Raw genomic sequence first — 55,927 nt, 5'->3', positions numbered from 1 at the left:
TGTCCCCGGCGCCTTTGATGTCGGTAACGTAGACCAGGCCGGCGTCGGCCTCGCCCGAGGTGACCTTGCCCAGGACGTCGGTCACGGATGATTCCTCGCTGACCGGAGCGAGGGTCACGCCCGCGGCCTTTTCCACGGTATCCGCTGCGGCGCCGCACGGAACCTGGCTGGCACAGACAACCACCTTGACACCGGGTTTGGCCAGATCTGCGAAGGACGCGATCGACGCCGGATTGGACGGCGGGACGGCGATCTCCAGGACGTTGGTGGCGAAGTTCTTCGCGGTCCCGTCCAGGAGCTTGGCATCGGCCAGCTTGGTCATGTTCCTGGTATCGGCGGAGGCAAAGACGTCCGCCGGTGCGCCCTGGGTGATCTGGGTGATCAGGTCCGAGGATCCGGCGAAGCTCAGTACGATCCTGGTTCCCGGGTTCTTCGCCTCGAAGTCACTGGCCAGCTGGGTGAAAGTGGTCTTGAGCGACGCGGCTGCGAAGACCGTGATGGTCCCGGACACGTGACCGGTGGCGCCCGGGGACTGCGAGGCCGCGGACTGCGAGGCCGCGGACGTCGTGGAAGCCGGGGCGCACGCGGCCAGGCCCAACAAGAGGGCGGCTGCAATAACAACGGTGCTGGCGTGTGTGCGAGTGCTCAAATGATGCTCTTTCCGTGCGGGGTTTCGATGATGACTGTTGTTGCTTTGACCACCGCGGTGGCCACGGAGCCCAGTTCCAGGCCCAGGTCACGGACGGCTTCACTGCTCATCAGCGACACCACCCGGAACGGCCCGCACTGGAGTTCCACTTGGGCCATGACCTTGTCCGCCGTGATCCCAGTGACCAAGCCAACGAACCTGTTGCGTGCCGAACTTCCTGAACGGTGCGGGTCCTCGGGAAGCTGCGCAAGCTTCTGGGCATGCCTTGCCAGTTCCAGTCCGTCGACGGCCAGCCGGCCGGCGTCGTCCTTTACCGGGGTGAGGCTGCCGTTCTCTGTCCAGCGCCGGACGGTGTCGTCACTGACGCCGAGGAACCGGGCGGCTTCGGATACGCGAATAGTGGGCATTTCATGATCCTAGTCCGCATCTGCGGGTTTTCTTGTAAATTTTCTCCGCGTATCAGAATGTGACGCCTACGCCGTTTTCGCTCCCGTTCGAGGGTTCACTAGGGCTGCCTATGGAAGGTCCCGGCCCGAAGTCCTACCCTATGGGTAAGGGGAGGGGCCGCAGTCGCTGAGGAGCGTTTGTGATGAAGTGGATCAGGCCGGACAGTCCAGACTATGACCCGGCCCGGAAGGTCTTCAACGCCATGATTGACCGGCGTCCGGCGGTGATTGCCCAGTGTTCGAATGACGCGGACGTGGCCGAAGCCCTCCGCTATGGACGGGAAAGTTCCCTCGCCATTGCCGTCCGTGCCGGCGGCCACTCAGTGGCCGGAATGTCCATGAACAACGACGGCCTGGTGATCGATGTCCGGCCCATGAAGTCGATCGACGTGGACCCGGAATCCGGCATCGTCACCGCCGGGGCGGGCGTCACCTGGGGCGAGTTCGACCGCGCCACCCAGGAGCACGCCCTGGCCGTCACCGGCGGGCGGGCCTCCACCACCGGCGTCGCCGGCTTCACCCTGGGCGGCGGATCCGGGTGGCTGGAGCGCTCCTTCGGGTTCGCGTGCGACAGTCTCGTCTCGGTGGACCTGGTGACGGCCGACGGCGAGCGCGTTACCGCCAGCGCCCGGGAAAACCCCGAACTCTTCTGGGCCCTCCATGGCGGCGGCGGCAATTTCGGAGTTGCCACCTCATTCACGTTCCAGGCGCACCGGCTTGGCCCGGTGGTCCACGCCGGGATATGGCTGTGGCCCGGCGAAGAGGCCATGGACGTCTCCCGCGCGTACCGGGACCTGGCCCTCGCAGCACCCGATGGCGTCGGGTTGGGGCTGCTGTACATGACCGCTCCGCCGGAGCCGTTTGTGCCTGAGCATCTGGTGGGAAAAATGGCCGTCGCCATTGGCTACGTCTACGCGGGTGAGCCCGAGGAAGGCTCCGAACATGCCCGGCCTTTCCGTGAACTCGGACCGGCCGTCGACCTGGTGGGTGACACACCCTATGCAGAGTTCAACGGCTCCCTGGATGATCCGCCGGACCATTACAACTACTGGAGCGCCGACTACCACGACGAACTTCCCGATGCAGCTCTGGACCTCTTTGTTGAGTCGGCCCGCAACCTCCCCGATGCCACGTCCCAGCAACTGATCGCCCGCTGGGGCGGCGCGGTCGGCGGGAACACGGGGGCAGCCACGCCGCTGATCAACCGGAACGCAGCCTTTGTGAGCCACCCTTACGGCATCTCGCCAACGCCCGAGGCGGGCGAATTGGCCAAGGCCTGGGTGAAGGACTTCCGCGGCAAGATTGCACCCTATGCCTCGGGCGGGGTGTGGCTCAATTTCATCGGCAACGAGGGCCAGGAGCGCATCCGTGCCGCGTTCGGCAACGGGAACTACGCGCGGCTCGCCAGGGTCAAGCGGGACTTCGATCCGCGAAACGTCTTCCAGGGCAACCAGAACATCCTGCCGGCCGGCTCCTGACCGGCCCCGCGGAGAGCCGCCGCACTAGACTTCCTCCATGGCGATTTACCTGGATCCGCCGCTGTGGCCAGCCCACGGCACGCATTTTTCGCACCTCATCTCGGACACCTCCGTGGCGGAGCTGCACGCCTTCGCCGCTGCAGCGGGCATCCCGGACCGGGCGTTCGACTGCGACCACTACGACGTCGCCGAGCGCCGGTTCGACGACCTCGTCGCCGCGGGCGCCATCCCGGTGGAGGCCCGGATCCTGGTCCGAAAGCTGATCGCCAGCGGGCTGCGCATCCCGGCCCGGCGGCGTAATAAGTCACTCAAGGTCCCGCTGCTGAACCGCTGGGAAACCATCATGCCCGGCCACGATGCCCTCTTCCTGGACCTGCTGGACCGCTGGAGCGAGGACCACCGCCGGTATCACGGCTGCACGCACCTGCTGGCAGTTTTGGAGGCCTTGGACCTGCTCACCGACCCCGCCGATCCGCCGCGGACAGTGCTGCTCGCAGCCTGGTTCCACGATGCCGTGTACCGCGGGGTCGCCGGTCAGGACGAGGAGGAGTCGGCCCGTCTCGCCAAGGAGCGCCTCGCGGATGCGGGGCTCCCGGCCGACGATGTTGAGGAGGTGGCCCGGCTGGTCAGGCTGACATCGGACCACCGCCCGGAGCCAGGGGACGACAACGGCGCCCTCCTCTGCGACGCGGACCTGTCAGTCCTCGGCGGTGAACCTGAGCCGTACGCCCGGTATGTGGCCGCCGTCCGGGAAGACTACGCGCACATCGGCGACGCCGACTTCGCCGCCGGGCGCGCCGCCGTCGTTCGTCATCTGCTGGAACTGGACCCTCTGTTCCACGGCGACCGCGCACGGGAATTGTGGCTCGTGGCCGCCCGCCGGAACCTGCAGGGCGAGCTGGGCTGACGCTTCCGCACAACCGCCGGAAGCCTTTACGGCCGCCGAGGCCGGTGCAAGACTGCTCGGATGAACCTGCGCATCCAATCCGTTAGCATCGACTCCCCCGACCCGAAAGTGCCCGCCGATTTTTGGGAGAAGGCACTGGGCTGGCGCCGCACCTACGAAGTGGGCGACGAAATCGTACTGGAGCCACCCGCTGGCAGCCCGGCCGACGGCCTCAGCCCGGACCTGCTCTTCCTGAAGGTGCCCGAGCGGAAGGTGCTTAAAAACAGGCTGCACCTGGACCTCCGTCCGGATGACCAGGCCGAGGAGGTGCAGCGACTGGAAGCCCTGGGCGCATCGCGCATTTCTGTCGGGCAGGGCCCGGAGGTCACCTGGGTGGTCATGGCTGACCCGGACGGCAACGAGTTCTGTGTGCTGCGCGCGCTGCGGTCAGAAGAGCTCGAAGCCCAGGGACTGGTCCCTGGATTCAGCGAAGCCCCTGGGAACGCCGCCGGCTAACGGTACCCGGTGACGAACGGGCTGTTGGTGGGCACAATCTGCTTGCCCAGCGGCATCAGGCTGACCGGAATGAGCTTTAGGTTGGCGATGGCCAGCGGGATGCCGATGATGGTGACCGCCATGGCAAAGGCCGTAACCACGTGGCCGATCGCGATCCAGATGCCGGCCACCACCAGCCAGATGACATTCCCCAGGAGCGGGAACACACCCGTTCCGCCCGGTTTGTCCACCACCATGCGGCCAAACGGCCAGAGCGTGTATGCCGCAATGCGGAACGACGCGATGCCCCACGGAATGGTGATGATCAGCAGGCAGCAGATGATGCCGGCCAGGAAATAGCCCAGGGCAAGCCAGAGTCCGCCGAATACCAGCCAGATGATGTTGAGCAGAGTCTTCATCTGTCCATTGTGCCCTGTGCCTTAGCCCTTGGCGGCCTTCACAAAGGCTCGGATTTTCTCCAGGTCCTTCACGCCACGGGAAACCTCGACGCCGGAGGAAACGTCCACGCCCCACGCGCCTGAGGCGGCGGTGGCGTGCGCCACGGTGTCCGGGTTCAGTCCGCCGGCCAGCAGCCACTTGCGGTCCTGAAGCGCCGTCACGTCCACCATGGAGGCGTAGTCCCAGGCCTCTCCAGAGCCGGGCACGGCGGCATCAATCAACAGGATTTCCTCGCCCCAGTCGGCAAACGCGTCCGCGGTGGCTGCCATGGTGACGGCCCTGATCAGCTTCATGCCGGCGTCGTGCACTGTTGTGACGTCCGCCGGGGTGAGGTCCGCGTGGAGTTGGACCCACTCGAGTCCGGCGGCCCGGGCGATGGCAAGGGCATCGGCGACAGGTTCATGCCGGAAAACGCCGACGGCAAGTACCCCTTCCGGCACGTCGGCCAGCAGCGTGGAAACCTGCGACGGCGAGACCACCCGCGGGCTCGCGGTGAGGACAAACCCGACGGCGTCCGCACCGGCTTCCACGGCTTCACGGACGGATTCGGGCGTACTGAGTCCACACACTTTGACGAACATTCCGGGCTCCTTCAGGCTGTCTTCGCGTAGTCCCCCGGAGGACACTAGCAGGGATTGGCGCCTGCGCCGATGGGGACCGCCAACAAACTAGGCTGGTCCGATGGAGATCATCCGCTTCGCAGAACTCAGGTCCGAACCGTGGCGCAACGGCGGCGGGGTGACCCGGGAGCTTGCCAGCCACCCGAAGGCCGCCTCGGCGCAGGACGGCGCCTGGGACTGGCGCGTCAGTATCGCCGACGTCAGCACGGCCGGGGATTTCTCGGCGTTCCCGGGCATGGAACGCGTGCTGACCGTGATCGACGGCGAACTGCTCCTGCTCACTGTGGACGGCGACGAGCACCCGCTGGAAAAGTACCGGCCGTTCAGGTTCTCCGGCGAAGCTGCCGCGCACGGGGCCCTGCCCACCGGGGACATCCGCGACCTGAATGTCATCGCCCGGACGGGTTCGTTCAAGGGCTTCACCTCCATCATCGAGCTCTCCAAGAAGCGCGCACACCCGGTTTTTGAGGGCCAGCTCGCTGTGCTGCTGCAGGGCCAGGCCACCGTCAGCGCGGGCAACCTCAGCGTCAGCGTGGAAGCCGCGGGCGCCTCGGAACCTGTGACCCCCGCGGAAGCCGACGGCGACGAAGCCGCCGCGGCACCCACGGAGCCCGAGGCACTGAACCGGTATGACGCCGTCGTCGGCTCCGATAACCGGACCCCGGAAATCCTGGGGCGCGGTTTCCTGGCCGTGGTTTCGATCGACCGCGTGACGGCCTGATCCAGCGCTGCAGGCCAGCCTCGCCTTCGTTATCTGAGCCTTTCCACACTGGTCAGTGGCGTACGGCGCTCCTAGACTCGGGGCTATGACCTCCACACCCTTTAATGCGCTCCTGTCCACCCAGATCGGCAACGAATTCGCTGCCTCGCAGCAGTACATTGCCGTGGCCACCTGGTTCGCCAACCAGGACCTCCCGCAACTGGCCCGCTACTTCTACCGGCAGTCGGTGGAAGAGCGGAACCACGCCATGATGATGGTGCAGTACATGCTGGACCGCGACATTGAGTTCACCATCCCGGGCGTCCCCACCGTGCGAAACGATTTCTCCTCCGTGACAGAGCCCTTGGCCCTGGCGCTGGAGCAGGAGAAGGAAGTGACGGCCTCGATCGAGGCGCTCTTCCGCGCTGCCCGCACCGAGGACGACGCCCTGGGCGAGCAGTTCATGCTCTGGTTCCTCAAGGAGCAGGTGGAAGAGGTCGCCTCCATGACCACCCTCCTGAACATCGCCGAGCGCGCGGACAACCTGTTCGACATCGAAAACTTCATCGCCCGCGAAACCGTGGGCAACGGAGGCCGGGACTCCTCCGCGCCGGAAGCTGCCGGCGGCGCTCTCTAAAGTCCTGCCCGCGGCGGTGAGGCTGGCCACCAACCCGGCCACCCGCCGTCGGGCCTTGCTAAGCTGGAATCAAGGCTCCGCACAGGGCCTCCGGACGACGGTTCAGTACCCGGCACGCGACAAGACTGGCCAAAGGACCTGTCATGTCGTGGTTGATCCTCATTCTTTCCGGGGCGTTGGAGGCCGTCTGGGCCGCCGCGCTGCACCGGACATTCCAGGCCTCCGGCCGGCGCCGGCTCGCGCCCGCGCTCCTCTTCCTGGTCTCTGTCCTCGCCAGTATGGCCGGCCTCGCCATCGCCATGCAGTCCATCCCTACCGGGACCGCCTACGCCGTCTGGGTGGGCGTAGGCGTGGTGCTGACCTCCGCCTACGCGATCCTCACCAAGGCTGAACGTCCGACGACGGCGCGTCTCATGCTGCTGACCGGGATCGCCGCGTGCGTGGTTGGCCTGAAGGTGGTGGCGTCATGACCCAGCGTTCCGTCGCCTGGCTGATGCTGCTCGCCTCCGCCGTGCTGGAAGCCGTCTGGGCCACCGCCCTGGGCCTGTCCGACGGCTTCACCCGGCCCTTGCCCACGCTTATTTTCGCCGTGACGGTCACCCTCAGCATGATCGGCCTCGGCCTCGCCATCCGCAGCATCCCGCTCGGCACCGCCTACGCCGTCTGGGTGGGAATCGGCGCTGCGCTGACGGTGGGCTGGGCGATGGCCACCGGCGTCGAACCCTTCAGCATCCTGAAGGTACTCTTCATCGCCGGGATTGTGGGCTGCGCGGCCGGGTTGAAGTCGCTGCCGGCTACACCTGCTGCCGTCCCGTCGGTGCGCGGGAAAGCCGGGGAGAACCGGCGGCCGGTTTAGGCTTTTGCCATGGACTCCCCTGAACTACGGCAGGCTCTCGCCGCCCTGCGGCACAGACTCGACGGCCGCCGGCGGATTCTTCTGGGCATCACGGGCGCGCCCGGCTCCGGCAAGTCCACGTTCGCGGCCCGACTGCAGCGGGAGTTCGGCCCGGAACTCGCCGTGGTGGTGCCGATGGACGGCTTTCATCTGGGCAACGCGATCATCGACGGCACGCCGCTACGGCAGCGCAAAGGAGCAATCGACACGTTCGACGCCGGCGGCTACCTCTCGCTGTTGCAGCGGCTGGTGCGCCGGGATGAGGCAGTGGTGTACGCACCCGAGTTCCGTCGCACATTGGACGAGCCGGTGGCTGCGTCCATCGCTGTCCCGGCTTCCGTGCCGCTGGTAATCACCGAAGGAAACTACCTGCTGGCGGAAACGCCCGAATGGAAGGAGGTCCGGGCGCAGCTGGATGAAGTCTGGTTCATGGACACCCCGCCCGCGCTGCGGCTGGCCCGGCTGGTGGACCGGCACGTGGAGTTTGGCATGGAACGGACCGCGGCGGAAGCCTGGGCGACGGGCCCGGATGAGGCCAATGCTGTGATGATCGCGGCCACGCGCCAAGGAGCCGACCGGATCATCCCCTGGGGCCAGGACACCGGCCAGGAATACTAAGGCGGGGGTCGGGGTTCTTGGCTGGGAAACGTGTCTGCAAACCACACGAGTCCACGACGAATGGAGAGCGCTCATGACTGCGCCATCGGTACACCTCGGCGACGGCCTTAACGTCAGCCCGCTCGGCTTCGGCGGCATGGCCCTCACCCCGGTCTACGGCGAGGTTGACCCGCACGATGCCCTCAGAACCCTGCATCATGCAGTGGACGCCGGCGTCAGCTTCATCGACACCGCGGACATCTACGGCGGAGGCAGCAACGAGCAACTCATCGCGCAGCTGCTCAAGGAGCGCCGGGGCGAAGTGCAGCTCGCCACCAAGTTCTCCCTGGTGGGCTCACCTGCCGATGGCTACACGGACATCCGGGGAGATGCCGCCTACATCCGGCAGGCCGTCGACGCCAGCCTGAAGCGGCTTGGCACGGACGTGATTGACCTCTACTACATGCACCGCCGTGACCTCCGCGTTCCGATTGTGGAAACCGTGGAGGCCATGGCGGGGCTGGTGCAGCAGGGCAAGGTCAAACACCTTGGCCTGTCAGAGGTGACCGCGCAGGAGCTGGCCGAAGCCCACTCCGTGCACCCCATCGCTGCGGTCCAAAGCGAATGGTCCATCTGGAGCCGCGACGTGGAACGCAACGTAGTTCCGGCCGCGGCCAGCCTGGGCGTGGGCTTTGTGCCGTATTCGCCACTGGGCCGGGGATTCCTCACCGGCACAGTGGACGCTTCGAGTTTGGGAGCCAACGACTTCCGACGCCGGATCCCGCGCTTCGCCGCAGACGCCGCCGACGCCAACCAGGGAGTGGTTGCCACCGTGCGCTCGGTCGCCGCCGGGCTGTCCGCGACGCCCGCCCAGATTGCACTCGCGTGGCTGCTGGAACAGGGTAAACGGCTGGGACTGGCCGTGGTCCCCATCCCCGGCACGCGCAAAACGCACCGGATCGACGAGAACCTGGGCGCCCTGTCCCTGAACCTGACCCGGGCGCAACTGGAGGCGCTGGACCAGGCCGCGGACGCCGTCGTCGGCTCCCGCTCGGCGGACCCCAAGTGGGTGTCCGAGGGCCGCGAATAGACTGAAGCCCATGGACACGCTCATTCACGACCTACGCGACATCACCATCCGCAGCATCTCCGTCAGCGAGATGGACAACAACGTGTATCTGCTGACCGCGAAGGCCAGCGGTGCACAGCTGCTGATCGATGCCGCGGACGATCTTCCGGCCATCCAGGCGATGCTGGCGGACTCGGCCGCGGATACTGCGGCTGAACCCAAGCTGGCACTCATCGCCACCACGCACCAGCACTGGGACCATGTCCGCGCACTGCCGGCGTTGGTAGAAGCGACCGGAGCCAGGACAGCGGCCGGAACGGACGATGCCGAGGCGCTGCCGGTGAAGGTGGACGTACTGCTGGGCCACGGCGACGCCGGCAACTTCGATGGCTTCGACGTGACCTCCGTACATTTGCGCGGCCACACCCCGGGATCCATCGCATTTGTGTACCAGGACCCGGACGGGCCTGCCCACATTTTCAGCGGCGATTCATTGTTTCCGGGCGGCGTGGGCAACACCCAGAACGATCCGGCGCGGTTCACGTCGCTGCTGGACGACGTCACCGCACGGTTGTTCGAGGCCTATCCCGACGACTCCGTGGTGCACCCGGGCCACGGCAGCCCCACCACCCTTGGCGCGGAACGCCCGCATCTCGGGGAGTGGCGCGCCCGCGGCTGGTAGGGCTGGTTTAGACGGGCTCAACCACCCGGTGGTTGAGCCCGTCGAAACCGAGATAGTGCTGGCTAGCGGCTGCGGCGTTCGTTGGAGGCCGGAGCCGACGCGCGGCGGGGACCGCTGCGAGCCGGACGGCCACTGCCGCCACCGTTACCGGCGTACGAGCCACCGGACGTGCCGCCGGTGTTGGAAGACCAAACAGCCTTGTTGCCGGCGTTGCCGCCGTTGCCCGAGTTGCCGCCGTTGCCCGTGGAGGCTCCGGCGCGCTGGCCGGATCCACCCGTGCGGGCTCCTGCACCGGCGCCCGCAGTGCGGGCTCCGGCTGCGCGCTGGCCCGTTGCCGGACGTCCGCCGCGCTGTCCGCCGGTGGTAGCCGGGCGGCCCGTGCCGCCACGGGGAGCATCGCTGCGGGTAACGCGTGAATCCGCACGGCCGTCTGAACCGCGGCCAGCCGCTGCACGGCCACCTGCTGCGGGGACGTCGTTGCGGTGCGTGGAGCCGGTGGCGCCGTGGCCGCGGGAATTGCGGCGAGCAGCAGCTGCTGCAATGGCGCGGTCCTCGTTCTGCTCGGCTACACGGTCAAATGCTGCCCGCGCTTCGGTGCGGCCTTCGTAGGCAACGGCGCGGCGCTCGGCGCGGGGAAGATCGGTGCGGGTCGGCTCAGCGGAGACGCGTCCGCGGCCGCCACGGCCGCCACGGCCACCGGCGGTGGGGCCTTCCTGGCTGCGGCGGGCGCGCTTGCGCTCGGCGTTGGCACCCGTGGAGGTGCCGCCACCCGGCTGTGCGGACTTCTTGGCAAGAAGAGCGGCACGGGTGCGCGGATCGATCTTGTCTGCCATTTCGCCCACGAGTTCGGCAACCAACGGGGAGTTGGCAGTGACGCGCTCGAAGTTGACCTCGACGCCGGCAGCCTTCATCAGCTTCTTGACGTCGGACTGCTGCTCCGGGAGCGTCAGCGTGACAACGGTGCCGTCCGAACCTGCGCGGGCCGTACGGCCTGAGCGGTGGAGGTATGCCTTGTGCTCTGTGGGCGGATCCACGTGGATTACCAGTTCGACGTCGTCCACGTGGACGCCGCGGGCTGCTACGTCGGTGGCTACCAGGACGCGGACGTCACCGGAGGAAAACTCGGCCAGGTTGCGGTCACGGGCGTTCTGCGAGAGGTTGCCGTGCAGATCGACGGCGGGGATCCCGGCGTCGGTCAGGGTCTTGGCCAGCTTGCGGGCGTGGTGCTTTGTCCGCATAAAGAGGACGCGGCGGCCGGCGCCGGAGGCGAGCTCCACGATCAGCTGCTTCTTGACGGTCTGGTCGTTGACCACCAGGACGTGGTGCTCCATGGTGGTCACGGCGGCCTGTGATTCGTCCACGGCGTGGGTCAGCGGGTTGGACAGGTAGCGCTGGACGATCTTGTCCACGCCGTTGTCCAGGGTGGCGGAGAACAGCAGACGCTGGCCTTGGCTGGGGGTCATGTCCATGAGCTTCTTGACCACCGGGAGGAAGCCGAGGTCGGCCATGTGGTCGGCCTCGTCCAGGACGGTGATCTCGACGCCTTCGAGGGTCAGGATGCGCTGGCGGATCAGGTCCTCCAGGCGACCCGGGCAGGCGATGACGATGTCGACGCCGGCGCGCAGGGCCTTTTCCTGGCGGGCCTGGGAGATGCCGCCATAGATCACAGTGGTGGTCAGGCCCATGGCCTTGGCCATCGGCTCGATGGTGGCGTTGATCTGGGTGGCCAGCTCGCGGGTCGGTGCGAGGACCAGGCCCATGGGGCGGCCGGGCTTGCGGAAGTGCTTGGCTTCCCGCTCAGCGAGTCGTGCTACAAGCGGGATGGCGAAAGCGATGGTCTTGCCGGAGCCGGTGCGGCCGCGGCCCAGGACGTCGCGTCCGGCCAGGGTGTCCGGGAGGGTCTTGACCTGGATGGGGAACGGCTCAACAATTCCCTGGGCGGTGAGGGTGTCGGCGAGTGCTTTGGGCGTGCCGAGGGCAGCAAAAGTAGTCATATATTTCATGGTCTTTCAGGCGGTATCCGTGCGGATATCGGCCCCCGATGCCGGTTGGCTCAAGGGTTTCGCCGAAGAAAAGTCAGGTGATCAACCGTGCTGCTGCCCAATTCAGGGCGGCGGCTGGGACCAAATGGAACGCGTTCATCGACGCAGGATGTGCCTCTCACATGAAAAAACCCGCTTTCCCAAATCAAGGGACTCCGATTTAAGGAGCAAGCGGGCATCACTGCACATCAAGTTCCATAAGCGTACCATCCCTGCGCCCGGGCCTCTGTCAAGTGCGTGGCGCAGGGGGTGCAGGCGTTGCCTTTGAGTGCCCGGCAGGCGCAGGCTTGAGGCATGAGTCAACAGGGTGCGGACCACCACCACACAACGGACGACGGCGGCACCCCGCCGGAGGATGCACCGCAGCGCAGTGCCGCCGAAGCGTGGGACGAAAGGTACCGCAGCAAGCCGAAATTCTGGAGCGGGAAACCCAACCCGCAACTGGTCCGCGAAGGCGCGGGGCTCAGGCCGGGCAAGGCCCTGGACCTGGGCTGCGGCGAAGGGGCCGACGCCATCTGGCTGGCCCAGCAGGGCTGGACCGTCACCGCCGTCGACGTTTCCGCCGTCGCCCTGGAACGGGCGCTCGGCCATGAAAAGGCGGCCCTGGACCGGGAGAGTGTGCACGCCGAGGGTGCGGGTGAAATTGCCAGCCGCATCCACTGGGAACAGTGTGATCTGGAGGAGTGGCAGCCCGCGGCAACGTTTGATCTGGTGTCCTCCCAGTTCCTGCATGACCCGCATCTGGCGTGGCAGGGTCCGCTGCGGACGGCGGCTGCGGCGGTCAAGCCGGGCGGCACGCTGCTGATCGTGGGCCATCATCCGCACCGCCTGCCGCCGTGGGGAAACCACACCAGACCGGAGATGTTCTACACCCCGGCGCAGCTCGTGGCGGAGCTCGGCCTGGACTCGCCGGACTGGCAACTGGAGGTCAACACCACGCGAGAGCGGGCAGCGTCAGGTCCGGACGGCGAGGAAGCCATCATCGGGGACACCGTACTCCGCGCCACCCGGCTGGCTTGAGTTTTTGTCCAGATAACGCGCCTTCCCGGGCGCGCAACTCGGATTATCTGGACAAAAACGCCGGGGGTTAGCGGGAAACCCGCGGCGCCACCGTAACCGCGGCGACGGCCACCACCGCCGTCAGTGCGAAAACCCCCGCGAACGATTCCGCCGTCGTCGTAAATGCCGCGAACACGATTCCCGTGGCCGCGAGCGCCAGCGCCCCGCCAAGCGAGTCCGAAATGGACATTGCCGAGCTGTTGAAGCCTTGGTTTTCCTTGCTGGACATGGCGAGCGTCATCACGCTGAGCCGCGGATACAGCAGCCCCATGCCGCCGCCGGCGAAGAGCCAGCCGGCAATCGCGACGGCGGCAGGCCAGTGGAGTGCCGACGTCGCCAACGTGAGGACAATGGCCCCCAGCACCAGCGCTGAGCCGATGCGCACCGCCGCCCGGTGCTGCAGCCGGGCGCCGAGACGGCCCTGGATGGCTGCAGCGGCGGCCCACGACAACGCGCCTCCTGTGAGCGCCAGGCCGGCGAACATCGGCGGGAACTGGTACTCCTCGATCAGCAGGTACGGCAAGTACACTTCGGCGCCGAAAAACGCGGCAGACGCCAGGCCGCGGGTCAGGATCACACTGGGCAGGCCGCGGCGGGCGAGCAGTGTTCCGCGGGGTACCAGCGGACGCACGGCTACGAGGGCAATCACGACGGCGGCCGCGGCCAGGAGTGCCGGCGCGGCGGTGAAGCCCGCGATCCTGACTCCGGCGGAGAGGTTCAGCCCCAGTACAGCGAGCGCGGCGAGCGCTGCCCACGCGAGCCGACCCAGCGCCCAGGGCGGGACCGGCGCCTGCTCAGAGGGCCGGTCGATGCCGCGGAGCACCGGAACGATCATCACCACCGCGGGAACCACCAGCCCCACCACGCCCAGGAACACCCAATGCCAGCTCAGGACTTCCGCCACGATACCGGCCGCAAACGGGCCCACCAGCGACGGGACCACCCATGCGGCGGAGAAGGCAGCGAAGATCCCGGGGTGCAGGACGGCCGGATAGACGCGGGCCACCACCACGTAGAGCGCAACCGTCAGCGCACCGCCGCCAAGCCCCTGCACCAGGCGGCCGGCAACCAACACGGGCATGGACACGGCCGTGCCCGCGATGATCAGGCCCAGCACGAACAGGGCAACTGAGGCGTACAGCGGGACGGTTGGCCCGCGGCGGTCCGACCAGTTTCCGGCCGCCACCATGCCGATCACGCCAGTTGCCAGCGGACCGGCGAACGCAAGGGCATACAGGCTGGCGCCGTCGAGTTCACGGCTGACGACGGGCATGATGGTGGTCACCGCGAGCGATTCGAACGCCGCGAGGAACACGAGGGCACACGCGCCGATGGTCACCCACAGGTACGGTCGCTGCAGGATCCCGGCTGTGGGGTCTGTCGTTGGGAGCGTGGAATCGCGCATGTTATCGGCGCGGCTGGGTGGCGTCGCCGATGTAGCGGTTCCGACCCGCTCGGTAGCCGAACACCGCGGCCAGCGAACCGACCGCCAGGAACAGCACCCCGGCGGCGGTGAACGATCCCGTGGCCTGGTGCAACTGGCCCACCATCAGCGTGCCGGTGGAACCCAACCCGTAGCCCACGCCCTGCATCATCCCGGACAGGTGCGCGGCGGTGTGCCCGTCGCGGGTCCGCAGCATGATCATGGTCAGGGCCACCGCGGTCAGGCTGCCCTGCCCCAGGCCCAGCAGCCCGGTCCACACCCAGATGAGTTCCAGGGGTCCGAAGATGCTCAGCGCAAACCCGCCGCCAGTCATCAGCGCAACCACCACAGCGATGGCGCGCTGGTCACGGAACCTCGCCGCAAGCGCCGGGGCAAACAGCGAGCCCAGCATCTGGAGCACTATCGACAGAGAAACCATCAGGCCGGCCGTTCCGCCGTCCACGCCGCGTTCGCGCAGGATGGGCGCCAGCCACGCAAAGACGCTGAAGGACATCATGGCCTGCAGCACCATAAAGATGGTCACCTGCCACGCCACCGCCGAACGCCACACATTGATGCCGAGGTGGCCGGCCTGGTGCCGGACGGGGTGCTGGCGCAGCGCCACCGGGAGGAAAAGCAAAAGTACGACGGCGGCAGGAACCGCCCAGAACCACAGAGCCGAGGTCCACTCCCCCGTTGCCGCGAAGACGGGGTACGTAAAGCCGGCTCCGAGGGCGGCCGAGGCGCAGATGGCCGTGGTGTACAGCCCGCCCATGAGGCCCAGCCGGTGCGGGAAATCACGCTTCACCAGCCCGGGAAGGAGGACATTGCACAAGGCGATGGCGGCACCGCAGGCGGCAGTCCCCGCCAGCAGGGTTGGGAGGTGGCCGGCACCTGGCACCAGGCCGCCGATGTCCGCGGGCCGCAGCAGCAGTCCTGCCGTCAGCACTGCCATCGCGCCGAGCAGGACTCGTTCGGCTCCAAACCGGCGGGCCAGAACGGGGGCCAGCGGCGCGAAGACGCCCAGGAGCGTGACCGGCACAGTGGTGAGCACCACGACTGCCCAGCCCGGCAGGCCGGCGTCGGACGTGATCTCGGGAAGAACCGCGGCGAAACTGGAGAAAACCGTGCGGAGGTTCAGCCCGACAAGCACCAGGCAGAGGCCCAGGTACGCCAAGGCACGGCGGCTGCTCTGCGGGCTTTCCGGCCCACCGCCCGACTGGCCCGGAAGGCGCGTCGGGGCTGCTGGGGGGATGTCGTCGATTTCGGCGTCGACCAGCAGTCCAGGCACGTCAACGTTGTCAGCACGGGTCACGGGGACCATTCTGTCAGGCTTCGAGGTCAGGCGGCGTTATCCACCTAGTCACCTGTGGCGCTGGCCGGGGGTGAGCGGACTTCCACAACGGACCCGCTCAGCCGAACCGTCCGCATGCGGGCCGCGGGTATTCTGGAAGGGATGAGCGAATCCCCAGAATCCCCCCAGCCTCCGCATGTCCCGCGCCCGGTGACGCCCGGAACCCAGGCGTCTTTCGGCACTTACGGCGGCCGGCCCGTGAGCTTTGTGCGCCGCGGTACCCGTCTCCAGGGACGCCGCCAGACGGCGTGGGAAGAGCACTCGGACCGGTGGGCGCTGGACGTGCCCCGGCACGTTGCCAACACGTCGGTCCACCCGGACTACACGTTCGACGCCGAGGCCGAGTTCGGCCGCAAGGCGCCGCTCATCGTGGAAATCGGGTCCGGGCTGGGCGATGCCATCTGCCACGCGGCCGAGGAGAACCCTGGCATGGACTTCCTGGCCGTGGAGGTCTATACGCCGGGCCTGGCCAACACCATCATCAAGATCAACAGCCGCGGGCTGAACAACGTCCGGGTGGTGGAAGCCAACGCGCCCGAGGTTCTCGCCACCATGCTTCCGGCAGGTTCCGTAAGCGAACTCTGGGTGTTTTTCCCCGACCCCTGGCACAAGTCACGGCACCACAAGCGCCGACTCATCCAGCCGGAGTTTGCCGAACTGGCCGCACGGGCACTCACCAAGGGCGGCCTGTGGCGGGTCGCCACGGACTGGTCCAACTACGCCGTCCACGTCCGCGACGTCCTGGCGGACTCGCCGGACTTCGAAAACCTCCACACCGGCGAGCGCCACGGACCCGAAAGCCCGCTCACCCAGGTGTGGCAATCCGGCGTCGAAACCCTCGTGGGCGGCGCGCCCGTCCGCGAGGGCCGGGCGCCGGTAAGCACCGCACACACCGGCCCCAACGAGGGTGTGGACGAAACGGGCGGCTGGGCCCCCCGTTTCGAAGGCCGGATCCGCACCAGTTTCGAGGCGAAGGCCCACGAGGCCGGCCGGCTGATCTTCGACCTCTGCTACCGCCGGCGCTGAGCCCCGGACCCGGTGTCACCTCACGCTGATGGAAGCGACGATCTCCTTGAGCATCCCCAGCCGCGGCTCGATCTCCGGGTTCACGTATGGCCAGATCACCACAACACCGATGAAACGGTTGTTTTCCCAGACGCCCACCGTGGCCGCGACCCTCGCCTCGCCCGTCGGATCCGTGTAACCAACCACGACGGCGTACGAGGCCTTAGCGGGTATGTTCAGTTCGCCTTCGGCCAGGATGGTCCCGGCGCGGTCTTCAACGTAGAAGCCTGACATCAGGTGTGCCCAGCCGTTGGCCTGCGCGGCCCCGGTCACGGAGGTGTCGTCCTTGATGACCGTCACCAGGACGCCGCCCAGCAGGCCATACTGCTCGGTGTTTGGCCCGGCGGCCGAGTCCGCCAGAACCTGGGTGTGCTCGGGGAAGTCTGCCGTGAACCCCAGCGGGGACTCGATATGAACTGACATGGTTGCTCCTTAGCGGTAAGTCTTGGCTGGGCTGGTTGGCACGTGCGGATCCGGCACGGGACGTCAGAGCTTCTCGAGCTTGGTGTCGTTCGGGACCTTATAGTACGTGGACACGTTGGTGGTTGCCTTGTTCTCGGTTTTGACCTCCACCTCGCCGGCCTTGAGGTCAATGCCGAACTCGTTGGACGCTGTCACCACGTGGTTCTCCTGGACGGTGGCAGACCCTGCCTCGTAAAGCCTGGCGGCGTCCTGGCCGGCCGCAACCGTGTCTCCCAATGCCACGTTGCGCATGTAGCTGTCAATCACGGCCGCGTTCTCCGGCGAGTACTCGACATCGATCTTCACGGTGCCCTGCGTGCCGACTGTCACGCTGGACTCAGCCTTCGCGCCCTGGAGGTCGTGGCCCGCGGTGGCGCCCGCCGCAACCGTGCCCTCCATGGACACGGCGATCGACTCCATGTTGCCGTGCTTATCCAGATTCACTTCCAGGCCGCCCTTGCCCGAGGCCTCGAATACCCTGCCGTCAAGGTTCAGCTTGCCCTGGGCCGACACTTCGGCACTGGCGGTTGCCGTACCGTCCGTCAGGTTCCGCTCGTAGGCAAGGTCCAGCTTCGCCGAGCCCGAAGTGGGGCCGGAGTCGCCCTTGGCCTCGAGGGAGAGGGTTCCCTTGGCTTTGTCGGCGTGGCCAGTGGTGCCGTTGTCGTCTGCCGCATCGTTGATGGTGTCCAGGATGTAGCCAGGCGGGTTGCCGGCCACATCCTTGATTTCACCGACGCTGTCCGGCGGGAGGTCCGTGTAAATCTGGTTGCGGGCGGCCATGGCCTCTTCAAGGCTGTCGAACTTGAACTCCCGCGAGGCCTCCCCGTTGAGTGTGACCCCGGCCGTGCCGGTGGTGTCGTTCACTCCCACGCCCACGTTTCCGTAGACCTTCATGGTGGCCGAACCGTCCGCGTTCTCCACCACCACGGTGCCTACCTCCGCGCCGGCATGGAACCAGGCAACCCGGGCGTCAAGGGAGGCCTTGCCGGTCTCCGTGTACAAGGGAGTATCCGTCCTGGCGATTTCCCGAAGGTGGTCGCTGGCCTGCTCCTGGGCGGACAGGGGAATACCGCCGTCCATCCTCATGAGGTCCTCGGCGAAGGGACCATTCTCGTCTTCGCCTTCGATCAGATATTTCCGGTCTTCCCCGGACAGGCCTGCCCACCACTTGGCCTGCTCTTCCGGGCTGGCCTTGAGCATGTCATCCAGGCCCTGTTTCAGCTCCTGACGGTGGGCTTCAGCCGCTGCCGCCTTCGCTTTTTGTTCCTCCAGCCAGTTCTGCGCCCGGCTGCCCAGGTCCTTGAGCCTGTCCAGCACGCTGGAGCTACCGCCACCGCTACCGCTGCCGCCACCGGTCTCGGCAGAGGACTGTTCCTGCTCGTTTGCGTGCTGCAGGAGCAGCTTGGAGTTGTGGCGGAGGCTCGATGCCACCCGCTCCAGGCTGGGACGGTGGTTGCCGGACCAGTCCTGCCGGAACAGCTCGCCGTCGGTGCCCTTCCACGGCGCGGACTGGATCTGGCCCTGCAGGGAACTGGCCCGACTGCTGAGCAGCGACGCCGCCTTGTCAACAGCCTTCGCCAGCTCCCGAAGCTGACTGACGTCCGCGCCGTAAAAAGTCATGGTGTCTCCCCCGGAGAGTAATAAGAGTTAGATCTATCGCTGGACATATCGTCGCACGGCAGCAAGTCTCCCGCGATGGGGATCACTCCCCATCGCCGGAGCCCCGAACCAGCACGAGCACCAGCACCAGGTCCGGGATGGTGCGCGGCGCGCAGATCGGACTGTTCGCGGCCCGCTTGGCGTGGCACGATGGGGCATGTGCAGGGGCACACAAATCTGCGCCGCTGCGGCGCCGGCTCGAAGGAACCGCCATCAAAAGAGAACTCAGGCAGGCCGCCGATGCGGCGGAGGGTGCCACTAATTCACGCACATTGGAACTGTTTGCGCGGGCAGGGTTCGCGGCCAGCGGTGTCCTGCACTTCCTGGTAGGCCTCATTGCCATCCGGCTCGCCATGGGTGGCGGTGGAAGCGCCGACTTCAGTGGCGCCGTGTCAGAGCTCGCCAGCCAGCCTGCCGGACCTTTCCTGTTATGGGGCAGCTTCGCCGCCTGCGCGGCCTTGGCCATCTGGCAGGCCAGTGACGCGATCTTCGACTACGGCCACCTGCCCACCAAGGAGAAGGCCGGCAAGAAACTCAAGGCAGCCGCACAGGCTCTGGTATTCGCCGGCTTGGCCCTGACGCTCGCCTCCTTTGCCCTGGGAACCGGTTCCGGCGGTGACAACCAGAAGTCCGCGAGCGACCTGACTGTCAGCCTGATGAAGGCACCCGGCGGTATGGCCCTCCTGGTCCTGGTGGGCCTCGGAATTTCCGTCGCCGGGGTGATCTATGGCATCCGCGGCATCAAGAAGTCCTTCGAGAAGCATCTGAAGATGCCTGCGGATCCCCGGGCCCGCACCGCCGTCAGCGTGCTGGGCGTGACCGGCTACGTCGCCAAGGGCACAGTCCTGCTGTTGACCGGAATGCTCATCACCATCGCCACCCTGCAGGCACATCCGGAGGAATCAACGGGCCTTGACGGCGGGCTCAAGGCCCTGAGGGAGCAGCCCTTCGGCGTTTACCTGCTTGCCGCGGTGGGCGCCGGGCTGATCTGCTACGGCCTCTACATGGTGGTCAGGGCGCGCCTGGCCAAGATGAACCCGTAGGGCACCAGTTCACCCCGGCTAGGGTGGGTCCATGCCCCAGGTACGCGCCGAAAGCCATATCCGCCTCGATCCGGAGACAGTCTTTGCCCTCTCCCAGACCACCGGTGCATTCCGGCTCAAATGGGACCCGTTCATCTCCGCCCAAAGTTTCCTGAACAGCGCAATATCCGCCGGAAAGGGCGTCCGGACGCGGACCGTGTCCCGCCTGGGCCTGGTAATGGTGAGCGAATACGTTTCCTATTCGCCACCCAGAAACGTGGGCATGACCATGGAGTCCGGGCCGTGGTTCTTCGGGAATTTCGGTGGCGGCTGGCGTTTCACCGCGGACGACGGCGGCACCCGCGCCGTCTGGAAGTACACCTTTTCGTGCCGCCCGGCCTGGTTGCGGCCGGTGGCTGAGCGGATGGGCGCCTGGCTCCTGGGCCGTGAGATCAGTAAAAGGATCGAAGCCTTTGCCCGGGCCTGTGAGGACCCCGGGCTGGTGGCCGAGTTCCGCGCCCTCCAAGCACAGTAATCAAGCCCGATGACCAAATCCTGGCGATCAAAAAGCTCCGTGATCCCCGGCCCTGGGATTACGGCACCGTGATGATAGCAACGGCCTGCTGGGTTTCATCCCGCAGTTCCAGGCTGGCGATGCTGGCCAGCTGAACGGGCGTGGCGCCCATAACCTTCACCCTCCCGCTGGGGGTTGCGGTCCAGGCACAAGCCCGGTCCTCGCCGCCGTTGCGGTCCCGGATCCAGAGCGAGAGGGTTCCGTCCAGCGGCAGCTTGCTGCCGTTCACGGCCAACTCGGTGCCCCACGTTTTCCGGGCGAGGTCGATGCTGAACTGCAGGCCATTGCCGGACTGGACCGAGTAGCTGGCGTCCGGCACCGGCGGCCGGCTGAGCAGCGGCGCAGCGGCCAGGCCCAAGGCGAGGCACGCGGCGGCGACGGCGCCCACCAGCGCTGCCCACCGCCGTCGTAATTTACGACGGCGGGTGGCCAGTTCATCGAGGACTGTGAGGGGCACTGAACTGGCTGACTCAGGGGCCGCCCCGGGGCGGGCACCCGCGGTCAGCGCCACCGCGTCCGGGACCGGCAGCGCGTCCAGCAGGGCCGGCAGGCTTTCGAACTCGGCGAGTTCGGTCCGGCAATCCGCACAGGACTCGAGGTGGGCTTCGAAACGTTGCGAATCCGCGGGGTCAAGCCCACCGAGAACATAGGCGCCCATCAGGTGATGCAGCTGAGAGTCATTCACCGTTCCACCCCCATTTCATCCAGGATGATCCGCAGCGCCCTGACGGCATAGTAGGCCCGGGACTTCACGGTTCCGCTAGGGATGTTCAGCTGCACGGCGGCCTCGTTGACGGTGAAACGGCGGTAGTGGAGTGCCACGAGGACCTCGCGGTGTTCGGTACTGAGCCGAAGCAGCGCCTCCTCCATAAGCACGCGGTTGAGGAGTTCATCCACGCGTTCTACGGTTTGGGCGGGATCGGAGAGGTCGCGTTCCATCACTTCGGCCGGGCGCCGTTGAGCTTTGCGGTAGTTGTCTATCATGATGTTCCGGGCGGTCCGGAACAGGTAGCTGCGCAGGCTTCCGGTGATCTCCGGTGCCTGCTGCCAGACGCGCAGCACGGTCTCCTGCACCACGTCCTCCGCCAGCTGTGGGTCACGGGATGCGCTGAGGACAAAACGGCGCAGCGCTGCGCCGTGTTCGCGGTAGATCGCCGCCACCACGTCCTCATCCAGCGGCATGCCGCCCCCTCCTGTCCCCGGTTCCCGTCCCGTCCCGTCCGGTCACTGTACATTCCGGCTGATACGACGTCCCCCGCACGCAAAAGGTTCACTGGCCGTGGTCCCCCCGGAACCGGCGCCGGAAACAGGGGAGCTGGTTCTTGAACCATTCTTCACCCTTGCGCGTCGTACCGGTTAGTGCCCGGTGATCCGCCACCGGGCCCCAGACGAGGAGCGTTCACATGAAAAAGCATCTAGGCACGGGTTTTGCCGCCATGGCCCTCATGGCCGCGCTTTCCGGCTGCGCTGGCAGCCCGGGAACCAGTACAACAACGGCGGCGCCCACTCCGTCGGCCACGAGTCGCGCAGCCACATCCGCCGCCCCGACGACTGGCACCCCCAGCGCAGCGGCCGCCGTCGACCTCAAGGCAGCGTCCTCCAGCGCCGGCAATATCGTGGTTGATTCCGCTGGCATGAGCCTGTATTTCTTCACCAAGGATGTGAAGGACTCCGGGACAAGCGCCTGCACGGGAGCGTGCCTGACCGCGTGGCCGCCGCTCCTCACCACCGCGGCCACGCCCGCCGCTGAAGGCGTGACCGGCACGCTTGGGACCATCGCGACGCCGGACGGGGCCAAGCAGGTGACCCTGAACGGGCTGCCGCTGTATTACTTCGCACAGGACAAGAATCCCGGCGACATCCTGGGGCAGGGCGTCAACGGCGTCTGGAATCTGGCCACGCCGGCCGGGGAAATGATCCGGTCCGCGGCGTCAGGCTACTGAGCGTCGCGGCGCTTTCGGATGGGCAGCTTACGGATGGACGCCGGGCAGCGGGACTGGAGGCGGGGACGGCAGGCGCAGAGCCGGGGCCTGCCCCTCGCCGTTCAGCGGCCCACCCGGCACACCGGGCACGACGGTTGCAGGTAAGGATAGGTCCGGCAGGGGCACCGCCGGCGCCGAACCTGAGGGGACGGGAGCGTGCTGCGTGGACTGGCTGGAACCGGATCCCGGGGCGGCCGGAACCGGCACAGTGGCAGCCGGCCCGGTGGGTCCTACGGCAGGGACGCCGGGCTGGACCGGGCCCGGGGTCTCCGCCGGAGCGGGGGCAGGACCCCCGCCAACGGTGGACACAAAAGATGTGACTGCGTGGTTGACCTGGCCAATGGAATCCCTGATCCCTTGGTCGGAGGCAACGGCAACGGCGCCGCCGGCCGCCAACGAGGCCGCCACGGAGAGCGTGGTGAGGGTGATCCTGCGACGGGCACGACGGCGGGCGGCGAGCTCGTCGGTGGCTGCGGCGGGCTCATCCGTTGTCACGGCGGGCATCATGAGCGCGGCGACTGCAGCGGAGGGCGCCGGCTGCTCGGCTGCGAGCGCACGGAGTTCCAGCAGAGCAGGGCGGAGGCCGCCGTCGTCGTCAAGCCCTGCCTCCAGCAGCAGCCGGTCAACAGAGGCGTCGTGGCGGGAACCGTTGCGTGTGCCTGCGGTATCACTCATGATCTGCCTGGTTTCTTCTAAGAGTCTGGTCCTTGAGATTTTGCAGCGCCCTGCGTTGGAGCTGCTTGATGGCACCCTGGGACTTGCCCATGATGCCGGCCACCTGTTCGATCGATAAGTCCGCCACCACCCGCAGTGCCAGGACCTCGCGGTGGTCATCGGCGAGGCCTTCAAGCAGGGCAGCCGCGCCGCCGCTGCGGCCTAAAGCGTGGTCCTCCGCGGACTCCGTGCTGCGCCCGTCCTGCAGGGGGTCGTACGGGGTGAAGTCCGGCCGGCGCTCGACCCGCCGGTAGTAATCCACCATCCGGGCGTGCGCGATGGAAAAAACCAACGACTTGGCACCCTGCAGCCCGCCGGTCAGCTCGCCAATCTTCGGGAAAAACGCCAGGAATACGTCCTGGGTGACAGCCTCGGGATCGTCCACGCCGCGGGCTTTGAGGTAGCCCTGGACCGCTCCGGCAAAGGTTCGATAGACAGCGCCGAAGAGCACAGCCGGATCAGCACCGGCAGTGTCTGCAAATGTATCTATGTCTACTTCGGCCAAAGTGTCTAGCACCAGTGGCTCCTCCATCCCGGGCAGCGGACTCGCTCATCCCGGTATTCGGCGCGGTGTGCGCCGCTGCTATCGGTCGGCTGCTGTCGGCCAGCAATCTTGCTGCCATGTGGACTGCGGGAATCCGGTCCGTGCGGAGCCGGTTCCCGCAGTCCACACTAGCTGAGCAGGTTCTAGCGGTTCGAAACGGCGGGAACGTTTACAACGCCGCCCGGCACGGCCGGCACAGCGGGAACGACGGGAACGCCGTCGACACCCGGAACTGCTGGTACGGCGGGGACTGCGGGCAGTTCGGGGCGCTCAGCCTTAGCCGCAGCGGAACCCTCGCCGGAGGCGTCGGCGTCAACGGAACCGGCACCCTTCGCAACAACATCGGCGCAGAAGGCGTCAACATTGGTTTCGCCCTCAGCGGCGATGACCAGCGACGAGAAGCCCTCGGAGGCTGCGTTCAGTCCACCGTGGGTGAAAGCGGTGCAGAGGCCAAGGGCGGCGGCACCTGCAGCGTCCACTGCGGTGCCGGCAGCAGCAGAGGTGTTGGCCTCGGCTGCGACCTCATCGCCGGAGACGGCTGCTTCGCCGCTAACTGCTGCTTCGCCGGAAGCGTTTGCGGAGGCGGACTGGGTGGCGTCAGCGGCCAGCTTCGGGGCCGGGGCGCCGAGCAGTTCGTGGGCGGTCTGCTGTGCGTCGGCCGGGAGGGCACCGGAAACAGCTGCGACGCCGGTTCCACCGACGGCCAGGGTGCCTGCGGCGAGAACCCCGGCGGCGATTTTGCTGGTGGCGAGAACAGTGAACAACGACATATGACACTCCAAAACCTAGAGAACAATTCAGATCCGGCTCCGTGAGGAACCCATCACCCCCTACATCGCTGGCCGGACCGGGGAAGTTACGGCACCGCCAAAAATTCTTCCCGGCCGCCATCGAAATCGCGGGAACGGTGCGGGGTCGCCGGTCATTTCCCGCGACCCCGCACTCGTCCGGCGAACTGGGCGAACCAGCCCCGACGAACCAGCCCCGACGAACCCGGCCCGGGACCGTGTTGAGGGTCCTACGCGTCGATCATCTCGTCGTCGTCGGCTTCCTCGAACTCAACGGCGGCGACGATTTCCTGGGTCTCCGGGTTGATCATGAACGCCTCTTCGTCGTCCTCGACCATGATGAAGTCGCCGTGGTCCGTGGTGAAGTGCCAGGCCAGCGTCTTCTGGCCGTCGTGCATGTAGTTGGGGTCACCCATGGTGATTTTCTGCAGCGCATAGCCGGCGATGTCGCACAGTTCGCGGATGATGACTTCGAAGTCCGGGGCGTCCTCCAGCGCTTCCTCGTCGGCCGCGGCCTGGCGCTCCTCCAGGTTGGGGATGAGCGCCACCTGACGCTCGATGTAGGCGTCGAGCTCTTCTTCGTCGAGCACCAGCAGGCCCTCCTGGGACAGGAGCCAGGCGGCGTTGAGCGCGGTGATGTTTTCGGTTTCGAACAGCTCCTCGAACTCGCCATCAAGCTCTTCAATGGTGCGCACGGCTTCGTTGGACTCTTCCTCAGTGTCCAGGTCGCCGTCGAGGTAGCGCTCTTCGTCTTCGTCGGACAAGGCCTCAAACGCCGCAACAGTCCGGTTGAAGAGCTCCAGGTGGGCGGTTGCGCCCATGCCGGCGAGGCCTCCGCGGATGAGCGGGTCCACTTCGTCGCGGTCCGCGGTGAACACGTACTGGGCGAAACCGCCCTCCAGGGACTGCGTGACGTAGAAGTCCACGTAGTAGCTGCCGAGCGCCGCGGGCGCGATCTCGCCGGCGTCGAGCAGTTTCCCGTACATGGCGTTCACCACGTACACGTTGGCATCTACGACTTCCTCGCTGCCCGCATCGATGCTGGCCTTGGTCAGGACGACAGGGTTCTGGCTCATGGTCATGGGATTCCTCACTGCTGAATGCTTCGGTGCTGCTCAGGACACTTTCACGCTACGTCCGCGGGGGCGCCGGTGTGTTGAGGCGGAGGTGAACGTCCGGCGAAGTTTCAGGCTCCCGCCGGGCGAACTAAGATGAAGCAGATAACCTCCGATCGGACACGGCACCCCCGTGGCCAGCTGAAAGTAGCGCGCACCATGCCATCCCAACCGGACGAGAGTGCGGCACTGGCAATACAGACCCCCGCCATTAACGACCGCTCCCTTGCGGCCGGATTGGCGTATGCCATGGGCAGCCGGGTTTCCGGAATGTCGTTCGACGCCGCCACCGGGCTGATGCTGGGCAAGGTCCGGGGAGGTGCCGACGTCCCGTACTCCACCACGGCCAAGCTGGTCCGGAAATCGGGCGGCTGGAGCTGCACCGTGGGCGTGTGCAGCTGCCCTGTCCGCAAGGACTGCAAACACGTCGCTGCGCTGCTGTTCGCCGCCGAGGACAACCCGGCCATCCGCGTCCAGCTCCTCGCCCCCGCTGACGTTTCCCGGCTTTCCCGCCAGTCCGTCAGCCTGGACCTGGCCGACTGGGAGCAGGCCCTGAGCCCGCTCATTTCGCAGCCGGGCATCACCCAGTCCATCAGCGGCATCCCGCTGGCCCTCCAGTTCGAGATCGAGGAGCCGGCGCCGCACTTCTCCTACACAGGCCGCCGCGACCCGCTCCGCAGCGTCCGCCAGCTCAAGGCCCGGCCCGTGATCATGGGCGCCAAGGGCAAGTGGATCCGCGGCGACGTCTCCTGGAACACCCTGAGCTACCTGAACTTCCGCCGCGAATGCAACGAGGCGCACATCGAGTGGATGCAGGCGTTCCTGGCTGCACACACCGCCGCCGCCAACCGGGTTCATAACTCCTCCGCGCTGTGGCTGGGCCTGAACACGTTCGCCGGGAAGAACATGTGGAGCCTGCTCGCCGACGCCAGAAAGATCGGCCTCGCCCTGGTTCACAGCCGCGGCACCGAGCCCGTGCGGCTCGCGGAGTCTCCCGCCGCCGTCGGGCTTAATTTGAGCCGTTACGGCCACGAACCTGCGGCGGGGCAGTCCCCAAATGAAACAGTCGACGACGGCGGGCTGGAGCTTGCGCCCACCATCACCGTTGAGGGGGAAGACGTTGATCCGGCGTCGGTGGGGACCATTGGCCGCCCCGCGCACGGCATCTTCCTGACCACCGGAGGGGAGGCATTGCCAGGTGTTTCAGCGGACAACGTGATCACGCTGGCCCCACTGGAAAACGGGCTGAGCGAGGAACTGCTGACGTTCGTGACGGCCGGCAGCACCCTGCACATCCCGGCGAAGGACGAGACGCGCTTCCTCACCGGCTTCTACCCGAAGCTCAAGCAGGCCGCCCGGGTCACGGCGACGGACGAGTCGGTGGCGCTGCCCGCCCTGGCCCTCCCCACCCTCTCCCTGCTGGCCAACTATGGCGCGGACCACCGGGTCCGGCTGCACTGGGAATGGCACTACAAGTCCGGGAACCTGGTCACGGCCCAACCGCTGTGGCGACACCCCGGCGACCACGGCTACCGTGACGACACCGCCGAGGCCCGCATCCTGGAGGGCATCGGCCAGCCGTGGAACGTTGTTCCGGCCTTGGGCGAATCGGCCACCGGCGGCTGGGGCACGCCGCGGCTGTCCGCGTCCGCCGAACTGAGCGGTCTCGACACGCTGGCGTTTACCGAGGACGTCCTCCCCGAGCTCCGGAACGCGCCGGACGTATCAGTGGACACTGCCGGGGACATCGCCGACTACCGCGAAGCCGAGGAAGCCCCCGTGGTTTCCATCTCCACCAAGGCCACGGAACAGCGCGACTGGTTCGACCTCGGCATCCAGATCTCGCTCGAGGGCCAGCCGGTGTCGTTCGCCGCAGTGTTCTCCGCGCTGGCCGCGGGCCAGACCAAGATGCTCCTGCCCAGCGGCGCCTACTTCTCGCTGGACCTCCCCGAGCTGCATCAGCTCCGCGCCCTGATCGAGGAAGCCCGGTCGCTGCAGGACAACAAGGACGCCCCGCTGCAGATCAGCCGCTTCCAGGCCGGGCTCTGGGACGAGCTCGCGCAGCTGGGCATTGTGGATGAGCAGGCCGCCGCCTGGCGTGAGGCCGTGGGTGGTCTGCTCGAAGGCGGGATTAACGGGCTGCCGCTGCCTCCCACTCTTAACGCGGAGCTCCGGCCGTACCAGCTGGAAGGCTTCAACTGGCTCAGCTTCCTGTACCGGCACAGTTTGGGCGGGATCCTCGCGGACGACATGGGCCTTGGCAAGACCGTCCAGGCCCTCGCCCTGATGTGCGCCGCGAAGGAACAGGCTGCTTCTGTCCCTGAGGGTGCTGATTCTGTCTCTGGGGCTGCTGATTCTGTCGGGGCGCCAATTTTAGCGCCCGACGTTCCAGCGCCCGACGGCGGGACTCCCTTTTTGGTGGTGGCCCCCACCAGCGTCGTGGGCAACTGGGCGGCGGAAGCCGCACGCTTCGCTCCCGGCCTCACGGTCCGGATCGTGAGCGAAACGTTCGCCAAGAACAGCCAGAACCCGGCCGTCGAACTCGCCGGCGCGGACATTGTGATCACGTCCTACGCCCTGTTCAGGATCGACTACGACTCCTACGCCTCCAAGACCTGGGCGGGGCTGGTGCTCGACGAAGCCCAATTCGTGAAGAACCACCAGTCCAAGGCCTACCAGTGCGCCCGGAAGCTGCCCGCCGCCTTCAAGCTGGCCATCACCGGCACCCCGCTGGAGAACAACCTCATGGAGTTCTGGGCTCTAACGTCCATCGTGGCGCCGGGCCTGTTCTCCAGCCCCAAGCGGTTCGCCGAGTATTACCAGAAACCGGTGGAAAAGAACGGCGACAAGGGGCAGCTGGACAAGCTCCGCCGTCGGGTCCGTCCGCTGATGATGCGCCGCACCAAGGACCAGGTCATCCAGGACCTGCCGCCCAAGCAGGAGCAGATCCTGGAAGTGGTGCTGAACCCGCGCCACCAGAAGGTCTACCAGACGCACCTGCAGCGCGAACGGCAGAAGATCCTGGGCCTGATCGAGGATGTGAACAAGAACCGGTTCACCATCTTCCAGTCGCTGACCCTGCTGCGTCAGCTCAGCCTGGACGCGTCGCTGGTGGACCCGTCGCTGTCCGGCGTCCGGTCCAGCAAACTGGACGTGCTGTTCGAGCAGCTGGAAGATCTGGTTGCCGAGGGCCACCGCGCCCTGATCTTCAGCCAGTTCACCGGCTTCCTGGGCAAGGTGCGCGAACGCCTTGTGGAGGAGAAGATCGAATTCTGCTATCTCGACGGCGGCACCCGGAACCGCACCGACGTCGTGAATGAATTCAAGAACGGCAGCGCGCCGGTTTTCCTGATTTCGCTGAAGGCCGGCGGCTTTGGCCTGAACCTGACTGAGGCCGACTACGTGTTCCTGCTGGATCCCTGGTGGAACCCGGCCTCGGAGGCGCAGGCCGTGGACCGGACGCACCGGATCGGGCAGGCGCGGAACGTGATGGTCTACCGGCTGGTGGCCAAGGACACGATCGAGGAAAAGGTCATGGCTCTGAAAGCCCGGAAGTCGCAGCTGTTCGCGGATGTGATGGAGGGTGACGCCCTATCCAGCGGTTCGATCACGGCCGAGGACCTCGCGGGGCTGTTCAAGGACTGAGCGCGGTCAAAGCCTAACTGCAGGCTGTCAGGATACCGGCGATCGCATCATGCTCGGCTTGGGTGACCCACAGGCTGTAGTTGGCCTTCACGGCGGTCTGGCGGGCTACGTATTCGCACCGGAACGCCTTGTTTGGCGGGAGCCAGGTGGCCGCATCCTTGTCGCCCTTGGCGCTGTTGGCAGGCCCGTCCGCAGCCATCAGGTTCAGGGGATCGTTGGCCAGCTGCCTGCGCTGTTCGGCACTGAGCTGCTGGGCGCCCTTCTGCCAGGCGTCGCTGAGGGCGATGAGGTGGTCGATCTGGACGGCGGAGCTGGTGGTGTTGCCGCGGACGAAGTTGATGGTTGTGCCGGTGTACTTATCGGCCAGCGTACCGGTGGCAACGACGCAGTTTTGTGTACCGGGCTTGAACGTCTCACCTTCGAGGTCCCTGGCGAGGATGTCGTTTCTCGTGTCGCAGCCATTTCGGTCGACGTCGGCCCACGCGGGGCCGAATTCCTCGCGGCTGTAGCCGGTTTTGGGTGCGCGCCCCTTCACCGGGATGGTTTCCAGCTGGGCGAGAGCCGTTGCCACGTCGGCTGGGCTCACCGATGATTCGCCGGAGTCGCCCGACGGCGGCGCTTCCCTGACCGCTTCGGCCACCTTGTTTGCGGCCTGCGTCGCGGCCTGGGCTGCGGCGTCACAACCGGCCAGGGCACTGGCGAGAAACAGACTGGTCAACAGAGTCAGTGCTTTGGTGGCGGCGGAGCGGTTGATGGTTATGTCCTTCAGGAGTGCGGCGGAGATGAACACGCTACTGGCGCGGGACGTTCTCACCTGTCATGCCGGGGTGTGGAGTCTGTCACCCTTAAATGTCGTACCCCCTCGTCATGATGGAGGTATGGACAACACGGTAGGGGCAGAGATTCTGGAGACCATCGCGGCCTCTGCTTTGCAGCTGGCCGGGGTGCTTCGAGGGACGTCCGCGGATCCGGCCGCTGACCTGGCCGCGGGCTCGGCCGCCAGCCCGGCGGCAATTGGTCCGCCTGCAACTGATCCGGCTGATTCCCCTTCAGTGACTGGTCCATCCGCCAGGTGTGGGGACTTGGCTCGCCGGCAGGCTGAGCTTTGCCTGACCGTCCTGTCGGGGACCGTGGGGATGGAAGCCATGTTCGCAGCCGTGAAGGTCCATGCCGCCAGCGGTTACGACGAGGCCGCTCAAACCATCGCGGCCCCCATCACTTCCCCCCAGGAGCAGACCGCCCAGGACATGGGCATCGTGGCCGAGGTCGCCTGCGCCCTGACCGTCAGTGAACGCACGGGCAGCGCGCTGCTGGGCGAAGCGCACCGCCTGACCACCGCCCTGCCGCTGACGCTGGCCGCCCTGGAAGTCGGGAACATTTCCTGGCAGCATGCCCGGATCGTTGTCGACGAAACGGTCAATCTGGATCCCACGGGTGCGGCGGCGTTGGAGGCGCACTTCCTGGACCCTGATGCACCCAACCCGGCGCGGAACCCGGCCGGAGAAATGGTGCCGTCCCGGTTCCGTCACAAGGCCCGGACCTGGCGCGAACGCCACCACCCGGACAGCATCGAAAAACGCCACACCCGCAGCGCGGCGGACCAGCGGCTGGAGTACTCCCCGGACCGGGACGGCATGGCTTGGCTCTCCGCCTACCTCCCTGCCGATCAGGCCTCCGGGATCTGGGACCGCGCCACCACCGCCGCCCGCGCCCTGCAGGGCCCCACCGAGTCCAGGACCCTCACCCAACTCCGCGCCGACAGCGTCGCAGCTTGGCTTCTGGGCGGGCAGGCCAATCTGATCCCGTCACCCAAGGCGCAAGTGCTGGTCACAGTGCCGGTCTTCGCGCTGATGGGCCTGACTGATGAACCCGCGATGCTCGATGGGTACGGCCCAATTCCGCCATCCATGGCCCGCCAGCTGATTGCCGACAGCGCCGATTCATTCCACCGCGTCCTGACCGACCCCCGCGACGGAGCACCGCTGGAAATCGGCCGTGACAGCTACCGGATACCCAAAGCGATGCGCCAATGGCTTAGATTGCGGGATGGGAAGTGCCCGTTCCCCGGCTGCAGCAACCAGTCCCTGGACAACGAAGCCGACCACCTCCTCGCCTGGCGCCAGGGCGGAAACACCGGGATCAGCAATCTCGGTCAGCCTTGCCCCAAGCACCACCGGCTCAAACACACCACGCCCTGGAAACCCAGCACGGCGAGTTCCACCGACCCACCCGGCTGGATATCACCCACGGGCCGCCACTACGCCAGCGAACACCCCGACTGGGAACCACCCATCTGGCCAAACCAGGTAGTGAACCAACTCCCCCACAAGGAACCTGGCCCCGCCCTGCCCGAAAGCCATCTGCCGGCAGACCCAGAGCCGGGGTCAGAGCCGAAATGGCTGCGCCGCCTCCAAGAAGCAGAGCCGGCACCATTCCCATCCGTACCCGATTTCTTCTGGCTGACCCATCAGCCCGGGGCCGGTGCGGCACCTCCAGTCCCCTGCGCTAACACTGGCTAAGCCCTGCCACGCACTGGCTGAGCGAGCCCTGTCACGCAGCCGGGAAGCAGCTGGGAAGCAGCTGCGGGAAAGCACTTTCCCGCATATGCTGTAAGGAATTCCGTCTTCGCATCCACCTGGAGATTCCCGTGCGCACCAAAGCCGCCGCTTCAGATTCAATCCGGGAACCTGCAGCGTCCAGCGTCGCGCCACTCAGCGCTGATGCCTTCAGGACTCCCTACCGGGATCCCATCTGGGAGGGCCCCACGAACCCCACACCTGGGGCCCGATCACTTGACCGGCGACTGGGTGCTCTTCTACACGCAGAGACGGGCTACGGAAACCGGGCTGACCGGCGTCGAGTGGGTCCATGGCACGGCCGTTGGAGTGGCCCGCTCATCCGACGGCGGGCTCCTGAAACGGCCGACGGCGGTCCAGTAGTAGGACGGCACGCGGACGTTGTGCCTATGGACGCAGCGGCGGACGGCAAGGAACGAGCCCTGATCATTTACTTCACACATCCGCATTGGAATGGCGAGGATATTGACTCCATGGCAGCAGACCCTAAGACCCACCTCAGTCACGTCCGGGCGGCCGTCCTGGAAGTTCACAACGGCAACCTCGTCTGCACAAACATCTGACGCCGAAGCATCCGAAAGCCAGGGCTTGAGAACAGGGTATCGAGGCCGGCACGACCAAAGGCCGAACTACGGAACTATAAGCCAGCGGCTGCTGGCACCGGTCCGATGTTCGGCCCTGAGCCGGACTCGCGCCGGGCGGCGCCAATGTGGGGGCCGCCCGGGAAGATCTATTTGAGTTCAGGCCTCACTGGATATCAGGCCCGCTGCGGCGAACCGAGCTCCACTGGGTCTTCATCAGTGAGGTAGGCAAGTTCCGAGTGGGCTGCGATGTCGATACCGCGCATTTCGTCCTCAGGCTTGATCCGCAGGCCGATAAGGCGGTCGAGGATCTTGGCCAGGATCCACGTGATGCCGAACGAGTACGCCAGGACCGTGACTGTGGCCAGCGCCTGGACACCCAGCAATTCAGCGCCGCCGCCATAGAACAGGCCGTTGACGGCGTTCGGAGCAGCATCGGTGGCAAACAGGCCGACCAACAGGGTGCCGATGATGCCGCCCACGAGGTGAACGCCAACGACGTCGAGCGAATCGTCGTAGCCCAGGCGGAACTTCAGTTCGATGGCGAGCGAGCAGACGGCACCGGCGATCGCGCCGATGGCCAGTGCACCCAGCGGGCTGACCGCGCCGCAAGCAGGCGTAATGGCAACCAGGGCCGAGATCAGGCCGGATGCCGCTCCCATGCTGGTGGCTGCGCCGTGGCGGAGTCGCTCAACCAGCGCCCAGGCGAGGAGCCCGGCAGAAGCTGCCACCGCGGTGTTCAGGAACACGACGGAAGCGGACTGCCCGGCCGAGAGTGCGGAGCCTGCGTTGAAGCCGAACCAGCCCACCCAGAGCAGTCCCGCACCAACGAGCACAAGCGGCCGGCTGTGCGGCTTGGTGTGCTCCATCTTGGGCCAGCCGGAGCTCTTGCCGAGCACGAGTGCCAGTGCAAGCGCCGCGGCGCCGGCGTTCATGTGCACGGCGGTTCCACCGGCGAAGTCGATTGCCTTGATGCCGCTGGCAATCCAGCCGCCCGTGACGCTGCCGTCAGCAGAGGAGAAAGCGAACACCCAGTGTGCAATGGGGAAGTAGACGATGGTTGCCCAGATTCCGGCAAACAGCATCCAGGCGCCGAACTTCATACGTCCGGCTGCCGCTCCCGCAACCAGGGCCGTGGTGACACAGGCGAAGAACAATTGGAAAGCGGCGAACAGGACCACCGGAATGGAGGCTGCCTCGTCTGCGGCGAGCAACTGTCCCATGCCCGGGAATTCAGTGATGTCCCCGATGAGTCCGAGGCCGCCCACGGAGTTTCCGAAGGCCATGGAATAGCCGAAGAGCGCCCAGAGTACCGCCACTAGGCTCGCGCCACCAAAGCACATCATCATCATGTTGAGAATGCGACGAGACCCCACCATGCCCCCGTAAAACAGGGCCAGGGCAGGGATCATCATACAGACCAGCGCTGAGCTGGCCAGAATCCAAGCGACATTTCCCGAATCCATGGGAAACCCCTTTCGTGATGCGAAGAGAGAACGGAAATTGCCCTTAGAGCCGCTCCGGAGGACGGACGCGGAGTCAGTTCCACGTTCATTGGAGGGCAGCTATTGCCGTCTGGTTCCAACTGTATGGCTGCAGTTCCGCGATGGGTTTCTAGCTGGTTAAATCAACGTTTCACTCACGGGCACGCGAGTTTCACAGGTAACTCAAACGAACTTAGGATTCAGGGAGCCGGATATTGGAACAACGCAAGCGGCCACCGACCCTTGCTGGGTCGGTGGCCGCTATGAGCGTCAGTGTGGGGTGCTGGCTAGATAAGCCCCTGCGCGAGCATGGCGTCAGCCACCTTGACAAACCCGCCGATGTTGGCGCCCAGCACGTAGTTACCGGGATCGCCATACTCGTCCGCGGTTGATGCACAGCGGTGGTGGATGCCCACCATGATCTCGGTGAGCCGCTGTTCCGTGTGTTCGAAGGACCAGGAATCGCGGCTGGCGTTCTGCTGCATCTCAAGCGCCGATGTCGCCACGCCGCCTGCGTTCGCGGCCTTACCCGGCCCGAACAGCACACCGGAATCCTGGAACACCGAGACTGCGTCACGGGTGGAGGGCATGTTGGCGCCTTCGCCGACCGCGACCAGGCCGTTGCGGACCAACCGCGCGGCAGCATCGCCGTCGAGCTCGTTCTGGGTGGCGCACGGCAGCGCCACCGTGGCGTCGACATCCCACACCGATCCGGCTTCCACATAGGAAACGCCGGGACGGCGCACCGCGTAATCCTTGAGGCGTCCGCGTTCAACTTCCTTCACCTCACGAAGAAGTGCGACGTCGATGCCCGCCTCATCCACGATGTAGCCGGAGGAGTCGGAGCAAGCCACCACGCTGGCGCCGAGCGTCTGCGCTTTGGCAATGGCGTTGATGGCCACGTTGCCCGAACCTGACACCACCACGCGCTGCCCGTCGAAGGACGAGCCACGGGTTTTCAGCATTTCCTGGGTGAAGATGACAGTGCCATAGCCGGTGGCCTCCGGCCGCACCAGGGAACCGCCCCAGGACATGCCTTTGCCGGTGAGGACGCCGGATTCGTAGCGGTTGGTGATGCGCTTGTACTGCCCAAAGAGGTACCCGATTTCACGGCCGCCGACGCCAATATCACCGGCCGGCACATCGGTGTACTCGCCGATGTGCCGGTAGAGCTCGGTCATGAACGACTGGCAGAACCGCATCACTTCGGCATCGCTGCGGCCGCGCGGATCGAAATCCGAGCCGCCCTTGCCCCCGCCGATGGGCATGCCGGTGAGGGCGTTCTTGAAGATCTGCTCGAAGCCCAGGAACTTCACAATGCCGAGATAGACAGAGGGGTGGAACCGCAGGCCGCCCTTGTAGGGGCCGAGGGCGGAGTTGAATTCGACCCGGAAGCCGCGGTTGATCTGCACGCGCCCGGAGTCGTCGGTCCACGGAACACGGAAGATGATCTGGCGTTCGGGCTCGCAGAGCCGCTCCAGTATGGCGGCTTCAAGCAACTCGGGGTGCCGGTCGTGGACAGGGCCAAGGCTCTCAAAAACCTCCGTCACCGCCTGGTGGAATTCAGCTTCACCAGGGTTCCGCGCCAGTACCGTATTCCGGATTGCCTCAAGCCGAGCGTCCACGCCATCTCCTCAACTTCATTGAATATTCAACACAGCATGCTAGCAACGATTGCCCTTACGGAACTTTCTGTCGCGGTCGCAATCGACTTCTACGCCCGAATGGCGACATTTTCTCCGCCCGAATGGCGACATTCCTGCCGGCGGGTTGGGCGGGCGGGCACCTGCCGTGAAACCATACGGACCATGGCCCAGAAGATTGCGTACCAGGGTGAGCCCGGCGCCAACTCCAATATCGCGTGCATGCAGATGTTCCCCCAGCTGGAAAGCCTTCCCTGCGCCAGCTTCGAGGATGCCTTCGAGCTGGTCTCCAGCGGCGAGGCGGAGCTGGCAATGATTCCGATTGAGAACTCGATCGCCGGCCGGGTGGCGGACATCCACATCCTGCTCCCCCAGTCGCACCTGCAGATCGTGGGCGAGTTCTTCCTGCCCATCCACTTTGACCTGCTGGGCATTCCGGGCAGCACCATCGAGGCCGCCACCGAGGTCCACAGCCACATCCACGCCCTGGGCCAATGCCGCCGCCTGATCCGTGAAGCCAGGCTGCGTCCGGTCATCGCCGGGGACACTGCCGGGTCCGCCCGGGAGGTCCGGGAGTGGAACGACCCCACCAAGCTATCCCTCGCTCCCCCGCTCGCGGCCGAGATCTACGGCCTCGAAGTGCTGGCGTCACGGGTCGAGGATGACCCGTCCAACACCACCCGCTTTGTGGTCCTGGCGCGGGAGAAGGAACTGCCCACCCGGGAAGAACTGCCCGGACCGGCGGTGACCAGCTTTGTGTTCCGCGTCCGGAACGTCCCGTCGGCGCTGTTCAAGGCCCTGGGCGGGTTCGCTACCAACGGCGTGAACATGACGCGGCTGGAGAGCTACATGGTGGGCGACGAATTCGCCGCCACGATGTTCATGGTGGACGTCGAAGGCCACCCCGAGGACGTGCCGTTGCGCCTGGCCCTTGAGGAGCTGGACTTCTTCACCACCGAGGTCCGCATCCTGGGTGTCTATCCCGCGGCCGAGTTCCGGACCGCGCAGACCGTCAATACCTGACCCCAGGGTTTGCGAACCAGGCCGCGGACTGAAGCCCCGCCGGTCATGCCCCGTTGGGCAGCTTCCCGTTCTCACGGCGCGGGAGGAGCGGGGCGAAAAACGCGGCGAATTCCGCCGTCGCGCCCAACGGCAGGACGTTGGCCACGTACTGGTCAGGCCGCACCACCACAACCACGCCGCCGCGGTCCAGGCCGCGGAGCTCGAAGATGTCAGCTGCGGGATCGGTGGCGTAGACCTTCTCATAGTCCGTCAGCTGGAACGGCCCGACTGACGGCTTGAACACCGCCGGGACAGCACCGATATCAAGGCTTGTGTGGTCCTGCTGGTAGATGACCTTCACGTCGAACCACGCGTCCCGGTCAGCGCCCGACGGCGTCGCGGCCAGCGGCGATTCGGGCGAGTTCGCGATCCACCCGGCAAAGTCGATGACGGATGACGTCGCCGCAGCGGGTGCTGCCGGGTCGGCGAAGACGTAGATGCGCCACCGGCCGTCCGCCGTGGCGTGGTGGCCGAGATGCATCGGGTTGCCATCGCATACCCGCACCACTGGCGCGGACTTGAACCGTTTTCCGATGGGGAAGCCGGCGGCCAGGTGCTGGTGCACCGATTCTGCGGTGACCATCGACGGCGTGTACTGGGTCATGAAGCCCGCGGGGAACTCGGCCGTGCTGACGTAGAAGTCCTCAAGCTCGGAGGGGTTCGCAAACTCCTCGGGCTTCTTCGCCATCATGGTGGACCACTCTTTGTCGAAGTCGATCAGGTTCTTGGCCACCACCTGGCGCTCCGCCGAGTAGGTGGCCAGCAGGCTTGCCGGGCTGCGGCCCTCGAGCACATGTCCGAGCTTCCAGCCGAGGTTGAACCCATCCTGCAGGGAGACATTCATGCCCTGGCCGGCCTTGGCGCTGTGCGTGTGGCACGCATCGCCGGTGATGAACACGCGGGGTGTGCGCGTCCCGCGCTGGTCCGGCAGGACGTCGTCGAACCTGTCCGTGAGGCGGTGGGCGACCTCATACACGCTGTGCCAGGCGACGTTGCGGACGTCCAGGGTGTACGGGTGCAGGATGGTGTTCGCGTGGCCGATAATCTGCTCGATGGTGGTGCTGCGCACCGCCCCGTGGTCCTCCGGCACGACCTCGCCGAGGTCAACGTACATGCGGAAGAGGTGGCCGCCTTCGCGTGGGATCAGCAGGATGCTGCCGCCCGCACCGGACTGGATGGCGCATTTTGTGCGGATGTCGGGGAAGTCGGTGACGGCGAGGACGTCCATGACTCCCCACGCGTGATGGGCCTGGTCACCGGCCATGGTGCAGCCGATCGATTCGCGCACCTTGCTGCGGGCGCCGTCCGCGCCGACGACGTACCTGGCGCGGACCACCCGCACCTGGCCCTCCTCAGGGCCTGAACTGTGGACGAGCCTCACTGTGACAGGGTAGTCGCCGTCGCCAATTTCGAGGCTGCGGAATTCATAGCCGTAGTCGGGCGACATCCGCGCTGGCGCGTTGGCCATGTATTCGGCGAAGTAGTCCAGCACACGGGCCTGGTTGACGATCAGGTGCGGGAACTCGCTGATGCCCGTGGGGTCGTCCGGCGTGCGGGCGGCGCGGGCGATCCGGGAATGGTCGGCGGGGTCCGGTTTCCAGAACGCCATTTCGGTGATGCGGTACGCCTCGGCGATGACGCGCTCCGCGAAACCAAACGCCTGGAAGGTCTCTACGCTGCGGGCCTGGATACCGTCCGCCTGGCCGATGACAAGCCGCCCGGGGCGGCGCTCCACGATGCGCGTGGTGACGCCGGGGAACCGGGAAAGCTGGGCCGCAGTGAGCATGCCTGCGGGGCCCGTACCCACGATGAGCACGTCCACTTCGTCGGGAAGTTCGGCAGGGCGGTCCAGACCGACGCCGGATGCTGACTGGACCCGCGGGTCACCGGATACGTAACCGTGGTGGTGGAACTGCACGGGCTTTCCTCACTTCGTTGTGCGGTTGGCAGATCTCGAGTTCGATAATAGAACTCGATATTCTATATATGAATACTGCCCTGAAGTGGAATTCTACGCGGCCGTGATCCAAGCCACAACCTGCCCCTGCGACCGCGAGCCGGGGACCACCGGTGCCACTAACACATCGCCGGCGCTGCAGACATTCCGGGGCTGAACTGGCGGCGGGCCCAGCGGGCGAGTTTCTTGCCCTTGCCCTTCCACCAGTTGTCCTCGTCCTTGTCGTGGTGCAGGCGGAAGATGATCGCCACCATCACGAACATCGACATGCCAACATCCATCCAGGACCAGGCCAGCGCGTCGATCAGCACGCTCATGCCGGCGGAGATGATGGACGGAACGGCCAGCGTCCGGAAGACCGTGCTGGCCACATAGCGCCGGTGCGACCTCGGCACGGACAGCGCCCGCACCATGTCAAAGCACACGCACACCACCACGACGGTCTGACCGATGGCAAGCAGTATCAGCCCAACACTGGACCCTGCGAACATAACGACTGAAGAACCAAACACGCGAAAACCCCCAGAGGCTCGAACCTGCGCTTGTGAGACCGAAGCTGAAGTTCCAGTCAAGCAAGTGGGGGTTGTCGGGTCACGAGTAGTGAGTACTCGCTTTTCGGGCATCAGGCGAGCGTTGTTATTGCCTCAGATGAGCATCGCCTGCCGCACGTTGGCGGCCGATGCGGCGCCTCCGGCTCCTGCAGAGGAGACTCTTCCGGCCGACAGGACGTAGTACCTGTCCGCAGCATGGAGGGCAAAACCGATGTGCTGCTCCACCAGGAGGATGCTCATGCCGTTGCGCTGGGACAGCTTGACGATGGTCGCTTCGATCTCGGCCACAATGTTTGGCTGGATACCTTCGGTGGGTTCGTCGAGGATCAGGAGGCGCGGGTCAGTAATCAGCGCCCGGGCAATGGCCAATTGCTGCCGCTGGCCACCCGAGAGGAGCCCGGCCCGACGTGCCAGCAGCGGCCGGAGCGCGGGAAACATGTCGAGGGCATCGGCCACGCGTTCAGCCCCGTTCCTGCGGCCGTCCGCGATGAGCTGCAGGTTCTCCATAACGGACAGCTGCCCGAATGACTGCTGGCCCTGCGGTACATAGGCCATTCCACGCGCTACGCGCTGGTGTGGGCGGAGGCCCGAGATATCCTCCCCGTCCAGGGAGATTCGTCCGGCCATGGGTTTGAGGAGCCCGACGACGGCGCGGAGCAGTGTCGTTTTGCCGGCGCCGTTGTGCCCCAGGACTGAGACGACGGCTCCCTCCTGGACGCTGACGCTCACCCCGGACAGCACCTGGGTACGGCCGTAGCCGGTCTGCAGATTTTCGATTTCGAGCATCAGTGGCCTTCCGTTCCCGAGGTCCCCAGGTAAACGTCCTGCACCTTTTTGTCCGCCTGCACCTGCGCTACGCTGCCCTCGCTGAGAACCTTGCCCGCAGCAAGGACAGAAACCGACGTGGCGAACTCCCGGACGAAGTCCATGTCGTGCTCAATCACCAGCGTGATCCGGTTGGCCGCGATGCGGCGCAGCAGTTCGCCGGTTTCCCCGCGCTCATCCTGGCTCATCCCGGCGATTGGCTCGTCCAGCAGGAGTACGTCTGAATTCTGAACCAGGAGCATACCGATCTCCAGCCACTGTTTTTGCCCGTGGGCGAGGATGCCCGCCATTTTGTGCGCCGCGCCCTGCAGGCCGATGATCTCCAACGCCTCCTCCACGGCCGGCTCCACGGATTTCCGCCGGCGCAGCATCTGGAGCGGGCTCCGGCCGGAGCCTGCGGCGATGTCGAGGTTCTGGAGCACGGAGAGGTTCTCAAACACGCTTGCGGTCTGGAAGGTGCGCCCCACACCCAGCCGGGCAATCTGGTGCACTTTGCGGCCGAGGATCTCCGTGCCGGTATGGTTCACGGACCCCGTAGCCGGCACCAGGCCTGTGACGGCATCGATTACCGTCGTTTTCCCGGCACCATTGGGGCCGATCAGGAACCGCAGGTCGCCCTGGATCACATCAAGGTTGACGTTGTCCACGGCGAGGAATCCGTCAAAGGAAACCGAGAGATTACGGACTTCAAGGTATTTTGGCCGGCCGCGGCGCCATCCCCCGGCTTGTGGTTCCCCGTCAGGGAGCAGTGTGTGTGTTGTCATCTGCTGACCTCCTCAGGCTTGCTGGCTTTGACTTCGACATTGGGGCCGGGCGCGTTGGTACTGGGCGCTGCAGGCGTTGACGCTGCGGTCCATGGCGCTACGGGCGTTGACGCTGCGGGCAGAGTTCTGCGCCATCTGCCCAGCAGTGACGGCAAAGAGGCAAGGCCGCCCGGCATAAACCCTATGACCAGGACAAACAGCAGTCCCTGGAAGTACACCCAGAACGACGGGAAAGTGGAGGACAGGCTGGACTGGGCGGCGGCGGCGCTGACAGCGCCGAGGACGGGCCCCAAGAGGGTGGCGCGGCCGCCGATTGCGACGCCGATAAGGAAGGCGATGGACGGGATCACGCCCACGTCTGCAGGTGAGATGATCCCAACGAGCGGGACGAACAGCGCCCCTGCAACGCCCGCCAGGACGGCGGCAACCACGTAGATGACGGTTTTGACGGTCGCCGGATCATAGCCCAGGAAACGGACGCGCTCCTCCTGGTCCCGAACCGCCACCAGCAGCTCGCCGAACCGGCTGTGCATCAGCTGCCGGGCAATGGCGACCGACACCAGCAGGACCACCGCAGCGATCATGTACAACATGAGCTTGTTGTTCGGGTCCTTCAGGTCGAAACCGAAGAAGGAGCGGAACCCGTTGAGTCCGTTGGACCCGCCGGTTGTTGCCTGCTGGCCAATCAGGAACACGGCGAAGGCGGCCGCCAGGGCCTGGCTGAGAATTGCGAAATAGGCACCTTTGACGCGCCGCTTGAAGATCGCCAAACCCAGGACGAGTGCCACCAGTCCGGGAACCAGGACCACGGCCAGGAGTGTCACCGCCGGGCTCCGGAACGGTTCCCACCAGCCGGGCACCTCGCCACTGCCGTACAGGGACATAAAGTCCGGCACCCCGGAGCCGCCGAAGAGCGACGCGTCGGCCAGTTTCATGTGCATGGCCATGATGTAGGCGCCAAGCCCGAAAAACACGCCCTGTCCCAGGGTGAGCATGCCGCCGCGACCCCAGGCCAGGCCGATGCCGACTGCCACGATCGCAAAGCAGAGGAACTTCCCCAACAGGCCCAGGTTGAACGCCGGAAGTACCGCGGGTGCAACGCCCAGGAGCAGGACTGCGCCAAGGGTGAATCCGGCCGTGGGTCCCAGCCGCCCGCGCAACAGTCTTTTCATGCCAGGCTCCTTGTTTTGAGGCTGAAGATGCCCTGCGGCCGAAGCTGGAGGAACACCACAATCACGATCAGGATCAGGACCTTGCCGATGCTGGCCGTCGTCGAGTATTCGAAGGCGGACTGCAGCACTCCCAAGGCAAAGGCCGCGATGACTGCCCCCTTGATCTGGCCGATGCCGCCGGCCACCACCACCAGGAAGGCATCCACTATGTAGTTGGTGCCGAGGTACGGGCTTGTTGAACCAATGAGGGTGACCGCGACGCCGGCGATGCCGGCCAGGCCCGAACCAATGAAGAAGGTCAGCTGGTCGCTGCGCCGGGTTGACACCCCACTCGTTTCCGCGAGGTCCCGGTTCAGTACAACAGCCCGGATACGGCGCCCGAGCGGCGTGGCCTTCAGGAGGAGGACCAGTCCGGCGAGGCACAGCAGGGAGAGCCCCAGGATGAAGAGCCGGGTCAGCGGGATCGGAGCGCCGAGGAGCTCGATATTCCCCTGTAGCCAGGCCGGCGTCCGGACATCGACGCTGGGTGCGCCGAAAATGTCGCGTGCGGCCTGCTGCAGGATGAGGGCCACTCCGAAAGTGACCAGGAGGGTGTCCAGAGGCCGGTGGTACATCCGGCGCAACAGCACCTCCTCGAGCACCAGCCCCAGGACACCTCCCACCAAAAAGCCCGCGGGAATGGACACCAGCAGAGATACGCCGGCGTCGGAGATGGCCTGCTGGACCACAAAGGCCGTGTAGGCACCGGCCATCATGAATTCACCGTGGGCCATGTTGATGACCCCCATCTGGCCGAAGGTCAACGACAGTCCCAGTGCTGCCAGAAGCAGCACGGAGCCGAGGCTGAGTCCGGCGAACATCTGCCCTATCAGGAGTTCCATTCCAGCAGGCCTTTCGTCGATGTCTGCGCGGCTGCTACTTGGCCAGGCCCGTGGCCCAGTCGTAGGTGGCCAGGTACGGGTCCGGCTCAACGGCGGCGGGCGATGACCACACTGTGTCGATCAGGCCCGCTGAATTGATCTTGCCGATTCGGGGGGTCTTGGTGATGTGGTTGTTCTCCCCGTTGACCGTGACCAGGCCTTCGGGCGCTTCGAAGGTCACCCCGTCCGCGGCGGCCTGCACCTTGTCCACGTCAAATGAGGCTGCCTTCTCCACCATGGCTTTCCACAGGAACAGCGACGTGTACGCAGCTTCCATGGGGTCGCTCGTGACCCGCTCGGCGCCGAACTTCGCCTTGAACGCTGCCACGAACTTCGTGTTGGCCGGCGTGTCCAGCGTTTGGTAGTAATCCCAGGCAGTCAGCTGGCCTTGGACGTTGTCCAGTCCGACGCCGGGGACTTCCTCCTCGGCGATGGAAACGGAGACCACAGGCATGCTGTCCGCCGTCAGGCCAACGCTCTTGTACTGACGGAAGAAGGCAACGTTGCTGTCGCCGTTGAGGGTATTGAAGACCGCATCGGCTTTGGAGTCCCGGACCTTGTTGACGATGGTGGAGAATTCCGTGGATCCCAGCGGGGCGTACTCTTCCCCGAGGACTTCGATGCCCTTGGCCGCCGCGTAGGCCTGGATGATCTTGTTGGCTGTACGCGGGAAGACATAGTCACTGCCCACCAGGAAGAGGGACTTGGTTCCCTGCTCGGCCAGGTAGTCCAGGGCTGGAATGATCTGCTGGTTGGTGGTGGCCCCGGTGTAGAAGATGTTCTTGGACGATTCCAGGCCTTCGTACTGCACCGGGTAGAACAGCAGCGCGTCGTTGGCCTCAAACACGGGGAGCATCGCCTTGCGGCTTGATGAGGTCCAGCCGCCGAACACCGCGGCGGTGCAGTCCTGCTGGATCAGTTTCCCGGCACGCTCCGCGAACTTGGTCGGTTCGCTGGCGCCGTCCTCACTGATGACCTCAAGCTTTTTGCCCAGGACACCGCCGGAACCATTGATTTCCTCGGCGGCCAGGGTCAGAGAGTCGAAGACGGTGCTCTCGCTGATCGCCATGGTGCCTGAGAGCGAGTTGATGAACCCCACTTTGACGCTGCTGCCCGAAGTGTCAACACAGGACGCGCCGCTGCTCGCGGAGGAGCCGGCGGACGCCGGATCGGCTATCTGGCTGCCGCAACCCGCTAGGACTGTGGCCATGGCGGCCGCCGCCAGAGGAAGGAAAGCGCGTTTGGTGATCAAAAACCTCATGGGTACCTGCTTCTCACTCCGCCGCTGCGCTGGGCAGCGGCTCGCCTCCGAGGTCCGTCAGAAGTGACCCCTTGCGATGAACGTAGAAGCGAATTGTTTCGGCGCCTGCTTGGTTGGTTTCAGAACCGTTTCGGGGCTCTCGCTATCCCGGCCTGAAGTTGAGGTGCACCACAATCGTGCGGGAAAAAACCGCGGGACGGCGGGCCTTGGGAGAATTAACCTGCGGGAAACCTGCCGCGGCGTAACTTTGGCCGGGCAGCCGGACACAATCCGGCCCGGACACGAATGACCGGCCCTGACCTGCGGCTATTCGCCGAGCGCCCTCGGCCGCCAGACCACCACGGCCTGGGATCGGGCGCGGGGGCGCTGGCCGCGGGCCAGGCTCACCACGTCGCCGGCGGCACCGGCCGCGAAGATCCGCGAATCGAGGGGATCCCGACGGCGGACCAGCTCCTCGGTCAGCTCGCCCACCCTGCGCTGCAGCGCCGCCACTTGGTTCTCGAGCTCAAGGATCCGTTTGATGCCTTCAAGGGAGACGCCTTCGTGGGACAGCCGCTGGACTTCACGCAGCATGTTGACGTCCCGCTGCGAGTAGCGACGCGATTTCCCCGGCGCCCGGCTGGGCGAGACAATGCCCAGCCGGTCGTACTGCCGGAGCGTCTGCGGGTGCATATCCGCCAGTTCAGCCGCGACGGAGATCACGAAGATCGGCTGGTCAGCGCTGATGTCCACGGTCTGCTCCGTTGCTTAGAGCCGGGCCTTGGCGGCCAGGCCCTCACGGACATCGGCGTCGGCGGTGGCTTCGGCAAAGGCCTTCACGGCTGCTTCGGCTTCCTTGTTCAGGTTCTTCGGAACCGCGACGTCGATGGTTACCAGGAGATCGCCGGTTACCTTAGAGGTCTTCACGCCGTGGCCTTTGACCCGGAGCGTTCGCCCCGAGGGCGTGCCGGCCGGAACGCGGACCTTCACGGTCTCGCCGTCGATCGTGGGGACCTGGATGTCGGCGCCCAAAGCAGCTTCCGGGAAGGTGACCGGGACATGGATGCGGAGGTTGTCGCCGTCGCGCGTGTAAAACTCGTGGGGCTTGACGGACACGGCCACCATCAGGTCGCCGTTGCCGGCAGGCCCTGGCTGGCCCTTGCCACGGACGCGCACCTTCTGGCCGTCCTTGATGCCGGCGGGAACGCGGACGTCAATGACGTCACCGCTGGGTTCGCGCAGGCCGATGGTGGTGCCGCGGATGGACCCGGAGAAGGAAATGCTGGTGGTCGCTGTGCGGTCGGCACCCTTCGAAGGCGGACGCTGGAAGCCGGGCTGGCCACCGAAGCCGCCGCCGCCGAAGAGGTCGGCGAACTCGGGCGGAATGCCGCCGGACCGGTTGAACCCGCTGGGCTGACGCCCTTGGCCGCCGGTGAACAACCCGCCGAACATGTCCTCGAAGCCGCCGTTGCCGCCGCCGGCCCCGCCGGGAGCGAACCTGGCGCCGCCGCCCATGGCCCTGATGGCGTCATACTGCTGGCGCTCATCCGGATCAGACAGCACCGAGTAGGCCTCGGAGATGTCCTTGAATTTCTTCTCCGACGCAGCGTCCCCGGAGTTTGTATCCGGGTGGTGCTGGCGGGCAAGTTTCCGGTAGGCCTTCTTGATGTCGGCGTCGGAAGCGTCCTTGGCGATACCAAGGATCGCGTAAAAGTCCTTGTCCACCCAATCCTGGCTAGCCAATGGCGTTTCCTTTCAAAAGTACAAAAGCGTTAAGGCGAGATGACCGCCGGCGCGGAGGCCGGATAGGGGGCGGCGGTGTGGAGGGCACCGCCCCATATCCGGCGTAGCGCAAGCCACCCAGACTAGGCCGGGACGGCCACAATCACCTGTGCTGCGCGGAGCACGCGGTCCCCTGACTTGTAGCCGGAGCGGAGCACCTGGCTGACGGTGTCAACCTCGATGTCTTCGCCAGGCTGCTGGATGAGGGCCTCGTGGATCGTGGGATCGAACTCCACTCCGGTCTCATCAATGCGGACCAGGCCGTACGTCTTCAGCGCGTTCTCCAATTTGGTGGCGATCGCGGCGAACGGGCCGTCGGTCAGGTCACCGTGCTGGCGGGCGGCATCGACGTCGTCAAGTACCGGAAGCAGGGAGTTCAGGACGCCGATGACGGCCATCTCCCCTGCCACGGCCCGGTCGCGCTCAACGCGCTTGCGGTAGTTGACGTATTCAGCCTGGAGCCGGAGAAGATCGTTCTTCATCTCGGCGGCTTCAGCCTGTCCTGCACCCTGTGCCACCGATTCCTCGGCCGGCACCTCGATGCCGTTGAGGATTTCCTCGGCCTGGGCGAGTGCATCGCCGTCGCTGTCCACAGGCTCGCCCACCGGGGACTCGCCTGCCGGCGCGTCAGCGGGCTTCTCGCCCTCCGGGTGCCGGGCCTGCCCGGTCACCGGATCAACCTTGCGGTTGTCCCGGATGACCGGTTCCTGGTGGCCGCTGCCCTGGTCTGGCGAAGAGTTGTGCTCTTCCTCGTTACCGTGGTGCGGCATGGCTACTTCTTCGCTTCGTCTTCGTCGATGATCTCGGCGTCGACGATGTCCTCGTCAGCAGCCTTATCCCCACCGGCGGGAGCACCCTCGGCACCTGCGGCACCGGTGGCACCGTCCGGCGAACCGGCCTGGGCGTAGATGGCTTCGCCGAGCTTGGTCTGGGAAGCCTGGAGCTTCTCGAACGCGGTCTTCACGGCTGCGTCGTCGGTGCCTTCAAGGGCCTTCTTGAGTTCGTCGACGTCGGCCTGGACCTCGGTCTTGACTTCTTCAGGCAGCTTGTCGGTGTTGTCGGCGATCAACTTGTCCACGGAGTACGCGAGCTGCTCGGCGGTGTTGCGGGTGTCGGTCGCCTCGCGGCGGGCCTTGTCCTCGGCTGCGTGCTCCTCGGCGTCCTTGACCATGCGCTCAATGTCTTCCTTGGAGAGCGCGGTGCCGCCGGTGATGGTCATGGACTGTTCCTTGCCGGTGCCCTTGTCCTTCGCGGAGACGTGGACAATGCCGTTGGCATCGATGTCGAACGTGACCTCGACCTGCGGGACACCGCGCGGAGCCGGCGCGATGCCGGTCAGCTCGAACGTGCCCAGCGGCTTGTTGTCCCGGGTGAACTCGCGCTCGCCCTGGAAGACCTGGATGGCCACGGACGGCTGGTTGTCATCAGCCGTGGTGAAGGTCTCGGACCGCTTGGTGGGGATGGCGGTGTTGCGCTCGATCAGGTGCGTCATGACGCCGCCCTTGGTTTCGATGCCGAGGGACAGCGGGGTGACGTCGATCAGCAGGACGTCCTTGCGCTCGCCCTTCAGAACGCCGGCCTGGAGTGCTGCGCCAACGGCCACAACTTCATCCGGGTTGACGCCCTTGTTAGGCTCCTTGCCGCCGGCCAGTTCTTTGACCAGGTCGTAGACAGCGGGCATACGGGTGGATCCGCCAACGAGGACGATGTGGTCGATCTCGGAAAGCTTGATGCCGGCTTCCTTGATGACGTCGTGGAACGGCTTCTTGGTGCGCTCCAGCAGGTCCTTGGTGAGCTCCTGGAACTTGGCGCGGGTCAGCTGCTCGTCGAGGTGCACCGGGCCGTCGGGGGTGACGGAGAGGTACTGAAGCGAGACGTTGGTGCTGCTGGAAGAAGAGAGTTCCTTCTTGGCCTGCTCAGCGGCTTCACGGAGGCGCTGCAGGGCGATCTTGTCCTTGGACAGGTCCATGCCCTTGACCTTGAGCTGGTTCAGGAGGTAATCCACAACGCGCTGGTCCCAGTCGTCGCCGCCGAGGCGGTTGTCGCCTGCAGTGGAGCGGACCTGGATGGTGGAGAAGTTGTCTTCATCCTTGCCCACTTCGAGCAGGGAGACATCGAACGTGCCGCCGCCGAGGTCGAAGACCAGGATGAGCTCGTCTTCCTTGCCCTTGTCCAGGCCATAAGCCAGCGCAGCCGCGGTTGGCTCGTTGACAATGCGCAGGACGTTGAGGCCCGCGATTTCGCCGGCTTCCTTGGTGGCCTGGCGCTCGGCGTCGTTGAAGTAGGCCGGAACGGTGATCACGGCGTCGGTGACCTTCTCACCGAGGTAGGACTCGGCGTCGTTCTTAAGCTTCATGAGCACACGGGCGGAGATTTCCTGCGCGGTGTACTTCTTGTCATCGATGCCAACGGACCAGTCAGTGCCCATGTGGCGCTTGACGGAAGCGATGGTGCGATCAATGTTGTTGACGGCCTGGCGCTTGGCGATCTCGCCAACCAGGACTTCGCCGGACTTGGAGAATGCAACGACGGACGGCGTGGTGCGGCCACCCTCGGCGTTGGCAATTACGGTGGGCTCGCCACCTTCGAGAACGGAGACGACGGAGTTAGTGGTTCCGAGGTCGATACCTACTGCACGTGACATGTGTTGCTTCCTTCTTTTCCTTGGAAACTTGCTGGCGCCCGAGTGTTGAGCGTTCTGCACTCAACTTTACTCAGGGCGCAAGCGATGTCAATCCAAGGTTGAGCGGAGTCCGCTCAACCTTGGACTGTTAGGTCACGGCATTCTCGGGCTATCCCCGGATTTCCGGGGTTTTTATGCCGAAATTCCGATTCCCTGGCGGTAGTTCGCTGTGCGTGAACGGCCCGCTATGGGTTCTTGTCCTCGTCCACTTCCACTTCGCGGGCGCTTTCAACGGAGCCGGCCTCGCCATAGTCACCTTCGGGGTAATCGCCTTCCTCGGGCTGGTTCTCCGCGCCGCCCACAACGCCGGCTTCGCCGTAGTCGCCTTCCTCATACTGGCCGGCCTCACCCTCCAAACCGGGTTCCGTACTGCCCTTGCGGCTGTCTTCTTCAGGTGCGGTGTTCTCACTCATGACGTGATCTCTCCTTTGAGTTTCCGCGTCCATCCGGGCGCATTTGGAGTCTACCCAGCCGAAGGCCTGCTAAACAGGGGGTGGCGCAGGCTCCGGGGCGCCCTCCGGGTTTCCGTCATGCGCCGAGGCCGGCCATCCCCGCGAGGACGGCGAGGTGGTGCTCAAAGAGTTCATCGCGGGCCCGGACGGCGGCCGGGGACCTCGGTCTCGGATTGAAGGGCTTCGTCGTCGCGGAGCTCTGACGCGTCCAGCTCAGGCCTGCCCAGCTTGCCGGGCCACCAGATGCGCGGGCCGATGTCGTAAGCCAGCGCGGGGACCAGGAGCGAGCGCACCAGCACAGTGTCCAGCAGCACGCCGAACGCCACAATGAAGGCAAGCTGTACCAGGAACATGATGGGGATGACCCCCAGCGCGGCGAACGTGGCGGCGAGCACCACACCGGCAGAGGTGATCACGCCGCCGGTCACGCCAAGGCCGCGCAGGATGCCCGGCCGGGTCCCGTGCTTCAGCGATTCCTCCCGCACCCGGCTCATCAGGAAGATGTTGTAGTCAACGCCCAGGGCCACCAGGAACACAAACCCGAACAACGGCACAGTGGCGTCAGCGCCGGGGAATCCCAGCAGGCTGTTGAAGACCACAGCCGAGACGCCCATGGCTGCCCCGTACGACAACACCACGGAGAGCACCAACAGCACCGGCGCCACCACGGAGCGAAGCAGCAGCATCAGGATGAACAGAATGACCACCAGCACGATGGGGATAATGATCACCAGGTCGCGCTGGGCGGTGACGTTTGTGTCCAGGGCCGTGGCGGTCACACCGCCAACCAAAGCGCCGGCGTCGACCGTTTTTAGGTCCTGGCGCAGCGCCTTGACCGAGTCCTCCGCCTCAATGGAATCCGCGGCATAGTTGAGCGTGGCGTTGATCAGCACCCTGCCGTCGTGGACGTCGGGAGCGCTGGGACTGCTGGGCGCGCCGGGTGCTGCTGGTTCGGTGGAAATGATCGGCACCCCGCCTTCAGCCAGGAGGTAGGCGTCCCCCACGCCGTCGGCCGCTTTGACCTTTGCCAGCACTTCATCGGCTTTGCTTTCGTCCGCAATGACGACGGCGGGGCTGCCGCTGCCGGCGTCGAAATGCCGCGCCAGCGCGTCCTGGCCGTCCACCGCATTGGACGCGGTGAGGATGACGTCGGTCTGCGGCACGCCGTTGGCCTTCAGCTGCAGCACGCCGGCCGAAGCCACCAAAAGGAGGAGGACCGACGCCACCCAGACCGTGCGCGGGCGGCGGGAAACCAGCGACCCGGTGGCCCGCCAGATGCCCTTCTGCCCCTCCAGGCCGCTGACCAGGTCGGGCTCACGCTCGCCCGCCGGAACCAGCTTGGGGCGGAACGGCCAGAACGCGGCCCGGCCCAGGAGCGCCATCAGAGCGGGCAGTAGGGTCAGCGCGGCGAACAGCGAGCAGAGGATGCCGGCGGCCGCAACAGGGCCCAGCGCCTTGTTGGAATTCAGGTCCGAGAACAGCAGGCAGAGCAGGGCAATGATGACGGTGGCGCCGGATGCCAGGATCGGCTCGAACGACGCCTTCCACGCCGTCAGCACGGCTGCGGTCCGGTTGCGCGTGTGGGTCAGGGCCTCGCGGAACCTCGCCACGTACAGCAGCGCATAGTCCGTGGCCGCGCCGATCACCAGGATGGACAGGATGCCCTGGCTCTGGCCGCTCAACTGGATCCAGCCGAGCTTGGCCATACCGAACACGAGCAGAATGGCGGCGCACAACGCAAAGACCGAGGTGAGCAACACGGCGAGGGGCAGGAGAAGCGAGCGGTAGACGATGAGCAGGATCAGGAACACCGCACCGAGTGCCACCAGGAGCAGGATGCCGTCGATGCCGGCGAAGGCGCTGACCAGGTCTGCGGTCAGGCCCGCGGGGCCGGTGACGAAGGTTTGCATGCCTTCAGGGGCGGAATCCGCCAAAAAGTCCCGCAACTCCTGGACGGATTCCTTCAGCTCACCGGTGGACCCGATCTGAACGATGAACTGGACTGCTTTCCCGTCTTCCGAAGGGATGGGTCCGATCACAGCGCTGCCTGATTCGAGGCCCTCCAGTCCCGTTTTCAGGGATGCCAGTTCGCCAAGCTCCGCGGGGCTTATGGCGTCGCGGTTCTCGATGACGATAACGGCCGGCACTTCGTCTGAATCACGGAACTTCGCCTGCCAGTCCTGCGCGGCGGTGGCTTCGGCGCTGGCCGGCAGGAAGGAAGCCTGGTCATTGGAGGAGACCTCGTCGAGGCGCCCGAAGGTGGGTCCGCCCACCCCGGCGATGGCCAGCCACGTGAGCACCAACAAAACAGGAAGGAGCCAGCGCAGCCAGAACGGAACGCTCGCGCTGTGTTGGGGACTGGATGTCATGATTCCTACTTCACCTAGGGCCTAGGGTGGCCGGGTACGCTTGTGTCCATAATAGAGTATCTCTACGATAGAGATAAATACCCGGGATTATTTGTTCTACACCAATCAGCTGGCATCGCTGCAGTAATATCCGTCAGGGCACCAGGCAAGTTCACGGGCACCAGGCAAGCGAGTGGAGGAGGGCCGGATATATGACGGACGAACCGTTCCAGCGCCCACCGAACTCCGCGCCCTTTGCCCTTGTCCGCCTGCTCCAGGACTTCACCCTGGAGGCCAACCGCTACGTGGACACCGCCGGCGGCCGCAACGACATGCACCGCACGGACCTCAATGCGCTGGCGGCGATCATGCGTCACACCGCCAAGGGCCTGGTGGTCACGCCGGGCATCCTGCGCAAAGAACTCAACCTCAGCTCCCCCGCCACCACCGCCCTCATCGACCGGCTGGACAGTTCCGGGCACGTGGTCAGGGAGCGTCTCGGCCCGGACCGGCGGCAGGTCCAGCTCCGCATGACACCGAAGGCGTTCCAGGACGGCAGTGCCATGTTCATGCCGCTGTCGCGCCACATGGGTAGCGCCATGGCGGACTTCTCGCCCGCCGAACTGGAGCTCGTCACGCGATTCATGACCGCCATGGTGGAGGCCACCGTCGCGGCCCGTGAGGAGGCGGCCGGCGGCGGCCCCACCGCCCCCGCCAGGTAGGAAGGTTCCGTCCGTTTTCCATTGGGGAGGGGTAGCGTTTCACTATGAGCGCGCAGCAGCCTGACGACGATGTGTACACGCACGGCCACCACGATTCGGTGGTCCGCGCCCACGCCTCCAGGACCGCGGAAAACTCCGCGGCCTTTGTCATTCCCCACCTCACGCCCGGGGTTTCAGTGCTCGACGTCGGCTGCGGCCCTGGGAGCATCACCTGCGATTTCGCGGGGCTGGTGTCGCCAGGAAAAGTCACCGGCCTGGACCGGTCACCGGACATCATCGCCCAGGCCACGGCACTGGCCGCAGAGCGCGGCGTGGCCAATGCGGAATTCCTGGCCGGCAACATCTATGACCTCGACTTCGAGGACGAAACGTTCGACGTCGTGCACGCCCACCAGGTGCTCCAGCACCTCACCGATCCCGTGGAGGCGTTGCGCGAGATGCGCCGGGTGGCGAAACCGGGCGGCATTGTGGCAGTGCGCGACGCCGACTTCCACGGCATGAGCTGGTACCCCGCCATCCCTGAGCTTGACGAATGGATGGACCTGTACCAGCGGATCGCCCGCCGCAACGGGGCCGAGCCCGATGCCGGCCGCCGGCTCGTTTCCTGGGTCCAGTCCGCGGGCTTCGGAGATGTGGCGCCCACCAGCAGCAACTGGCTGTATGCCACCGGGCAACAGCGGAGATGGCAGGCCAGGGTCTGGGGTGAACGGGTGCTGCATTCGGCGTTCGCGGAGCAGGCCCTTGAATACGGCTTCGCCAATCCAGCGGACCTGGCCAGGATTTCGGCTGGCTGGCACCGCTGGGGCTCCACCGACGACGGCTGGTTCCTGATCCCGAACGGTGAGGTAATCGCCCGGGCGTGATTTCCACATAGGCATAACAACGCCTATCCACCCAGCTCTGGCCGCAATAGCGTCGGCACATGAGCTATTGCGGAGAGAACGAATACTGGGCAGAGCCTTACACCGCCGAGGTTGACCAACTAGACTTGGTCAACATGGGACAATACAACGTCCAGGAGGCAAAAACGCGCCTCTCTGAGCTGTTAAATCTTGTTGAAAACGGCGAGGATGTGGTCATTGCCAAGGCAGGCCGCCCGGTGGCCCGGCTGGTGAAAATCGAGCGCCCGCTCAAACGCGAACTGGGCTTTCTGGCGCCCCTGCAGATCCCTGACGGGTTCTACGAGCCATGGACCGACGAGGAAATGGGTGTAGTGACGGGTGGCGATCACTGATGCGCCTGCTCCTGGACACCCATGTCTTCCTGTGGGCCCTCGCCGAACCCAGGAAACTGTCCAGCAAAGCCAGGAACGCCATCACTAAGCTAGAGAACTCGGTCTATGTCTCGCCCATGACCGCCTACGAACTGTCATACAAACACCATCAAGGCAAGCTGCCGTCGGGGGCGGCGATAGTGGCAAGCTTCGGACGGCAGGTGGCCCACCTGTACGCCTCAGAGCTGGCCATCTCCGCTCCGCATGCGTTGGCCGCCGGTCAGCTGGAATGGGAACACAAGGACCCCTTTGACCGGATCCTGGCTGCGCAAGCCATGGTGGAAGGACTGACGCTGGTGACGGCAGATCAGCAGCTTCACGCCTTTGAGCCCGTGACCACACTGTGGTGAGGGCGGCACTCACTTGTGGTGAGGGTGCCATTCTTGCGGTGCTGACGGCACTAAACTTGGCAGGTGCAATTCTCCCTTTGGCTCGCCCTCGCGGGCGCCGGTCTCCTGATCAGTTTCACGCCGGGCGCCGGTGCCATCAACACCATGAGCAACTCGCTGACGTCCGGGTTCCGCCGCTCCATCTGGGGGATCCTTGGCCAGCAGGCAGCGCTGGTTGTCCACGTGGTGATCGTGGCGTTGGGCGTCGGCGTGCTGGTGGCCAGCTCCCCGGTGGCCTTCAACGTGATCCGCTACGCCGGCGCCGCTTACCTGGTGTACCTGGGTATCCGCCAGTTCCTGAGCAAACCGGAACTGGACCAGGAACAGGCCGACGCCCTCCGGAACGAGCCCGCCTGGTCAATGTTCCGGCGCGGCCTCTGGGTCAACCTGCTCAATCCTAAGGCCATCGTTTTCTTCCTCGCGTTCATGCCACAGTTCATTCGCCCGGAACAGCCCCTCCTGCCCCAGTATCTTGTGCTCACGGCCACCGTGGTGGTGATCGACATCCTGGTCATGTGGTTCTTCTTCGCTTTTGCCGCCAAATCCTTCCAGCGCTTCACGCACAACGCCCGCGGCCAGAAGATCCTCAGCCGGATCTTCGGGGTGCTCTTTGTGGCGGTGGGCATTCTCCTCGCGCTGATCCACTAGGCCTGGCCACCGGGGCTGATCACCTCTGTTCCTGGCAGGATCGTTCCTGGATATCGACGCCGGGAGCATGATTCTGGACATCGTCAAGACGGTGCTCCTGCCAGTCATAGCCGGGCTGCTGGCGCGGCGCCCGCTGCGGGACGACCAGCAAGGGCTGCCTTGAGGCAGCAAACACGCACGTCCGCACGATCCCCGGCCAGGCGGCGCCGCGACAGCGGCTGATGCAGCAGCAGCAGGTACGCTCTATTTCATGACCCCCGCACCTGTGATCATCGCCATTGACGGGCGATCCGGCGCAGGCAAAACCACTCTGGCCATCGAACTCGCCGCGCAGCTAAGGAACCATCACAAAGTCGCGCTGTTCCACCTTGAGGACATCTACCCGGGCTGGAATGGCCTCACCGCGGGCATCGAGCGCTACGTTTCCACCGTGCTCACACCCTTGAGCCGCGCCGAGCCCGCCACCTGGACCAGCTGGGACTGGGACAGGCATTACGACGGCGACACCCGGGTCACGCTGCCCGCCGAGATCGTGATCATTGAGGGAGTGGGGGCGGCCGCCGCCGACGCCAGGCCCATGCTCAGCGCTGTCATCTGGGCCGACGCGCCGGACGACATCCGCCGGAAGCGGGCCTTGGACCGCGACGGCGGTACGTATGAGCCGTTCTGGGACCAATGGGCCGAACAGGAAAACGCGTGGCTCGCCGCCGACGACGTCCGCCGCCAAGCCGATATCCGCGTCCTCAACAATGCCGATGGTTCCGCCACCGCCGACGTCATGCAGGCCCTCGTGTACCTGCCCGCTCTCGGACCGGCGCTTGTTCCCGAGCTTGCCGCCCGCCGCGGCCTCAGGCTGCGTGCAGAACGGCTGGTCGCCAGGCCTGACGCCGCCGCCCTCTTCAAGAACCTTTACGGCGGCTCAGCGAACGCCGTCTGGCTGGACTCCTCCAATGCGGGCGCCAACACGCACACCGAACGCAACCGCTTCAGCATCCTCGCGGACGACGGCGGAACGTACGGCCAGGCGGTCACGCACCGGTCCGGCGAAAGCGTCATCACGGCAGGCTCCGCCACGGCGCGGGTGCCGGGACCGTTCTTCCGCTGGCTGGACACCGTCTGGGGACGCCGGGCGGTCCGCACTCCGAAGGGCTACCCGGGCGACTTCACCCTGGGCTGGCTGGGCTGCCTGGGCTATGAGCTCAAGCGCGAAACCGGAGGGACGGACGTAGCGGCGCCGACTCCCGACGCGGCCCTGATCTTCGCGGGGCGCGCCGTCGTTCTGGACCACGTTGAAGGAACGGCCTGGCTCCTGGCGCTGGAAGCGCCCGACGCCGACGGCTGGCTGGCCGACGCCCGCGCCGCCGTCGCCGGCTCCCCAAGCACCCCGGGCTCAGGCGCTCAAAGCACGCACGCCGGCGGCAGCAACGTCGTCGTGCGTCCCGTTGGGCCCGCATTCAGCAGCCGCGACACGGAGCGCTCCTACCTGGCCAAAATCGAGGCTGCCCAGCACCAAATCCATGAGGGCAACTCCTACGAGGTGTGCCTGACCACCACGCTCACGGCCCGGCTGCCTGCCGCCGCGGCGGCCCCCTGGCCCACGTACCTCGCGCTGCGGCGGAAGAACCCGGCGCCGTTCGCCAGCTACCTGCGGTTCGGCGGGCTGACGGTGGCCAGTACGTCGCCTGAGCGGTTCCTGAGGATAACGTCCGAGGGCGGTATGCGCGCCGAACCGATCAAGGGCACCCGCCGCCGGGGTGCTGATCCGGAGCGTGACAGGCAACTGCGGGAGGACCT

Annotated in this window: 55 protein-coding genes, 1 pseudogene and 1 riboswitch (1 of these 57 cut by a window edge); of the genes and pseudogenes, 25 read left to right on the top strand and 31 right to left on the bottom strand. The window is 65.9% G+C overall.

Features of this window, described 5'->3' with window-relative positions; translation table 11 throughout:
- Both modA and DAD99_RS10385 read right to left on the bottom strand, forming a co-directional pair.
- Positions 1-649: the 5' portion of a molybdate ABC transporter substrate-binding protein gene (gene modA / locus DAD99_RS10390; protein ID WP_193341476.1), read on the bottom strand. The gene continues 167 nt to the left of window position 1, outside the view; only the first 649 of its 816 coding nucleotides appear in the window; the start codon lies at positions 647-649; its stop codon lies off the left edge, out of view.
- A complete protein-coding gene (locus DAD99_RS10385) occupies positions 646-1,056 on the bottom strand; it encodes a molybdopterin-binding protein (protein ID WP_056341185.1) in 411 nt (136 codons plus the stop codon). Before DAD99_RS10385 ends, modA begins: the two co-directional genes overlap by 4 nt.
- Positions 1,057-1,238: 182 nt before the next feature.
- On the opposite strand from DAD99_RS10385, the gene DAD99_RS10380 reads away from it, so the two are divergent.
- From DAD99_RS10380 to DAD99_RS10370, 3 genes are read left to right on the top strand one after another with little or no spacing between them, the layout of a single operon-like run.
- Positions 1,239-2,573: an FAD-binding oxidoreductase gene (locus tag DAD99_RS10380; protein ID WP_193341475.1), complete on the top strand. Its 1,335-nt coding sequence runs from the start codon at positions 1,239-1,241 to the stop codon at positions 2,571-2,573.
- Positions 2,574-2,610: 37 nt separating this feature from the next.
- On the top strand, positions 2,611-3,480 hold the full coding sequence (locus DAD99_RS10375; protein ID WP_193341474.1) for a DUF4031 domain-containing protein: 870 nt from the start codon (positions 2,611-2,613) through the stop codon (positions 3,478-3,480).
- A gap of 60 nt (positions 3,481-3,540) precedes the next feature.
- Positions 3,541-3,975 carry a VOC family protein gene (locus tag DAD99_RS10370; protein WP_193341473.1) on the top strand — a complete coding sequence of 145 codons (435 nt, stop codon included), beginning with the start codon at positions 3,541-3,543 and terminating at the stop codon, positions 3,973-3,975.
- Here the strand turns inward: DAD99_RS10370 and DAD99_RS10365 are convergent.
- Positions 3,972-4,373, bottom strand: coding sequence for a YccF domain-containing protein (locus tag DAD99_RS10365; RefSeq protein WP_193341472.1), 402 nt, complete (start codon positions 4,371-4,373; stop codon positions 3,972-3,974). The genes DAD99_RS10370 and DAD99_RS10365 overlap by 4 nt on opposite strands.
- A gap of 21 nt (positions 4,374-4,394) precedes the next feature.
- Positions 4,395-4,994 carry a phosphoribosylanthranilate isomerase gene (locus DAD99_RS10360; protein WP_193341471.1) on the bottom strand — a complete coding sequence of 200 codons (600 nt, stop codon included), beginning with the start codon at positions 4,992-4,994 and terminating at the stop codon, positions 4,395-4,397.
- Positions 4,995-5,094: 100 nt separating this feature from the next.
- Between DAD99_RS10360 and DAD99_RS10355 the strand changes: the two genes are divergently transcribed.
- From DAD99_RS10355 to DAD99_RS10325, 7 genes are all read left to right on the top strand, one after another.
- On the top strand, positions 5,095-5,754 hold the full coding sequence (locus DAD99_RS10355) for a HutD family protein (protein WP_193341470.1): 660 nt from the start codon (positions 5,095-5,097) through the stop codon (positions 5,752-5,754).
- An 85-nt stretch (positions 5,755-5,839) separates the two neighbouring features.
- Entirely contained in the window at positions 5,840-6,370 is a 531-nt protein-coding gene (locus DAD99_RS10350; RefSeq protein WP_193341469.1) for a ferritin, read from the top strand.
- Positions 6,371-6,439: 69 nt separating this feature from the next.
- Positions 6,440-6,504, top strand: a riboswitch (guanidine-III (ykkC-III) riboswitch).
- Positions 6,505-6,513: 9 nt separating this feature from the next.
- Positions 6,514-6,840 (top strand): multidrug efflux SMR transporter, encoded by a 327-nt coding sequence (locus tag DAD99_RS10345; RefSeq protein ID WP_193341468.1) that lies wholly within the window; start codon positions 6,514-6,516, stop codon positions 6,838-6,840.
- Positions 6,837-7,226, top strand: a complete 390-nt coding sequence (locus tag DAD99_RS10340; protein WP_193341467.1) for a multidrug efflux SMR transporter — start codon at positions 6,837-6,839, stop codon at positions 7,224-7,226. Before DAD99_RS10345 ends, DAD99_RS10340 begins: the two co-directional genes overlap by 4 nt.
- Positions 7,227-7,235: 9 nt before the next feature.
- Positions 7,236-7,883: a nucleoside/nucleotide kinase family protein gene (locus DAD99_RS10335; RefSeq protein WP_193341466.1), complete on the top strand. Its 648-nt coding sequence runs from the start codon at positions 7,236-7,238 to the stop codon at positions 7,881-7,883.
- A 73-nt stretch (positions 7,884-7,956) separates the two neighbouring features.
- A complete protein-coding gene (locus DAD99_RS10330) occupies positions 7,957-8,952 on the top strand; it encodes an aldo/keto reductase (RefSeq protein WP_193341465.1) in 996 nt (331 codons plus the stop codon).
- Positions 8,953-8,962: 10 nt separating this feature from the next.
- Positions 8,963-9,613: an MBL fold metallo-hydrolase gene (locus DAD99_RS10325; RefSeq protein WP_193341464.1), complete on the top strand. Its 651-nt coding sequence runs from the start codon at positions 8,963-8,965 to the stop codon at positions 9,611-9,613.
- Positions 9,614-9,675: 62 nt separating this feature from the next.
- Here the strand turns inward: DAD99_RS10325 and DAD99_RS10320 are convergent, their stop codons facing one another.
- Positions 9,676-11,607, bottom strand: a complete 1,932-nt coding sequence (locus tag DAD99_RS10320) for a DEAD/DEAH box helicase (RefSeq protein WP_193341463.1) — start codon at positions 11,605-11,607, stop codon at positions 9,676-9,678.
- A gap of 342 nt (positions 11,608-11,949) precedes the next feature.
- Between DAD99_RS10320 and DAD99_RS10315 the strand changes: the two genes are divergently transcribed.
- Positions 11,950-12,675: a bifunctional 2-polyprenyl-6-hydroxyphenol methylase/3-demethylubiquinol 3-O-methyltransferase UbiG gene (locus DAD99_RS10315; protein WP_193341462.1), complete on the top strand. Its 726-nt coding sequence runs from the start codon at positions 11,950-11,952 to the stop codon at positions 12,673-12,675.
- A 67-nt stretch (positions 12,676-12,742) separates the two neighbouring features.
- Here DAD99_RS10315 and DAD99_RS10310 read toward each other — a convergent pair whose 3' ends face one another.
- Entirely contained in the window at positions 12,743-14,119 is a 1,377-nt protein-coding gene (locus DAD99_RS10310; RefSeq protein WP_193341461.1) for an MFS transporter, read from the bottom strand.
- A 1-nt stretch (position 14,120) separates the two neighbouring features.
- Positions 14,121-15,452 (bottom strand): MFS transporter, encoded by a 1,332-nt coding sequence (locus DAD99_RS10305; protein WP_309233243.1) that lies wholly within the window; start codon positions 15,450-15,452, stop codon positions 14,121-14,123.
- 141 nt (positions 15,453-15,593) lie between these two features.
- On the opposite strand from DAD99_RS10305, the gene trmB reads away from it, so the two are divergent.
- On the top strand, positions 15,594-16,517 hold the full coding sequence (gene trmB / locus DAD99_RS10300) for a tRNA (guanosine(46)-N7)-methyltransferase TrmB (protein ID WP_185261800.1): 924 nt from the start codon (positions 15,594-15,596) through the stop codon (positions 16,515-16,517).
- A 15-nt stretch (positions 16,518-16,532) separates the two neighbouring features.
- Here trmB and DAD99_RS10295 read toward each other — a convergent pair whose 3' ends face one another.
- Both DAD99_RS10295 and DAD99_RS10290 read right to left on the bottom strand, forming a co-directional pair.
- Positions 16,533-16,979: a hypothetical protein gene (locus DAD99_RS10295; RefSeq protein WP_193341459.1), complete on the bottom strand. Its 447-nt coding sequence runs from the start codon at positions 16,977-16,979 to the stop codon at positions 16,533-16,535.
- Positions 16,980-17,042: 63 nt separating this feature from the next.
- Positions 17,043-18,638 (bottom strand): hypothetical protein, encoded by a 1,596-nt coding sequence (locus tag DAD99_RS10290; protein WP_193341458.1) that lies wholly within the window; start codon positions 18,636-18,638, stop codon positions 17,043-17,045.
- A 137-nt stretch (positions 18,639-18,775) separates the two neighbouring features.
- Between DAD99_RS10290 and DAD99_RS10285 the strand changes: the two genes are divergently transcribed.
- The gene (locus DAD99_RS10285) at positions 18,776-19,720 is read left to right on the top strand and encodes a DUF1206 domain-containing protein (RefSeq protein ID WP_193341457.1); all 945 of its coding nucleotides are present in this window, start codon (positions 18,776-18,778) and stop codon (positions 19,718-19,720) included.
- 31 nt (positions 19,721-19,751) lie between these two features.
- Positions 19,752-20,234, top strand: coding sequence for an SRPBCC family protein (locus DAD99_RS10280; protein WP_193341456.1), 483 nt, complete (start codon positions 19,752-19,754; stop codon positions 20,232-20,234).
- 58 nt (positions 20,235-20,292) lie between these two features.
- Here the strand turns inward: DAD99_RS10280 and DAD99_RS10275 are convergent, their stop codons facing one another.
- Together DAD99_RS10275 and DAD99_RS10270 are read right to left on the bottom strand one after the other, a co-directional pair.
- Positions 20,293-20,958 carry a zf-HC2 domain-containing protein gene (locus DAD99_RS10275; protein ID WP_193341455.1) on the bottom strand — a complete coding sequence of 222 codons (666 nt, stop codon included), beginning with the start codon at positions 20,956-20,958 and terminating at the stop codon, positions 20,293-20,295.
- Positions 20,955-21,455, bottom strand: a complete 501-nt coding sequence (locus tag DAD99_RS10270) for a sigma-70 family RNA polymerase sigma factor (RefSeq protein WP_185261806.1) — start codon at positions 21,453-21,455, stop codon at positions 20,955-20,957. The genes DAD99_RS10275 and DAD99_RS10270 overlap by 4 nt, the downstream gene beginning before the upstream one ends.
- A gap of 221 nt (positions 21,456-21,676) precedes the next feature.
- On the opposite strand from DAD99_RS10270, the gene DAD99_RS10265 reads away from it, so the two are divergent.
- Positions 21,677-22,216 (top strand): hypothetical protein, encoded by a 540-nt coding sequence (locus DAD99_RS10265; protein WP_193341454.1) that lies wholly within the window; start codon positions 21,677-21,679, stop codon positions 22,214-22,216.
- 27 nt (positions 22,217-22,243) lie between these two features.
- Here DAD99_RS10265 and DAD99_RS10260 read toward each other — a convergent pair whose 3' ends face one another.
- The 4 genes from DAD99_RS10260 to DAD99_RS10245 form a co-directional block, all read right to left on the bottom strand.
- The gene (locus tag DAD99_RS10260; RefSeq protein WP_193341453.1) at positions 22,244-22,930 is read right to left on the bottom strand and encodes a hypothetical protein; all 687 of its coding nucleotides are present in this window, start codon (positions 22,928-22,930) and stop codon (positions 22,244-22,246) included.
- Positions 22,923-23,501, bottom strand: coding sequence for an RNA polymerase sigma factor (locus tag DAD99_RS10255; protein ID WP_193341452.1), 579 nt, complete (start codon positions 23,499-23,501; stop codon positions 22,923-22,925). The genes DAD99_RS10260 and DAD99_RS10255 overlap by 8 nt, the downstream gene beginning before the upstream one ends.
- Before the next feature lie 155 nt (positions 23,502-23,656).
- Positions 23,657-24,283 (bottom strand): protein tyrosine phosphatase, encoded by a 627-nt coding sequence (locus DAD99_RS10250; protein WP_193341451.1) that lies wholly within the window; start codon positions 24,281-24,283, stop codon positions 23,657-23,659.
- Between the two features lie 248 nt (positions 24,284-24,531).
- Positions 24,532-25,383, bottom strand: coding sequence for a hypothetical protein (locus DAD99_RS10245; protein WP_193341450.1), 852 nt, complete (start codon positions 25,381-25,383; stop codon positions 24,532-24,534).
- A gap of 192 nt (positions 25,384-25,575) precedes the next feature.
- On the opposite strand from DAD99_RS10245, the gene DAD99_RS10240 reads away from it, so the two are divergent.
- Entirely contained in the window at positions 25,576-29,061 is a 3,486-nt protein-coding gene (locus tag DAD99_RS10240; protein ID WP_193341449.1) for a DEAD/DEAH box helicase, read from the top strand.
- Positions 29,062-29,074: 13 nt separating this feature from the next.
- On the opposite strand, the gene DAD99_RS10235 is transcribed toward DAD99_RS10240, so the two are convergent.
- Complete coding sequence (locus DAD99_RS10235; RefSeq protein ID WP_255482190.1) at positions 29,075-29,851, bottom strand: HNH endonuclease family protein; 777 nt, start codon at positions 29,849-29,851, stop codon at positions 29,075-29,077.
- Positions 29,852-29,939: 88 nt separating this feature from the next.
- Between DAD99_RS10235 and DAD99_RS10230 the strand changes: the two genes are divergently transcribed.
- Positions 29,940-31,580 (top strand): HNH endonuclease signature motif containing protein, encoded by a 1,641-nt coding sequence (locus DAD99_RS10230; RefSeq protein ID WP_193341448.1) that lies wholly within the window; start codon positions 29,940-29,942, stop codon positions 31,578-31,580.
- Between the two features lie 814 nt (positions 31,581-32,394).
- Here the strand turns inward: DAD99_RS10230 and DAD99_RS10220 are convergent.
- Positions 32,395-33,684, bottom strand: a complete 1,290-nt coding sequence (locus DAD99_RS10220) for an ammonium transporter (protein WP_193341447.1) — start codon at positions 33,682-33,684, stop codon at positions 32,395-32,397.
- A gap of 305 nt (positions 33,685-33,989) precedes the next feature.
- A complete protein-coding gene (gene gdhA, locus DAD99_RS10215; RefSeq protein ID WP_193341446.1) occupies positions 33,990-35,327 on the bottom strand; it encodes an NADP-specific glutamate dehydrogenase in 1,338 nt (445 codons plus the stop codon).
- Between the two features lie 183 nt (positions 35,328-35,510).
- Between gdhA and DAD99_RS10210 the strand changes: the two genes are divergently transcribed.
- Positions 35,511-36,368 carry a prephenate dehydratase gene (locus DAD99_RS10210; RefSeq protein WP_193341445.1) on the top strand — a complete coding sequence of 286 codons (858 nt, stop codon included), beginning with the start codon at positions 35,511-35,513 and terminating at the stop codon, positions 36,366-36,368.
- Between the two features lie 43 nt (positions 36,369-36,411).
- Here DAD99_RS10210 and DAD99_RS10205 read toward each other — a convergent pair whose 3' ends face one another.
- The 13 genes from DAD99_RS10205 to DAD99_RS10145 all read right to left on the bottom strand — a co-directional run bounded on the left by DAD99_RS10205 (position 36,412) and on the right by DAD99_RS10145 (position 51,122).
- Entirely contained in the window at positions 36,412-38,325 is a 1,914-nt protein-coding gene (locus DAD99_RS10205; protein ID WP_193341444.1) for an FAD-binding monooxygenase, read from the bottom strand.
- Positions 38,326-38,483: 158 nt separating this feature from the next.
- Complete coding sequence (locus DAD99_RS10200) at positions 38,484-38,855, bottom strand: hypothetical protein (RefSeq protein WP_193341515.1); 372 nt, start codon at positions 38,853-38,855, stop codon at positions 38,484-38,486.
- Positions 38,856-39,008: 153 nt separating this feature from the next.
- A complete protein-coding gene (gene urtE, locus DAD99_RS10195; RefSeq protein ID WP_193341443.1) occupies positions 39,009-39,701 on the bottom strand; it encodes an urea ABC transporter ATP-binding subunit UrtE in 693 nt (230 codons plus the stop codon).
- Entirely contained in the window at positions 39,701-40,504 is an 804-nt protein-coding gene (gene urtD, locus DAD99_RS10190) for an urea ABC transporter ATP-binding protein UrtD (protein ID WP_193341442.1), read from the bottom strand. Before urtD ends, urtE begins: the two co-directional genes overlap by 1 nt.
- Positions 40,501-41,676: an urea ABC transporter permease subunit UrtC gene (gene urtC, locus DAD99_RS10185; protein ID WP_193341441.1), complete on the bottom strand. Its 1,176-nt coding sequence runs from the start codon at positions 41,674-41,676 to the stop codon at positions 40,501-40,503. Before urtC ends, urtD begins: the two co-directional genes overlap by 4 nt.
- On the bottom strand, positions 41,673-42,557 hold the full coding sequence (urtB, locus tag DAD99_RS10180; RefSeq protein ID WP_185261822.1) for an urea ABC transporter permease subunit UrtB: 885 nt from the start codon (positions 42,555-42,557) through the stop codon (positions 41,673-41,675). Before urtB ends, urtC begins: the two co-directional genes overlap by 4 nt.
- Positions 42,558-42,591: 34 nt before the next feature.
- Entirely contained in the window at positions 42,592-43,857 is a 1,266-nt protein-coding gene (urtA, locus tag DAD99_RS10175) for an urea ABC transporter substrate-binding protein (RefSeq protein WP_193341440.1), read from the bottom strand.
- A 306-nt stretch (positions 43,858-44,163) separates the two neighbouring features.
- On the bottom strand, positions 44,164-44,589 hold the full coding sequence (locus tag DAD99_RS10170) for a heat shock protein transcriptional repressor HspR (protein ID WP_185261824.1): 426 nt from the start codon (positions 44,587-44,589) through the stop codon (positions 44,164-44,166).
- A gap of 15 nt (positions 44,590-44,604) precedes the next feature.
- A complete protein-coding gene (locus tag DAD99_RS10165) occupies positions 44,605-45,579 on the bottom strand; it encodes a DnaJ C-terminal domain-containing protein (protein ID WP_193341439.1) in 975 nt (324 codons plus the stop codon).
- 122 nt (positions 45,580-45,701) lie between these two features.
- Entirely contained in the window at positions 45,702-46,388 is a 687-nt protein-coding gene (locus DAD99_RS10160) for a nucleotide exchange factor GrpE (protein WP_193341438.1), read from the bottom strand.
- Between the two features lie 2 nt (positions 46,389-46,390).
- Positions 46,391-48,262, bottom strand: coding sequence for a molecular chaperone DnaK (dnaK, locus tag DAD99_RS10155; RefSeq protein WP_185261827.1), 1,872 nt, complete (start codon positions 48,260-48,262; stop codon positions 46,391-46,393).
- A 224-nt stretch (positions 48,263-48,486) separates the two neighbouring features.
- Complete coding sequence (locus DAD99_RS10150; protein ID WP_193341437.1) at positions 48,487-48,714, bottom strand: hypothetical protein; 228 nt, start codon at positions 48,712-48,714, stop codon at positions 48,487-48,489.
- 170 nt (positions 48,715-48,884) lie between these two features.
- A complete protein-coding gene (locus DAD99_RS10145; RefSeq protein WP_193341436.1) occupies positions 48,885-51,122 on the bottom strand; it encodes an efflux RND transporter permease subunit in 2,238 nt (745 codons plus the stop codon).
- Between the two features lie 191 nt (positions 51,123-51,313).
- Between DAD99_RS10145 and DAD99_RS10140 the strand changes: the two genes are divergently transcribed.
- The 7 genes and pseudogenes from DAD99_RS10140 to DAD99_RS10110 form a co-directional block, all read left to right on the top strand.
- Positions 51,314-51,823 (top strand): MarR family winged helix-turn-helix transcriptional regulator, encoded by a 510-nt coding sequence (locus DAD99_RS10140; RefSeq protein WP_193341435.1) that lies wholly within the window; start codon positions 51,314-51,316, stop codon positions 51,821-51,823.
- A gap of 44 nt (positions 51,824-51,867) precedes the next feature.
- The gene (locus DAD99_RS10135; RefSeq protein ID WP_193341434.1) at positions 51,868-52,686 is read left to right on the top strand and encodes a methyltransferase domain-containing protein; all 819 of its coding nucleotides are present in this window, start codon (positions 51,868-51,870) and stop codon (positions 52,684-52,686) included.
- Positions 52,687-52,745: 59 nt separating this feature from the next.
- The gene (locus tag DAD99_RS10130) at positions 52,746-53,057 is read left to right on the top strand and encodes a type II toxin-antitoxin system prevent-host-death family antitoxin (RefSeq protein ID WP_309233242.1); all 312 of its coding nucleotides are present in this window, start codon (positions 52,746-52,748) and stop codon (positions 53,055-53,057) included.
- Positions 53,057-53,446, top strand: coding sequence for a type II toxin-antitoxin system VapC family toxin (locus DAD99_RS10125; protein ID WP_193341433.1), 390 nt, complete (start codon positions 53,057-53,059; stop codon positions 53,444-53,446). The genes DAD99_RS10130 and DAD99_RS10125 overlap by 1 nt, the downstream gene beginning before the upstream one ends.
- A gap of 63 nt (positions 53,447-53,509) precedes the next feature.
- Positions 53,510-54,133 carry a LysE family transporter gene (locus DAD99_RS10120; protein WP_193341432.1) on the top strand — a complete coding sequence of 208 codons (624 nt, stop codon included), beginning with the start codon at positions 53,510-53,512 and terminating at the stop codon, positions 54,131-54,133.
- Between the two features lie 25 nt (positions 54,134-54,158).
- Positions 54,159-54,260, top strand: a pseudogene (locus DAD99_RS10115) (bile acid:sodium symporter family protein); the annotation flags it as partial.
- A gap of 123 nt (positions 54,261-54,383) precedes the next feature.
- Positions 54,384-55,927 (top strand): chorismate-binding protein (locus DAD99_RS10110; protein WP_193341431.1); only part of this gene is annotated, 1,544 nt, incomplete at its 3' end.

This window comes from Pseudarthrobacter sp. AB1, from assembly GCF_014926485.1.
Taxonomy (GTDB): domain Bacteria; phylum Actinomycetota; class Actinomycetes; order Actinomycetales; family Micrococcaceae; genus Arthrobacter.
The sequence above is the reverse complement of the archived record's forward strand: the minus strand, read 5'-3'. Positions and strand labels throughout refer to the sequence as shown.

Coding starts and splice junctions, on each gene's coding strand:
- DAD99_RS10210 (WP_193341445.1), top strand. CDS start 35,511: ATGGCCCAGAAGATTGCGTACCAGGGTGAGCCCGGCGCCAACTCCAAT.
- DAD99_RS10135 (WP_193341434.1), top strand. CDS start 51,868: ATGAGCGCGCAGCAGCCTGACGACGATGTGTACACGCACGGCCACCAC.
- DAD99_RS10240 (WP_193341449.1), top strand. CDS start 25,576: ATGCCATCCCAACCGGACGAGAGTGCGGCACTGGCAATACAGACCCCC.
- trmB (WP_185261800.1), top strand. CDS start 15,594: ATGAGCGAATCCCCAGAATCCCCCCAGCCTCCGCATGTCCCGCGCCCG.
- urtA (WP_193341440.1), bottom strand. CDS start 43,857: ATGAGGTTTTTGATCACCAAACGCGCTTTCCTTCCTCTGGCGGCGGCC.
- DAD99_RS10380 (WP_193341475.1), top strand. CDS start 1,239: ATGAAGTGGATCAGGCCGGACAGTCCAGACTATGACCCGGCCCGGAAG.
- DAD99_RS10145 (WP_193341436.1), bottom strand. CDS start 51,122: ATGACATCCAGTCCCCAACACAGCGCGAGCGTTCCGTTCTGGCTGCGC.
- DAD99_RS10315 (WP_193341462.1), top strand. CDS start 11,950: ATGAGTCAACAGGGTGCGGACCACCACCACACAACGGACGACGGCGGC.
- urtB (WP_185261822.1), bottom strand. CDS start 42,557: ATGGAACTCCTGATAGGGCAGATGTTCGCCGGACTCAGCCTCGGCTCC.
- dnaK (WP_185261827.1), bottom strand. CDS start 48,262: ATGTCACGTGCAGTAGGTATCGACCTCGGAACCACTAACTCCGTCGTC.
- DAD99_RS10255 (WP_193341452.1), bottom strand. CDS start 23,501: ATGGAGGAGCCACTGGTGCTAGACACTTTGGCCGAAGTAGACATAGAT.
- DAD99_RS10345 (WP_193341468.1), top strand. CDS start 6,514: ATGTCGTGGTTGATCCTCATTCTTTCCGGGGCGTTGGAGGCCGTCTGG.
- DAD99_RS10245 (WP_193341450.1), bottom strand. CDS start 25,383: ATGACCATGAGCCAGAACCCTGTCGTCCTGACCAAGGCCAGCATCGAT.
- DAD99_RS10125 (WP_193341433.1), top strand. CDS start 53,057: ATGCGCCTGCTCCTGGACACCCATGTCTTCCTGTGGGCCCTCGCCGAA.
- DAD99_RS10130 (WP_309233242.1), top strand. CDS start 52,746: ATGAGCTATTGCGGAGAGAACGAATACTGGGCAGAGCCTTACACCGCC.
- urtD (WP_193341442.1), bottom strand. CDS start 40,504: ATGACAACACACACACTGCTCCCTGACGGGGAACCACAAGCCGGGGGA.
- DAD99_RS10260 (WP_193341453.1), bottom strand. CDS start 22,930: ATGAGTGATACCGCAGGCACACGCAACGGTTCCCGCCACGACGCCTCT.
- DAD99_RS10140 (WP_193341435.1), top strand. CDS start 51,314: ATGACGGACGAACCGTTCCAGCGCCCACCGAACTCCGCGCCCTTTGCC.
- DAD99_RS10370 (WP_193341473.1), top strand. CDS start 3,541: ATGAACCTGCGCATCCAATCCGTTAGCATCGACTCCCCCGACCCGAAA.
- DAD99_RS10330 (WP_193341465.1), top strand. CDS start 7,957: ATGACTGCGCCATCGGTACACCTCGGCGACGGCCTTAACGTCAGCCCG.
- DAD99_RS10320 (WP_193341463.1), bottom strand. CDS start 11,607: ATGACTACTTTTGCTGCCCTCGGCACGCCCAAAGCACTCGCCGACACC.
- DAD99_RS10295 (WP_193341459.1), bottom strand. CDS start 16,979: ATGTCAGTTCATATCGAGTCCCCGCTGGGGTTCACGGCAGACTTCCCC.
- DAD99_RS10250 (WP_193341451.1), bottom strand. CDS start 24,283: ATGTCGTTGTTCACTGTTCTCGCCACCAGCAAAATCGCCGCCGGGGTT.
- DAD99_RS10270 (WP_185261806.1), bottom strand. CDS start 21,455: ATGCCGCTGGATGAGGACGTGGTGGCGGCGATCTACCGCGAACACGGC.
- DAD99_RS10375 (WP_193341474.1), top strand. CDS start 2,611: ATGGCGATTTACCTGGATCCGCCGCTGTGGCCAGCCCACGGCACGCAT.
- DAD99_RS10335 (WP_193341466.1), top strand. CDS start 7,236: ATGGACTCCCCTGAACTACGGCAGGCTCTCGCCGCCCTGCGGCACAGA.
- DAD99_RS10385 (WP_056341185.1), bottom strand. CDS start 1,056: ATGCCCACTATTCGCGTATCCGAAGCCGCCCGGTTCCTCGGCGTCAGT.
- DAD99_RS10280 (WP_193341456.1), top strand. CDS start 19,752: ATGCCCCAGGTACGCGCCGAAAGCCATATCCGCCTCGATCCGGAGACA.
- DAD99_RS10355 (WP_193341470.1), top strand. CDS start 5,095: ATGGAGATCATCCGCTTCGCAGAACTCAGGTCCGAACCGTGGCGCAAC.
- DAD99_RS10290 (WP_193341458.1), bottom strand. CDS start 18,638: ATGACTTTTTACGGCGCGGACGTCAGTCAGCTTCGGGAGCTGGCGAAG.
- DAD99_RS10310 (WP_193341461.1), bottom strand. CDS start 14,119: ATGCGCGATTCCACGCTCCCAACGACAGACCCCACAGCCGGGATCCTG.
- DAD99_RS10265 (WP_193341454.1), top strand. CDS start 21,677: ATGAAAAAGCATCTAGGCACGGGTTTTGCCGCCATGGCCCTCATGGCC.
- DAD99_RS10360 (WP_193341471.1), bottom strand. CDS start 4,994: ATGTTCGTCAAAGTGTGTGGACTCAGTACGCCCGAATCCGTCCGTGAA.
- DAD99_RS10340 (WP_193341467.1), top strand. CDS start 6,837: ATGACCCAGCGTTCCGTCGCCTGGCTGATGCTGCTCGCCTCCGCCGTG.
- DAD99_RS10150 (WP_193341437.1), bottom strand. CDS start 48,714: ATGAGTGAGAACACCGCACCTGAAGAAGACAGCCGCAAGGGCAGTACG.
- urtE (WP_193341443.1), bottom strand. CDS start 39,701: ATGCTCGAAATCGAAAATCTGCAGACCGGCTACGGCCGTACCCAGGTG.
- DAD99_RS10200 (WP_193341515.1), bottom strand. CDS start 38,855: ATGTTCGCAGGGTCCAGTGTTGGGCTGATACTGCTTGCCATCGGTCAG.
- DAD99_RS10220 (WP_193341447.1), bottom strand. CDS start 33,684: ATGGATTCGGGAAATGTCGCTTGGATTCTGGCCAGCTCAGCGCTGGTC.
- DAD99_RS10160 (WP_193341438.1), bottom strand. CDS start 46,388: ATGCCGCACCACGGTAACGAGGAAGAGCACAACTCTTCGCCAGACCAG.
- DAD99_RS10285 (WP_193341457.1), top strand. CDS start 18,776: ATGGTGCGCGGCGCGCAGATCGGACTGTTCGCGGCCCGCTTGGCGTGG.
- DAD99_RS10230 (WP_193341448.1), top strand. CDS start 29,940: ATGGACAACACGGTAGGGGCAGAGATTCTGGAGACCATCGCGGCCTCT.
- DAD99_RS10365 (WP_193341472.1), bottom strand. CDS start 4,373: ATGAAGACTCTGCTCAACATCATCTGGCTGGTATTCGGCGGACTCTGG.
- urtC (WP_193341441.1), bottom strand. CDS start 41,676: ATGAAAAGACTGTTGCGCGGGCGGCTGGGACCCACGGCCGGATTCACC.
- DAD99_RS10350 (WP_193341469.1), top strand. CDS start 5,840: ATGACCTCCACACCCTTTAATGCGCTCCTGTCCACCCAGATCGGCAAC.
- DAD99_RS10325 (WP_193341464.1), top strand. CDS start 8,963: ATGGACACGCTCATTCACGACCTACGCGACATCACCATCCGCAGCATC.